At 55.9% G+C, this 40,568-nt stretch carries 35 protein-coding genes, 1 tRNA gene and 1 pseudogene; 19 read left to right on the top strand and 18 right to left on the bottom strand.

Annotated elements, in window-relative coordinates; all coding sequences use genetic code 11:
• From Q0O33_RS08455 to fdhD, 7 genes and pseudogenes are all read left to right on the top strand, one after another.
• A pseudogene (locus tag Q0O33_RS08455) lies at nt 1-180 on the top strand (S-(hydroxymethyl)glutathione dehydrogenase); the annotation flags it as partial.
• The gene (locus Q0O33_RS08450; protein ID WP_295498266.1) at nt 181-591 is read left to right on the top strand and encodes an NAD(P)H-dependent oxidoreductase subunit E; all 411 of its coding nucleotides are present in this window, start codon (nt 181-183) and stop codon (nt 589-591) included. It begins immediately after the preceding pseudogene.
• Complete coding sequence (locus Q0O33_RS08445) at nt 588-2,030, top strand: NADH-ubiquinone oxidoreductase-F iron-sulfur binding region domain-containing protein (RefSeq protein ID WP_295498263.1); 1,443 nt, start codon at nt 588-590, stop codon at nt 2,028-2,030. The genes Q0O33_RS08450 and Q0O33_RS08445 overlap by 4 nt, the downstream gene beginning before the upstream one ends.
• Nucleotides 2,027-2,572, top strand: a complete 546-nt coding sequence (locus Q0O33_RS08440) for a molybdenum cofactor guanylyltransferase (protein ID WP_295498260.1) — start codon at nt 2,027-2,029, stop codon at nt 2,570-2,572. The genes Q0O33_RS08445 and Q0O33_RS08440 overlap by 4 nt, the downstream gene beginning before the upstream one ends.
• A gap of 8 nt (nt 2,573-2,580) precedes the next feature.
• Complete coding sequence (gene fdhF / locus Q0O33_RS08435) at nt 2,581-5,439, top strand: formate dehydrogenase subunit alpha (RefSeq protein ID WP_295498257.1); 2,859 nt, start codon at nt 2,581-2,583, stop codon at nt 5,437-5,439.
• Nucleotides 5,436-5,648 carry a formate dehydrogenase subunit delta gene (locus Q0O33_RS08430; RefSeq protein ID WP_295498254.1) on the top strand — a complete coding sequence of 71 codons (213 nt, stop codon included), beginning with the start codon at nt 5,436-5,438 and terminating at the stop codon, nt 5,646-5,648. The genes fdhF and Q0O33_RS08430 overlap by 4 nt, the downstream gene beginning before the upstream one ends.
• Complete coding sequence (fdhD, locus tag Q0O33_RS08425; protein WP_295498251.1) at nt 5,638-6,438, top strand: formate dehydrogenase accessory sulfurtransferase FdhD; 801 nt, start codon at nt 5,638-5,640, stop codon at nt 6,436-6,438. Before Q0O33_RS08430 ends, fdhD begins: the two co-directional genes overlap by 11 nt.
• Here the strand turns inward: fdhD and Q0O33_RS08420 are convergent.
• Nucleotides 6,386-7,300 (bottom strand): LysR substrate-binding domain-containing protein, encoded by a 915-nt coding sequence (locus Q0O33_RS08420; protein WP_295498248.1) that lies wholly within the window; start codon nt 7,298-7,300, stop codon nt 6,386-6,388. The two genes, fdhD and Q0O33_RS08420, sit on opposite strands and share 53 nt — an antisense overlap.
• A gap of 176 nt (nt 7,301-7,476) precedes the next feature.
• Here Q0O33_RS08420 and Q0O33_RS08415 point away from each other — a divergent pair, with 176 nt between their 5' ends.
• Genes Q0O33_RS08415 through Q0O33_RS08380 form a run of 8 tightly spaced genes read left to right on the top strand, consistent with a single transcriptional unit; the run spans nt 7,477 to nt 17,256 of the window.
• Complete coding sequence (locus Q0O33_RS08415; RefSeq protein WP_295498245.1) at nt 7,477-8,685, top strand: aromatic ring-hydroxylating dioxygenase subunit alpha; 1,209 nt, start codon at nt 7,477-7,479, stop codon at nt 8,683-8,685.
• The gene (locus tag Q0O33_RS08410) at nt 8,675-9,934 is read left to right on the top strand and encodes an aminotransferase class I/II-fold pyridoxal phosphate-dependent enzyme (RefSeq protein WP_295498242.1); all 1,260 of its coding nucleotides are present in this window, start codon (nt 8,675-8,677) and stop codon (nt 9,932-9,934) included. The genes Q0O33_RS08415 and Q0O33_RS08410 overlap by 11 nt, the downstream gene beginning before the upstream one ends.
• A complete protein-coding gene (locus tag Q0O33_RS08405) occupies nt 9,934-11,397 on the top strand; it encodes an NAD(P)/FAD-dependent oxidoreductase (protein ID WP_295498240.1) in 1,464 nt (487 codons plus the stop codon). Before Q0O33_RS08410 ends, Q0O33_RS08405 begins: the two co-directional genes overlap by 1 nt.
• The gene (locus Q0O33_RS08400) at nt 11,394-12,530 is read left to right on the top strand and encodes an FAD-binding oxidoreductase (protein ID WP_295498237.1); all 1,137 of its coding nucleotides are present in this window, start codon (nt 11,394-11,396) and stop codon (nt 12,528-12,530) included. The genes Q0O33_RS08405 and Q0O33_RS08400 overlap by 4 nt, the downstream gene beginning before the upstream one ends.
• Nucleotides 12,527-13,783: a sarcosine oxidase subunit beta family protein gene (locus Q0O33_RS08395; RefSeq protein WP_295498235.1), complete on the top strand. Its 1,257-nt coding sequence runs from the start codon at nt 12,527-12,529 to the stop codon at nt 13,781-13,783. Before Q0O33_RS08400 ends, Q0O33_RS08395 begins: the two co-directional genes overlap by 4 nt.
• The gene (locus Q0O33_RS08390) at nt 13,783-14,046 is read left to right on the top strand and encodes a sarcosine oxidase subunit delta (protein WP_295498233.1); all 264 of its coding nucleotides are present in this window, start codon (nt 13,783-13,785) and stop codon (nt 14,044-14,046) included. The genes Q0O33_RS08395 and Q0O33_RS08390 overlap by 1 nt, the downstream gene beginning before the upstream one ends.
• A complete protein-coding gene (locus tag Q0O33_RS08385) occupies nt 14,043-16,778 on the top strand; it encodes a 2Fe-2S iron-sulfur cluster-binding protein (RefSeq protein WP_295498230.1) in 2,736 nt (911 codons plus the stop codon). Before Q0O33_RS08390 ends, Q0O33_RS08385 begins: the two co-directional genes overlap by 4 nt.
• Entirely contained in the window at nt 16,771-17,256 is a 486-nt protein-coding gene (locus Q0O33_RS08380) for a hypothetical protein (protein ID WP_295498227.1), read from the top strand. The genes Q0O33_RS08385 and Q0O33_RS08380 overlap by 8 nt, the downstream gene beginning before the upstream one ends.
• 5 nt (nt 17,257-17,261) lie before the next feature.
• On the opposite strand, the gene Q0O33_RS08375 is transcribed toward Q0O33_RS08380, so the two are convergent.
• The 9 genes from Q0O33_RS08375 to Q0O33_RS08335 form a co-directional block, all read right to left on the bottom strand.
• The gene (locus tag Q0O33_RS08375) at nt 17,262-18,578 is read right to left on the bottom strand and encodes a dienelactone hydrolase (RefSeq protein ID WP_295498224.1); all 1,317 of its coding nucleotides are present in this window, start codon (nt 18,576-18,578) and stop codon (nt 17,262-17,264) included.
• The gene (locus tag Q0O33_RS08370) at nt 18,575-19,567 is read right to left on the bottom strand and encodes a LysR family transcriptional regulator (protein ID WP_295498222.1); all 993 of its coding nucleotides are present in this window, start codon (nt 19,565-19,567) and stop codon (nt 18,575-18,577) included. Before Q0O33_RS08370 ends, Q0O33_RS08375 begins: the two co-directional genes overlap by 4 nt.
• Nucleotides 19,568-19,704: 137 nt before the next feature.
• Nucleotides 19,705-21,294 carry a BCCT family transporter gene (locus tag Q0O33_RS08365; RefSeq protein ID WP_295498219.1) on the bottom strand — a complete coding sequence of 530 codons (1,590 nt, stop codon included), beginning with the start codon at nt 21,292-21,294 and terminating at the stop codon, nt 19,705-19,707.
• A gap of 33 nt (nt 21,295-21,327) precedes the next feature.
• Nucleotides 21,328-21,834, bottom strand: coding sequence for a sarcosine oxidase subunit gamma family protein (locus Q0O33_RS08360; RefSeq protein ID WP_295498216.1), 507 nt, complete (start codon nt 21,832-21,834; stop codon nt 21,328-21,330).
• A complete protein-coding gene (locus tag Q0O33_RS08355) occupies nt 21,827-24,688 on the bottom strand; it encodes a 2Fe-2S iron-sulfur cluster-binding protein (protein WP_295498213.1) in 2,862 nt (953 codons plus the stop codon). Before Q0O33_RS08355 ends, Q0O33_RS08360 begins: the two co-directional genes overlap by 8 nt.
• Nucleotides 24,685-24,957, bottom strand: coding sequence for a sarcosine oxidase subunit delta (locus Q0O33_RS08350; protein ID WP_295498211.1), 273 nt, complete (start codon nt 24,955-24,957; stop codon nt 24,685-24,687). The genes Q0O33_RS08355 and Q0O33_RS08350 overlap by 4 nt, the downstream gene beginning before the upstream one ends.
• A gap of 1 nt (nt 24,958) precedes the next feature.
• Entirely contained in the window at nt 24,959-26,212 is a 1,254-nt protein-coding gene (locus tag Q0O33_RS08345; protein WP_295498208.1) for a sarcosine oxidase subunit beta family protein, read from the bottom strand.
• On the bottom strand, nt 26,209-27,423 hold the full coding sequence (locus Q0O33_RS08340; protein ID WP_295498205.1) for an aromatic ring-hydroxylating dioxygenase subunit alpha: 1,215 nt from the start codon (nt 27,421-27,423) through the stop codon (nt 26,209-26,211). Before Q0O33_RS08340 ends, Q0O33_RS08345 begins: the two co-directional genes overlap by 4 nt.
• A gap of 4 nt (nt 27,424-27,427) precedes the next feature.
• On the bottom strand, nt 27,428-29,935 hold the full coding sequence (locus tag Q0O33_RS08335) for an FAD-dependent oxidoreductase (RefSeq protein WP_295498202.1): 2,508 nt from the start codon (nt 29,933-29,935) through the stop codon (nt 27,428-27,430).
• Nucleotides 29,936-30,172: 237 nt separating this feature from the next.
• Between Q0O33_RS08335 and purS the strand changes: the two genes are divergently transcribed.
• Both purS and purQ read left to right on the top strand, forming a co-directional pair.
• The gene (purS, locus tag Q0O33_RS08330; RefSeq protein WP_295498199.1) at nt 30,173-30,403 is read left to right on the top strand and encodes a phosphoribosylformylglycinamidine synthase subunit PurS; all 231 of its coding nucleotides are present in this window, start codon (nt 30,173-30,175) and stop codon (nt 30,401-30,403) included.
• On the top strand, nt 30,403-31,068 hold the full coding sequence (gene purQ / locus Q0O33_RS08325; protein ID WP_295498196.1) for a phosphoribosylformylglycinamidine synthase subunit PurQ: 666 nt from the start codon (nt 30,403-30,405) through the stop codon (nt 31,066-31,068). Before purS ends, purQ begins: the two co-directional genes overlap by 1 nt.
• Here the strand turns inward: purQ and Q0O33_RS08320 are convergent.
• On the bottom strand, nt 31,021-31,425 hold the full coding sequence (locus tag Q0O33_RS08320) for a hypothetical protein (protein ID WP_295498193.1): 405 nt from the start codon (nt 31,423-31,425) through the stop codon (nt 31,021-31,023). The genes purQ and Q0O33_RS08320 overlap by 48 nt on opposite strands.
• A gap of 6 nt (nt 31,426-31,431) precedes the next feature.
• The gene (locus Q0O33_RS08315; RefSeq protein ID WP_295498190.1) at nt 31,432-32,163 is read right to left on the bottom strand and encodes a queuosine precursor transporter; all 732 of its coding nucleotides are present in this window, start codon (nt 32,161-32,163) and stop codon (nt 31,432-31,434) included.
• A gap of 58 nt (nt 32,164-32,221) precedes the next feature.
• Between Q0O33_RS08315 and Q0O33_RS08310 the strand changes: the two genes are divergently transcribed.
• A tRNA-Arg gene (locus tag Q0O33_RS08310) sits at nt 32,222-32,298 on the top strand.
• A gap of 45 nt (nt 32,299-32,343) precedes the next feature.
• Here the strand turns inward: Q0O33_RS08310 and Q0O33_RS08305 are convergent.
• Together Q0O33_RS08305 and Q0O33_RS08300 are read right to left on the bottom strand one after the other, a co-directional pair.
• On the bottom strand, nt 32,344-33,798 hold the full coding sequence (locus Q0O33_RS08305; protein WP_295498187.1) for a carotenoid oxygenase family protein: 1,455 nt from the start codon (nt 33,796-33,798) through the stop codon (nt 32,344-32,346).
• 19 nt (nt 33,799-33,817) lie between these two features.
• Nucleotides 33,818-35,311 carry an aldehyde dehydrogenase family protein gene (locus tag Q0O33_RS08300; RefSeq protein WP_295498184.1) on the bottom strand — a complete coding sequence of 498 codons (1,494 nt, stop codon included), beginning with the start codon at nt 35,309-35,311 and terminating at the stop codon, nt 33,818-33,820.
• Between the two features lie 144 nt (nt 35,312-35,455).
• Here Q0O33_RS08300 and Q0O33_RS08295 point away from each other — a divergent pair, with 144 nt between their 5' ends.
• Entirely contained in the window at nt 35,456-36,640 is a 1,185-nt protein-coding gene (locus tag Q0O33_RS08295) for an acyl-CoA dehydrogenase (RefSeq protein WP_295498182.1), read from the top strand.
• 23 nt (nt 36,641-36,663) lie between these two features.
• Here Q0O33_RS08295 and Q0O33_RS08290 read toward each other — a convergent pair whose 3' ends face one another.
• The 4 genes from Q0O33_RS08290 to Q0O33_RS08275 form a co-directional block, all read right to left on the bottom strand.
• Nucleotides 36,664-37,068, bottom strand: a complete 405-nt coding sequence (locus tag Q0O33_RS08290) for a hypothetical protein (RefSeq protein ID WP_295498179.1) — start codon at nt 37,066-37,068, stop codon at nt 36,664-36,666.
• Nucleotides 37,069-37,204: 136 nt separating this feature from the next.
• Nucleotides 37,205-38,125 carry an Hsp33 family molecular chaperone HslO gene (locus Q0O33_RS08285; RefSeq protein WP_295498175.1) on the bottom strand — a complete coding sequence of 307 codons (921 nt, stop codon included), beginning with the start codon at nt 38,123-38,125 and terminating at the stop codon, nt 37,205-37,207.
• Nucleotides 38,125-39,051, bottom strand: coding sequence for an ornithine carbamoyltransferase (gene argF / locus Q0O33_RS08280; protein ID WP_295498172.1), 927 nt, complete (start codon nt 39,049-39,051; stop codon nt 38,125-38,127). Before argF ends, Q0O33_RS08285 begins: the two co-directional genes overlap by 1 nt.
• Nucleotides 39,048-40,235 (bottom strand): aspartate aminotransferase family protein, encoded by a 1,188-nt coding sequence (locus tag Q0O33_RS08275; protein WP_295498169.1) that lies wholly within the window; start codon nt 40,233-40,235, stop codon nt 39,048-39,050. Before Q0O33_RS08275 ends, argF begins: the two co-directional genes overlap by 4 nt.
• Nucleotides 40,236-40,568: the final 333 nt, after the last annotated feature.

The raw sequence follows: 40,568 nt of genomic DNA, 5'->3' as shown, positions 1-40,568 counted from the left end.
GGTACCGCTTTTGGCGGCGCCAAGGGCCGGACCGATGTACCCAAGATTGTCGATATGTACATGACCGGCAAGATCGAGATTGACCCGATGATCACCCATGTCATGGGCCTCGAAGAAATCAACAAAGCGTTCGAATTAATGCATGCGGGCCAAAGCATCCGCAGCGTGGTGGTATTCTGAATGGCGTCCATCGCTGACATTTTGGCTGAGCATAAGGATAGAGAAGGTCCGCTCCTGCCCATCTTGCACGACGTGCAAAAGGCATTTGGCCATGTCAGCGAGGATGCCATGCGTGAGATTGCCAGCGCATTGAACCTGACCCGCGCGGAAGTTTATGGCGTTGTCAGTTTCTATCATGATTTCCGCAAAGAAGCGGAGGCCCGCCCCGTTTTAAAATTGTGCCGCGCCGAAGCCTGTAAAGCACGCGGTGTCGAAGCGTTAGTGCCCATCGCCGATAACCAAAGCCGCGTCAAAGTGGAGGCAATTTATTGCCTTGGATTATGCGCCGTTGGCCCATCGGCAATGGTAGGCGATAAGGTCTATGCACGTTTGGACGACGCTAAATTCAAAACCTTATTGGAGGCCATGTGACCGTCCGAATATCCGATGATGCGGTAGCTATCGCGTGCGGGGCCGACGAAGTTGCGGCCGCATTTATCGCAGCGGGCGAAGCGGTTGAGCGCGTTTCAAGCTGGGGCATGCAATGGCTTGAGCCGTTGGTGGATATTGACGGCGTCGGCTATGGTCCGGTATCGGCCGATCAGGTTGCGGACATATTGAAAGACACAGCGCCATCCTTAGGTCGTATCGCGGACCATCCCTTTATCGCCAATCAAACCCGCCTTACCTTTTCGCGCGCGGGCAAAACCCGTCCGCTTTCTCTCGACGATTATTACGCATCGGAAGGTTGGCTTGGCCTTGCCAAAGCCCGTGAAATGGGCGCTCAAGCAGCCATCGATACGGTAATGGCATCGGGACTTCGCGGACGTGGCGGCGCAGGTTTTCCAGCAGGCATAAAATGGCAAACGGTCGCGCGCGCCGACGGTGAGCAGAAATATATCGTCTGCAATGCCGACGAAGGCGATAGCGCCACCTTTGCCGACCGAATGGTTATGGAAGGCGACCCCTTTATGCTGATCGAAGGCATGGCGATTGCCGGCTTCGCGGTCGGGGCAAACAAGGGCTATGTATATATCCGTTCCGAATATCCGCACGCCATCGCCAAGATGGAAGCCGCGATTAAACTAGCCGCCCATTTGATTGCGCCATTTGTTGTCGAAGTCCGCGTCGGCGCAGGCGCTTATGTGTGCGGCGAGGAAACGTCGCTACTGAACAGCCTTGAGGGCAAAAGGGGCGAAGTGCGCGCCAAGCCGCCATTGCCTGCTTTAGAAGGCCTGTTTGGCAAACCTACCATCGTTAATAACGTGCTGACGCTCGCCGCTGTGCCATGGATATTGGCGCATGGCGGGGACGCTTATGCCGCATTTGGCGCAGGCCGGTCCAAGGGCACCATGCCCATCCAGATTGCCGGCAACGTAAAACATGGCGGCCTTTTTGAAGTGGCCTTTGGCATCACGCTTGGCGAATTAGTCAATGAAATAGGCGGTGGCACAGCGAGTGGCCGTCCGGTGCGCTGTGTGCAAGTTGGCGGACCTTTGGGCGCGTACATACCACCTGAGCAATTTCATCTCCCGCTCGATTATGAGGCTTTTGCGGCTGCGGACGCGCTGGTTGGCCATGCGGGTATCACTGTTTTCGACGATACCGTAGACATGGCGCAAATGGCGCGCTTTGCGATGGAATTTTGTGCTGTTGAAAGCTGCGGAAAATGTACGCCTTGCCGTTTGGGAAGCACACGCGGTGTCGAGACGCTAGACCAGATTATCGCAGGCAAAAATGTCGAGGCGAACCTCGCGCTCATTGCCGATCTTTCCGAAACTATGAAGTTCGGATCGCTCTGCGCTTTGGGTGGTTTCACCCCATATCCGGTCATGAGTGCGATCAAGCATTTTCCGGAAGATTTCCGGTGAGAAGGCTCGGCGCTATCATTGCCGGGGGCAAGGCAACGCGCTTTGGCAGCGACAAGGCCGCTGCATTGTTAAACGGTCGCCCGCTGATCGATCATGTTGCAGAGGGACTGCGCGAACAGGTTGACGCCTTGATTGTCTGCGGACGCAGATGGCCTGGAATGGAGTGGGTAGAAGACACCCCCTTTCCCGATATGGGGCCATTGGGTGGCCTGAATGCTGCGCTTTTATATGCGCAGCAAAACGGCTTTGACGAAGTATTGACCGCGGGTTGCGACGTCGTCCCCGTGCCGGAATTGCCGCGCAACCTGCCGGATGGACGTGCTGTCTATATTGACGGGCATTATTTGTTCGCCGCGTGGCCCGTTGCGCTTGCGCCTGTTCTTGACCAACATCTGCGCAATCAAGACGATCTTTCGATGCGACGCTGGATTACCGTCAGTGGCGCACGGGCAATCGCAACGTCAGATGTTTTTCACAATTTGAACACGCCGTTGGAACTTGCGCAATATGCTACGCAACAATCGCAAATGGGTATAAGGTAGGTAGAGACATGACATACCAGCCGCAAAAAAATTTCGGAACGCCGGAAAGTCGCTCGGACGAGGCGGTATCGCTGACCATTGACGGCCGGGAAGTCACTGTGCCTGCTGGCACCAGCGTTATGCGCGCGGCGGCCGAACAAGGCACCTCCATTCCCAAATTATGCGCGACGGACAGCGTTAAAAGCTATGGCTCATGCCGTCTGTGCCTCGTTGAAATCGATGGTCGCCGGGGTACGCCTGCAAGCTGCGCAACGCCCGTTGAACCGGGCATGGTTGTCCGCACGCAGACACCGCAGCTGGCGAAATTGCGCAAAGGCGTGATGGAGCTGTATATTTCCGACCATCCGCTCGATTGCCTGACGTGCGCCGCCAATGGGGATTGCGAATTGCAGGATCAGGCAGGCGCCGTAGGCTTGCGCGATGTGCGCTATGACGTGCAGGCGACGCATCTGGGGCAAGACAAAGATCATTCCAACCCTTATTTTGATTTCGATCCCAGCAAGTGCATTGCCTGCTCCCGCTGCATACGCGCTTGTGACGAGGTGCAAGGCACGCTTGCGCTGACGATGGAAGGCAGGGGTTGGGACTCCAAGATATCCGCAGGGTTCGCCAGCGACAATTTCATGGGTTCGGAATGCGTTTCATGCGGCGCCTGTGTGCAAGCCTGCCCCACAGCGACCTTGGTCGAGAAAAAAGTTGTTGAGGTCGGCACACCCGAACGCAGCGTTGTAACGACCTGCGCTTATTGCGGTGTCGGCTGCACCTTCCGCGCCGAAATGCGCGGCGAACAATTGGTACGGATGGTTCCTTGTAAAGACGGTAAGGCCAATCGCGGCCATAGCTGCGTCAAGGGCCGCTTTGCATGGGGCTATGCCCAGCATCAGGAACGCATATTAAAGCCCATGATCCGTAAATCGATCAGCGACCCATGGCGCGAAGTCGAGTGGGACGAGGCCTTTGCCTATACCGCGTCCGAGTTGAAACGGATTAGCGAAAAATATGGCCGCAATGCGCTTGGTGGCATTACCTCAAGCCGCTGCACCAATGAAGAAACCTTCCTTGTGCAAAAGCTTGTGCGTGCCGGCTTTGGCAATAATAACGTCGATACCTGCGCCCGCGTATGCCATTCGCCAACGGGATATGGCCTCAAAACCACCTTTGGCACCAGCGCCGGAACGCAGGATTTTGACAGCGTCGAAGACAGCGATGTCATCCTGATCATTGGTGCGAACCCTACCGATGGCCACCCCGTTTTCGCCAGCCGGATGAAACGCCGTTTGCGCGGACAAGATGGCCGCCCCGGCGCGAAGCTTATCGTTATCGATCCTCGCCGTACCGACATTGTGCGTTCGCCCCATATTGAGGCTCAGCATCATCTGCCCTTACGCCCCGGCACCAATGTTGCTGTGCTGACCGCGATGGCGCATGTCATCGTGACCGAAGGCCTAGCCAATGAAGCCTTCGTCCGCGAACGGTGCGATTGGGACGAATATAGCCATTGGGCCGAATTCGTCTCGCAAGCGCGCAACAGCCCCGAAAATCTGCAACCAGTCACTTTGATCGATGCCGAAGAACTGCGCGCAGCAGCGCGGCTTTATGCCACAGGCGGCAACGGCGCGATCTATTATGGCTTGGGCGTTACGGAACATTCGCAAGGCAGCTCAACCGTTATGGCCATCGCGAATTTGGCGATGGCAACGGGCAATATCGGGCGCAGGGGCGTTGGCGTAAACCCGCTTCGCGGTCAAAACAACGTCCAAGGCGCGTGTGACATGGGCAGCTTCCCGCACGAACTGGCCGGGTATCGCCACATCAGCGACAACAAGGCGCGGTCCTTGTTTGAAAATGATTGGGGCGTGACGCTGGATCCGGAACCCGGCCTGCGCATTCCCAATATGCTCGATGCTGCGGTCGATGGCGTGTTCAAGGCGCTCTATTGTCAGGGTGAGGATATTCTTCAGTCCGATCCAAACACCGCCCATGTGTCGGCAGGGCTAGCGGCGATGGAATGTGTGATCGTCCACGATCTTTTCCTCAATGAAACCGCAAATTACGCGCATATCTTCCTGCCCGGATCGACCTTTTTGGAAAAGAACGGCACCTTCACCAATGCTGAACGCCGTATTCAACCGGTGCGCAAGGTGATGACCCCCATGAACGGGTTGGAGGATTGGGAAGTCACGCAAAAGCTCGCGCAAGCGATGGGACTGAACTGGAATTATAGCCACCCATCCGAAATCATGGACGAAATCGCACGGCTGACGCCAACTTTTGCCGGCGTATCCTTTGTCCGGTTGGATGAAGCGGGCTCGCTGCAATGGCCTGTGACCGCCGATGCGCCTGACGGTTCGCCCATCATGCACATTGATGGCTTTGTCCGCGGCAAGGGTAAATTTGTTGTAACTGATTATGTCCCAACAGATGAGAAAACCGGTCCACGTTTCCCGTTATTGCTGACCACCGGACGGATATTGTCGCAATATAATGTTGGCGCACAAACACGACGTACCGAAAATGTCGCGTGGCATCCCGAAGATTTGCTCGAAATCCACCCAGTGGATGCCGAAGATCGCGGCGTCAAATCCGGCGATTGGGTAAAGCTGGCGAGCCGCGCGGGCGAAACCACATTGCGCGCCACGGTGACGGATCGTGTTGCCCCTGGCGTTGTCTATACAACATTCCACCATGCGGTGACGCAGGCCAATGTTGTCACCACTGATTTTAGCGACTGGGCAACCAATTGCCCCGAATATAAGGTCACGGCGGTTCAGATCAGCGCCTCCAACGGGCCGACCGAGTGGCAGGAAGAATATGAGGCCTTGTCGACCCGCTCGCGCCGGGTGGAAACCGGGATTGCCGCGGAATGACCAGTGAAGAGCGCCTTGTCCACATGGCGAACCAGATTGCGACCAATCTGGCAACCGACGCTGCGCCTGTTACTGCGGTTGCAGACCATATCCAGACATTCTGGGACCCGCGGATGAAACGTATGATTTTTGCCCATGGGAGTGATGGCCTGTCGCCGGTTGCGGCGGCCGCCATTCGCTTGCTGGCCGACGCGCAAAATGGCGGTTGAACAGGGCGCCAAACCTATCCGTTTTGCGGTACTTACCCCAAATGAGGGTTCGACCGAGATAATAGTCCGGCCCATCATAGCTGAAGCACCCATCGCTATTGAATTTAATGGCATTGGCTATGCCGTGATGATGGCGACGCCGATTGATCTTCAGGACTATGCCGTCGGTTTCAGCCTGTCCGAAGGGCTGATTACGCACCCTGACGACATTCTGGCCCTCGACACCCATATTTCAGAGTTGGGCTGGATACTGCGCATTCAGGTGCCGCAGGAAAACGCAGAGAAAGTGATTGCCCGAGCCCGTCAACGTGTCTCGGAAAGTAGCTGCGGCCTGTGTGGTATGGACAATCTCGAAGAAGTCATGCGCCCTTTGCCGCCTGTAACGGCGCAGATCGATGTCGCCGACGCGGCGATTTTTGCAGCGCTATCGGCATTGCGGTCACACCAGACATTGAATGCCAACACAGGTTCTGCACATGCGGCAGCTTTTTGTGCGCCCGACGGTGCTATCCTGATGACGCGCGAGGATGTTGGCCGCCATAATGCGCTCGACAAGTTGATTGGCGCACTCGCCAACGCAGACATAGATATTTCGGAAGGCTTTATCGTCCTGACCGCGCGGTGCAGCCTTGAGCTGGTGCAAAAAACGATCCTCGCAAACTGCCCAATGCTCTTAACGATTTCCGCTGCGACCGACTTGGCGATCAATATTGCGCAAAAATCAGGCTTGCGCTTAATCAGCCTGGCGCGCGCGGACTCGGCGCTTGCCGCAATGCCCCAAAACGACTGATGAGCCAGCTTCGGAGCATCGAAATAGCCGGGTCAGCCAGATCATCGGCGTGCAGTTTCAAATAATAGCCATAGCCGTCTTCAATAACTGCTTCATAAGGCATCACCAGCCGCCCATCGGCAATTTCCTGCGCGAACATATCAATGTCGCCCAAAAAGACACCATTGGCGGCCATGGCATATTGCGCAACGGCAATAGTCGTATCAAAGGCAAGACCGCCATGCGTTGCGACAGCCAACTGGCTCTGCCGGAGATAGGCCGTCCACAAAAGATCGCGCGACTCGCCATCTAGTTTGAGGTGCAAAAGCTCCTCACTTTTCAAAAAGTCTTCCAGTGACTTGCCCCGCCCGCGGGCCGCGGTTGCCGGCGAACATAATGGCGCGACCTGCACCATCCAGAGAAGATCCGTAATCCGATCATCGACATTAGGCCGGTCATACACAATCGCCATGTCGAAATCCGTTGATGGCAATCCTGTCACATGCGCGCTCGAAACATCAAGGCGCAAATCGGGATGCTCAACATGGAAATCACGTAGCATCGGCAGGAACAATTGTTGCAGCAGCGACGGCGGCACATGAAGGCGCAGTGAACGACCAGTCACTTCATCATCGCGAATGGCATTCATCGTTTGCTCAAGCCGGTCGAGGCATTTGCTCACCACCGGCAGCAATTCTTCGCCAGCCGCCGTCAACGAGAGTCGCGACGCATCGCGCACGAACAATTGCTTGCCAAGCAGTTCCTCAAGCCCGCCAACATGACGGCTCATCGCACTTTGCGACACCGAAAGCGCGGACGCACCGCCAGTGAAGCTTAGATTCTGCCCGACCGCTTCAAACGCGCGCAGGGCATTTAACGGCAACCAGCGACGATTAATTGTGCTACGATTGGATATGATATCGGCCTTTCGAATGCGGACATTTTTACGTCTGCTTTATTGCCCGACATTTTGACATAGGGCTATGCGAAAATGCGATTTTATTCGTTTCCCTATCTGGCCCATTCCCGCTTTAGAGAGATTTGCATAAAGGCCGAGACATGGATTTGCAGCGGATAAGCGCGCTTTTTGAACAACGCCGTGAAGGGCATACCTTGCCCCAAGCATTGTACACCGAAACAGATAGCTTCGATTTCGATATGGCGGCGATTTATGGCCAAAGCTGGCTGATGGCCGGTATGGAATGCGAATTGCCAAAAGCAGGCAGTTACATCTCCATGATGGTGGGCAAATGGCCTGTGGTGATCACGCGCGATAAAGAAGGCACGATCCGCGCTTTCCACAATAGCTGCCGCCACCGTGGTTCCATGGTTTGCCAACCGGGCCATGGCACCGCACCCAAGCTGGTCTGCCCTTATCATCGCTGGACTTATGATTTGGACGGATCGCTGTTTGCCGCAGGCCGCATGGAAGATGATTTCGACAAAAGCGCCCATGGGCTGAAACCCATTGCAATTGCATGTTTCGGTGGCGCGATCTTCATCTGCCTTGCGGACAATCCACCGCCGATCGATGATTTCCGGGAGAAGTTTTCGGCTTATGCGGCACCTGCCAATTTCGAAAATCTAAAGCTCGCGCATGTCGACAAGCTGGTCGAAGATGCGAACTGGAAGCTTGTCATGGAAAATGCGCGCGAATGCTACCATTGCGCGACCGGTCATCCGGAATTGGCAAAGACCTTTCCTGTGGGCATGTCGAAGCATTTCGATGCACATGAAGATGCACGGGCAGAAGCCTTTAGCGCCGCCATGGACGCCCATGGTTTTCCGCATGAACCAGTGGAAGGGCATTGGTGGCAGGTCGCGCGCTTCGCGCTCAATGAAGGCTGCACCTCCATATCACAGGATGGCAAGCCGCTGATCAAAAAGCCGCTGATCACGACCAATGGCGGCGATATTGGTTCGCTGCGCTGGGCGATTGATCCGCACCTCTTTGCACATGCAACGTCGGATTATGTGTTCATGTTCAGCTGCATGCCGGTCAGCGCGACGGAAACGCATGTGTTCAGCAAATGGTATGTCCATAAGGATGCAGTTGAAGGCGTCGATTATGATGTTGATGCCCTCATCTCATTATGGGCGGTGACCAATTCGCAGGACAAGGAACTGGCGGAAAACAACCATAAGGGCGTCAACAGCCCGGGATATACGCCCGGTCCATATTCGGCCGATGCAGAGATGCTAGCCCGCCGTTTTACGGACTGGTATTGTGACGTTTCGCGTGTCTATATTGATACCCATGGAAAATAAGAAGTCGGGGGACTTTCACCCAGAAACATTGGCGGTAGCCTTCGGATATGATCCGCAATTGGGGATGGGGGCAGCAAAGCCCCCAATCTTCATGACCTCCACCTTTGTCTATCCATCGGCGCAACATGCCAAAGACGTGCATGAGGCGTATTTCGACGGCACCGGACCATTGGTTGGAGAGACCAACCATATCTATTCCCGGCTTGGCCATCCCGGTCTGGATTTTCTAGAAGCCCGGCTTGCCGCCATTGACGGCGCAGAAGATGCCGTTGCCTATTGCAGCGGCATGGCCGCACATTCCAGCATTGCATTGGCGTATATTCGTACAGGCGATAGTGTGCTCCATGGTCGGCCCATTTATGGCGGGGTGGACTATCTCTACAATGTCATGATGCCGCAATTCGGATCGCATGTGACCAGCTATCTGGATGGCACCCATGCAGATCATGTTCGCGCGGCGGCAGAGGCCGCAATGGCAAAAGGCCCGTTAAAGCTGATCATCGCAGAAACGCCGGCCAACCCGACGGCTGCGATTGTCGATCTCGACCTCATGGTGCGTATCGCCGATGAGATTGGCGAAAAGCAGGGATATCGCCCGCTTGTTGTTGTCGACAATACGCTGCTTGGTCCCTTCGCCCAGCGTCCGATCGCGCAGGGTGTCGATCTGTGCATGACATCCCTCACCAAATATTGTGGTGGTCATAGCGACTTGCTGGCGGGCGGGATTTCAGGCCGTAAGGAACTGATCGACCAGTTGAAGATCCAGCGGACAACATGGGGCAATCATCTTGATCCCTTCACGGCGTGGCTTGTACTCCGGTCGTTGGAATCGGTTTCGGTGCGCACCGAGCGGGCCATGAGCAATGCGCGCATTGTCGCGGAATATTTGCGCGATCATCGCAAGGTCGCAGGCGTTACCTATTTGGGCTTTCTGCCCGAAGGATCGCGGCAACGCGCTGTCTATGATCGGCAGTGCAAAGCCGCCGGATCGACCTTTTCCTTCCACCTGCATGGCGGTGAAGCAGAAGCGTTCCGGATGTTGGATCAGCTCAAGCTGATGAAGGTTGCAGTCAGCCTTGGCGGGTCAGAAACATTGATCTGCCATTCGGCGAGCACAACGCATTATGCAGTCGCGCGGGAACAGCGATTGGAAGGCGGAATAACCGATGGCACGATGCGGCTATCGGTCGGGTTGGAACATGTCGACGATTTGATCGGCGATTTGAAACAGGCATTGGAAACAGTTTGATGGATCTGAATTTTACCGGAACCGATGTGTGCGCCATCAATGGCACACGAAGCGCCCCCGAAGCCAAATATGACCTTGTCGTCATTGGCGCGGGGCCAAGCGGCATTGCTGCTGCCATAGAAGGGGCAGCCAGCGGCGCGTCGGTGCTTTTGGTGGATGAAAATCCCGTGTCTGGCGCGCTGATGGGCAATGATACGCCGCTCTATTTCGGGGGCCGCATGACGGCCGCGACGCAAAATAGCGACCGGATGCTCGAAGCCATTTTCATGAGCATGCCAGATCTAGAAAAGGCGATGGAAGCGGGTGTCGAACTGCTGCTCGGCACCACCGCATGGGGCGTGTATCGCAACGGACCGGGCGTGCAGAGCTTACCAGAACAAGTCGTTGGCCTTGCCGATGCAGAACGGTCTTGGCTGGTCGGCTTTGACCGGATTGTACTCGCAACAGGCGCGCGCGATCTTGCCATTGCCTTTCCGGGCTGGAACCAGCCGGGTGTGATGGGGGCCGCCGCTTTGCAGATGCTGCTGTCCCGCTATGGCGCATTTTCTGGGCGGCGGATTGTCGTTTTGGGGTCGCATGACCTCGCGCTCGAAACCGCACTTCTGGCGAAGGAACATGGGCTGGATGTCGCCGCTTTGGTGGAAGTACGCGATGCCCCGCAAGGTGACGCCGCACTCCTCGAAAAAATCACGGCGGCGGGCATTGCCATACATTATGGGCAAAGCATCGCGGCAAGCAAAGGCGGGCTCGATGGGATTGAGTCCATCACCTTGAACGATGGAACCAATATTTCCTGCGACACGGTATGCGTCGCCATTGGCCTTATCCCCTCGATTGAGCTGGTCGATGCCATGCATGGTCCACGGGCACTGAACGCGACACGCGGCGGCTATATTCCTGCGGGTGAACCAAATGTTGCGGCTGTGGGCCTGTGCGCTGGCCTGCCCGACACAGGTTTTGACCATGTTGCCTATCGGATGGATTGGGTGCGTGCGGCGCTGCGCGTCAATGCGCCCGATACGATCATCTGCCAATGCGAAGAAGTAACATTGGCGGACCTAATCGGTATTCAGCCACCCAATTACTTGCCGCGTCCTGCGGCGATTCAGGCGCGCTCGCTTGGCACACTGCTCGACGATGGCCCCGCCAACCCGGATCAGATCAAGCGGCTCACCCGCTCTGGCATGGGTGTGTGTCAGGGTCGTCGCTGCCGCGATCAGGTGGCGATGATGCTGGCGATTGAATCGGACAAGCCCTTCGGCACGATCCCGCTTGCGTCGCACCGCGCGCCTGTGCGCCCCCTGCCGCTTAAGATTTTGGCGGAATGGGATGAACCCGCGGCGATGGATGCGGCATGGGATGTCTGGTTCGGCATTCCGACCCAATGGGTGCCGGTCGAAGATATCGGCACAGAATATCAGGATGCGCATCGCGAGATGCTCTACACGGGGATGTATACATGAGCGGCTCTGAAGTAGTCATCGTTGGCGGTGGCGTCACGGGTCTTAGCGCAGGCTGGTGGCTGGCGCGTTCGGGTGTGAAGGTCACTGTGCTCGACAAGTTCATTGTCGGTTGGGAAGCCTCCGGACGCAATGGCGGCGGCGCGTCGCATTATTCCAGCCCCTTGTTCGATGAAGAACAACGGCTTTGGCCGCAAATGGATGAACTGCTCGGCTATCCGACAGAACATCAAAAGGGCCGCATCCTCATTGCGATGACCGAACGTCAGTGGGACCAATATCGTTTCATTGCCGAACGCCATACCCGCCTTAACCACCCAGTCGAGGTGCTTGACGTCAAGCAAGTGCAAGAAGCCGTTCCGCTGGCGGGTGACAATTGCTTTGGCGGCGTGCATTATAAATTTGGCGGCCATGCCAACCCGCAACGCACGGTGCAGGCTTATGCTTGGGCGCTGCAAGATCTGGGCGGCAAAATCATTCAGCATAGCCCGGTCACAGGTTTTGAAACCGCTGGTGGCAAAGTGACCGGCGTGAAAACTGCCAATGCAACTTATGGCTGCGATGCAGTCGTGGTCGCGGCTGGACCGCAAATCCCGCAGTTGATGGCGCAATTGGGCGTTGACGTCCCTCTGGCCGCCGCGCGTGCGGAAATGATCATTACCGAACCTGCCCCCATGATGCCGCTGGGCGGCGTTGACGGGCATAAGATTTATGGACGCCAGACATTGCGCGGCAACCTCGCTTATGGCGGCGGGCCGCATGAATGGCTGGATGTGGATGCGACAGGCCCTGCCGCCCGTCCATCGACGCCGCTGGCGCGCAATCTGGCGAAGCGTTTGGCCGAATTGCTGCCCAAGGCCGCGCATTTGAACGTCATTCGCAGCTGGGCGGGCGTGATTGAAAACTCACCCGATGGCCGTCCAATCATCGACCGGCTGACCAGCCCCGACAATGTCGTTGTCGCCTCCATGTCCAGCGTCGGCTTTGGCCTGTCGCCGGCATCGGGCCACGCGATCCGTGATCTGGTGATTGATGGCACATGCTCTTTCACCAATATCGACCTTCTCAAACTGTCGCGCTTTGACGGGCTTGAAAAGGATTGGCGTGAAAAGCGTGGGTGGATGCCCATCGCATGAACCGATATTCAGCCTTCAGCCTGTTGCGCGGGGCCCTAACTGGACACCGCCACTGGCAGCCAGCATGGCGCGACCCAGAGCCCAAATCGCATTATGATATCATCATCATCGGCGGTGGCGGTCATGGTCTGGCGACGGCATATTATTTGGCCAAGGTGCATGGCCTGAAGAATATTGCCGTTCTGGAAAAAGGCTGGATTGGTGGCGGAAATACCGGCCGCAACACGACGATTGTGCGCTCCAATTATCGGCTAGAGCCTTTGCATAATCTCTTCGAATTTGGCCTGAAACTGTGGCACGGCCTCAGCAATGAGTTGAATTACAACGTCATGTTCAGCCCACGTGGCGCGATGTTCCTTGGCCATAGCGACGCCGACATGATCAAGCTGGCCGAACGCGGCGATGCCATGCGCTGCGACGGGATTGATGCCGATCTGTTGACCCGGGATCAGGTGGCAAAGCTTGAGCCGCTGCTCGATATGTCGCGCGATGCGCGCTTCCCCATTCAGGGTGGTCTGATCCAGCGCCGCGGCGGCACCGCGCGGCATGATGCCGTCGCTTGGGGCTATGCCCGCGGCGCGGACAGCCTGGGCGTCGATATCATTCAAAAATGCGAAGTCACCGGCTTTGTGCGCGATGGTGATGCCGTGGTCGGGGTGGAGACAACACGGGGACGCATTGGCGCAGGGCGCGTCGGCATTTGCGTGGCCGGCCATAGCGGTCATGTCGCGGGCTTGGCGGGCCTGAAACTGCCAGTTGAATCCCAAACCCTGCAAGCCATGGTGACAGAGGGCGTCAAGCCAATGATCAACAGCGTGATCATGTCGCAATCCTTGCATTGCTATATCAGCCAATCGGACAAGGGCGGCGTCGTCTTTGGCGGCGATCCAGATAATTGGCCAAGCTATGCCCAGCGTGGCCACCCGATGGTGATGGAAGGCGCTGTGGCACAAGGCCTCGCGCTCGTCCCTGCCTTGTCGCGCTTGCGCATGGTGCGGACATGGAGCGGTGTGACCGATATGAGCTTTGATGGCGCGCCCATCATTGGCGAAACGCCGGTCCGCAACCTCTTCCTCAACGGCGGATGGTGCTATGGCGGCTTTAAGGCGACACCCGCATCCGGCTATACCTATGCCCATACGCTGGCGACGGGAAAGCCGCATGACCTGAATGCGCCTTTCTCACTCGACCGCTTTGAACGCGGCGCAACCATTGATGAAACCGGGAGCGGCCCAATGCCGAATAGCCGCTAATGATGCGCATACCCTGCCCGCATTGCGGCCCACGGGCGCAGTCCGAATTCATTTATGAGCGCACGGTCGATTCCGTCGTGCCACTGGATGCACCATCACAAGAGGCGATGACCAAGCTCTTCACCCGCACTAATCCCCGCGGCGTTGATGATGAAATATGGCGGCACACTTATGGCTGCCGGGCATGGATGATCCTGACCCGCCATCGCGTCACCAATGAGATTTCGGGGTGCCGCGCTATCGGGCCGGAGGCGTTGCCATGATCAACTTTAGCTTTGATGGTAAAGCCTATACCGCGCAGACAGGTGACACGCTGGCGGCGGCCTTGTTGCGCAATGGCATTGGCCTTGTTGGCCGCAGTTTCAAATATCACCGCCCGCGCGGCATCATGACCGCAGGCGTTGAGGAGCCGAACGCGCTCGTCACCGTCGGCGAAGGCGGCAGGGCCGAGCCAAATACGCGCGCCACCGATGTGTTCGTTTATGAAGGTTTGGTCGCGCGCAGCCAAAACCGTTGGCCCAATCTGAATTTTGATCTGGGCGCGTTGTTCAGCCTCGCCTCCCCGATGCTGCCCGCGGGCTTTTACTACAAAACCTTTTTCGGCTCCGCTAAACGGTGGATGCTTTACGAATATTTCATCCGCAAAGCAGCCGGCCTTGGAAATGCACCGACACAGGCGGATCCCGATCGGTTCAGCCATCGCGCCGCCTTTTGTGACGTTCTGGTTGTCGGCGCAGGACCCGCAGGCTTGCAGGCGGCGCTCGACGCTGCCGAGGCAGGTAAACGCGTTATAATGGTCGAACAGGATAACATCCTTGGCGCCTCGCTCATCCGCGACCCGCAAGAACTGGACGCCGCATGGATTGAGACGACAGCCGCACGCATTCGCGCAGCAGGTGGGCGTATCCTGACGCGGACAACGGCATCAGGCTATTGGGAAAATGACCTCGTCACCCTGACCCAGCGCCTATCGGAGCCGGGACAAACCCCAACTCATGGGGTGGCGCAACGTCTCTGGCATGTCCGCGCCGGCCAAGTGATTTTAGCCAGCGGAAGTATTGAACGGCCCATGGCCTTTGCCCATAATGACCGGCCCGGTGTCATGCTGTCGCAAGCATTGCGCAGCTATGTCCGGCGTTTCGGCGTCATTCCCGGCAAGCGCCTCGTCATCGCCACCAATAATGACGACGCCTATAAAACCGCGCAGGCGCTCAAAGACGCAGGCGCGCAAATTGTTGCGATCCTCGACGCACGGCCAGCACCTGCGGGTGCCAATAGCGGGCATCGCGTCTATAATGATGCCGTTCCGCTTTCGACCAAGGGTGCGCGGCATTGCTTGAAAAGCCTCAGCGCGCTGGTCGATGGCAAGACTATGGAATGGGATGCTGATCTGCTGGCCGTATCCGGCGGGTTTACGCCCGTTGTGCACCTGCATATGCAAGCGGGCGGGACGCTTGACTGGAATGAAGATGCGCAAGCCTTCGTCCCCGCCAGTTCGCGTCAAAATGTGACGACCATCGGCGGGGCTGCGGAGCCACAACCGATATTCAAAATGGTGCCGGTTTCAAAACCGAAGAAAAGCTTCATCGATTTCCAAAATGATGTGACGCTGGCGGATGTCGATCTGGCTTGGGCCGAAGGCTATCGCTCGGTCGAGCATCTCAAACGCTACACCACTTTGGGTATGGCCACCGATCAGGGCAAGCTCAGCAATATGGCCGCTTTGGGACGCTTGGCCGAAAAGCAGGGCGTTGCCATTCCCGAAGCCGGTTTGACCACATTCCGTCCGCCCTATACGCCCGTCACGATGGGCTTGATCGCAGGTGCAGGCGCGAAAGATGCAGGCGCGCATGTCCGTCGCCTTGCATTATATGATCTGCACGCGGCGAAGAATCCAATCTGGCAGCCCTTGGGCTATTGGTTCCGCCCGCGCTCTTATCCCAATGGCGGCGAAACTTTGGCGCAAGCGGCGCTGCGAGAGGCCAAGGCCGTGCGGAACAATGTCGGGATGACCGACGTGTCAACCTTGGCCAAATTTGAAGTCAGCGGCCCCGATGCGGCGGCTTTCTTGGAAATCATTTGCGCCACCACGGTGAGCAAACTCGCCGTCGGGCGTGGCCGCTATACCTTCATGCTGCGCGAGGACGGGATTGTCTTTGATGACGGCACTGTGTGGCGCTTGGACGAGAATCGCTATCTCCTCACCAGCTCAACTGGCGGCGCAGACCGCATGGCGACGCATATCTCTTATGTCCGGCAATATCTGTGCCCGCATTTGCGCGTATCGGCGGTCAATGTGCAGGAGCATTATGCAGGGCTTGCCGTTGCCGGGCCACAGGCAAAAGCTGTGCTCGCCGCTTTAATCGGCGAAGATCCACCACGCCATATGTCAACCGTTCCAGCCGTCATATCCGGCGTTCCGGTCATCATCTTGGCCGCCAGCTATAGCGGCGAACGCGCGTTCGAAATCTATATCACCGCCAGCGACGCCGCCACGGTCTGGGCCGCGTGTGAGACGCAAGTGAACGCGTTAAACGGCGCGTTATACGGGCTGGAGGCGATGGAGTTTCTGCGCATTGAAAAGGGGCATTTGGTCGTTGGCGGTGAAGTCGACGGGCGCATGACGCCGCATGATCTGGCGCTCGACAAGATGCTCAACAAGGCGGGTGGATATATTGGCGCATCGGGCCTGTCCCGTCCTGCTTTGTCCGAACCCGGGCGGCGGCAATTGGTTGGGTTGGAGGCGATTGCGGGCGATATTCCAGAAGGGTCGATGCTCATCCCCAGCGAAGGAGCCTCGCCGCAGGGCCATGTCAGTGCGGCGGCTTTCCGCATCATCGAGGGCGGGTCGGTTGCGCTGGGCCAATTGGTCGATGGGTTTAGCCGTCATGGCGAAATCCTCATCGCCTCGTCCCCCACACGCGGCCAAAAAGCGCGTGTCCGCGTTGCCGCAGCCCATTTTTATGATTCAGCGGGAGAGCGTTACCGTGACTAAAGTGACGATCACGACCCTGCCCGCCGCCCCGCTGCATGTCTTTGAGATTTGGGGCAACGCAGCTTCTGTCGCGAAACGCTTTAAAGCAGCGATGGGCTTTGCACTGCCAGCGACCGGACGGTCGGGTGGCAGTGATGCCCTCCGCTTGATCCGCTTTGAACCCACCGTGTGGTTGGTAGAAGGCGATGCGTCGGCACTGTCCGCCATATTGGCCGATGATGGCGCGGTGACCGCCATCGGCGGCGGGATCGTCCGCATACGCCTTTCAGGCCCCGGTTGGTGGACCTTGCTGATGGAAGGCGGCGTCTTCGACGCAGAAGATCCCGCATTCAGCGTAGGATGCAGCGCAGCGACAATCATCGACCATGTTAATGTGCGTCTGCATGTCATCAGTGACGATGCGTGCGACGCCTATGTGCCCTTAAGCTTCAGTCAGGGCCTGCTGCACTTTTGGAAAGAGGCGGCGCTTAGCCTTTAGACGGTTTACTGCGCCTTTGGGGGTGCGGCTGCAGGAAGATGCTGCAAAGTCATGCCCCGTGCATGGCGGCGTTGGAAGCCCTTCCATAATGTCACGCCTTCGCCGCCGGGGCTATAGGCCCCCCATGCTGTTCCGGCGGGGGCATCCCATGTGCCATCATCCGAATCTTCAACCGCCATATGCAGATACGCCGACTTGTTGCTGTCTTTCCGAAGGTGGACAGCCAGAAAGGCGGTGATGAAATGCAGGTTAATGGCGTTAATCCTGTCCTGCCGCCAAATGGGGTCTTCAAACCAGTCAATGTCCCAAACCGTCCCGCGCATTTCCAGCGGTGCAGGGTTGAGCGCAATCGAATGGCCCGCCTGTTTGTAGGTGAGCAGATAGCGCTGACTGTTCACTGCGACGCGAAAGACCGCCAGCGCACCGCTTTGATAATCCACCACAGGGTCACTATCACCGTGGATTAACAGCAAAGGCGCGGTGAGTGCGGCAAGGCCATCTGCGCCCCAAGCGCTACGTGGCGCGCCGCCAGCGGGTGCCAATGCCACCAAGGCCTGTACGCCTTTTAAGGCCATGGCATCGGCCTGCGGCGTGCCGCGCGCGAATGCCTTGAGCGATCCGCCCGCGACCAATTCCATATTCGGCCCCGCCGGGTCTAGCGATGCCCCGCCGGCGGTCAGCACGCCATAGCCGCCTTGTGAATAGCCAATCAGTGCCACATTATTCGCGTCGATTAGGTCGCCCAATAGGGCGCGCAGTTCGCCGGCTGCAAAAACGATGTCACGCGGCCGGTTGAAATTCGGCGCAGCGCGGGTGCTGGACGACGTGACATAGGGATTTGGATCATTGTGATGAATGGCGGCAACGAGATATCCCTTGGACGCCAAATTTTCGGTCAGCCACGTCATCATGGCGGGGTTGTTGCTATAGCCATGGCTGATGATCACCAAAGGATGTTTGCTTCCCGCCGCCTTCGCGTCGTTCACCGCCATGCCCTTTTGTGAGAAGCTTACCGGTGGGAACGGTGGTTCGGCCCACAGGCTTGCGCGATAGAGGACGGGTTTAGCTCCTTTGGTCGGCAACGCAGGATACCAAATATCCACCCGCAAATTGCGATCAACAAGCGGAACTTCGGTGCCGCCGGAACCCCCATTTTCGACATCAGGCTGTTTTTGATGGGTCAACAGGACCGACCGGAAACCAACCTTATTTGGACCCAAGGCCGCAAGTTCTGGCGCGTCAACGCTGGGGATGCTCGGGACGCCTGCCTGAACCGGCACCGCAAGTAGGGCAAGGCCCGCAAGCCAAATGTTGCGAATCACGCGATCATCTCCGCGCCGTCGAGCGCTGGAGCGGTCCAAGACAATTGCTGCGCCATCCAAGGATATTCCGCAATCAACGGCGGGAAGGTTTTTTCACGCAAGACCTGCTGGCATAAAGTGGCCGTGCGCTGCGGAATATCGCCCAGTTCATCCATCCGCGCCACAACCTGAACCGCGCGCGAGAAGCGCCCCCGCGTCATCGGTTCGGCGCGTAGTTCGGGTAGCAGCTCCGGCACCGCTGCCAAGCACACCGGCGTGGTGATGGTCCACCCAATGCCTGCGGCCACCAGTGCCAATTGCTGATGCGAGGATTCCACTTCGACCATCTGCGGCAGTTTCAATTTCATCCGGACAATCTGACGTTCGATTTGCTGGCCAGTGCCCGTCAGGCGGGAAAAACGTATGAACGGCAAGGATGACGCTGGCACCCCGCTAAAGTCCAATGGCTCGCGAAAGTCTTTCGGGAAAACCATGATGAAGCTCTCCTCGAACACAGGGTGCAACTCCACCGTGTCGCGATGTTCAAGGCTGAAACTGCCGGTGACCATCATGTCAATGTCTCGCGCCAGAAATTCACCTTGATGCTCCAGCGATATACCCGAGCGGATATTCCACCGGTCTGCCCGCGGCCCAAGATGCTGAAGAAGAGGCGCTGTAAGTTCGTTGGCTAGGCTGAAGGACATCGCGACCGTGACACTCGAAATAGGCAAATTCGCACCTTCGCGGACCTCATCATAGGCAAGGCGTGCATGGGCGATCAACTTGTGGCCACGCGCAAATAAGGATTTTCCGCTTGCTGTTAAACCCAATGGACGCATCGTGCGATCAAATAAAGATGCACCAATGCCAGTTTCCAGCCGGGCAATAGTTTGCGAAACCGCTGATTGCGTGACCTGCAAATGCGCGGCGCATTGCGACATGCCGCCAAGTTCAACGGTCATGATGAACACTTCCAATGCGTGCAGATCGAATTCCTGTGGCAATTTCATACAACAGCCCCTCCAAGTGCTCAGGTATAGCCAATGGCTAATATTACCTGCGCTAATGGCTATTCGAGACTTTACGTAATAATGCCATGCATTTTCGACATAGACGGATTATGCTTTAGCGGCGTTGCACGCTTGCATCACTTTGCGGGATCACTGGCGCTGTCAGTATGCCGATGCAAGGCCAGCAAGCCCTTTAACGTGCCGACGCACATGCCGAGCAAGATGAAGGCCAGGGGCAGTCCCGTGGCGATAGCACCAGCCTGCAGCGAGGTAAGGCCTCCATTGAGGAGGAGAAGGACACCGATGCCTCCAACTGCGACCAACCAGATCGTCTTTTGTCTCAGCAACGTATCCGTACGCCCACCCGCCGTCATTGTGTCGATTACCAATGTTCCAGAATCCCAACCCGTTACGAAAAAGATAAGGATGAGGCCAATCGCCACAAAGGAGGTGAATTGCGCCCAAGGCAAAGCCCCCAGTAGCACAAATAACTGCGTGTCGAGCGATGCTTTGGCCAAGTCCGCACCATTGCCGGCAACAATCTGCGCAATGCTGGCATCGCCAAAAATGGTCAGCCACAATATGCCGAGCAAGCTTGGCGAAATCATAGCCCCGGCAATAAATTCACGCACCGTTCGGCCCAATGAAATACGTGCCATGAACATGCCGACAAAGGGGGCCCAGCTCATCCACCACGCCCAATAATATACCGACCAATCATTGTAAAAACCAGTGTCCGTGCGGCCCAATGGGTTGGATAATGCCGGGAGTAGTGTGAGATAGTTGTAAATGTTGCTGGCAAGGTCGCCAAGCAGTTGAAGCGTCGAGCCCGTGGTCAACACAAAGATCAGTAATGCAAAGGCGACCCACATGTTGACTTCGCTCAAAATCCGGATGCCACGATCAATGCCGCCCCGGACCGACATAAAGGTGGTGCCAGCCATAATGAAAATAAGCGCGAGGATCGTCAGCGACGAACTCGTCACATAATATAGATAGGCAATCCCGGCCATCGCCTGCTGCGCGCCGAGGCCTAGCGATGTCGCAAGCCCGAAGATTGTCGCCAGGACCGCCAAAATCTCCAAAATATCCCCAGTACGGCCCCAAACCGCCTTTCCGATCAAGGGGTAGAATGCCGAACGCATGGACAGCGGCATGTTGAAGTTAAAGGTGAACACCGCAAGCGCAAGACCGGTCACGGTGAAGATTGCCCAAGGGTGCAGCGCCCAGTCGAATATTGTCGCCGCCATCGCGATGCTGCGTGCGGCGTCGGCGTCGCCAACGGCACCCCCCAATGGCGCGGCAGGACCGCCAGCCATAGCCGAGGTGAAGTGGGTGACCGGTTCACCCACGCCATAAAAAACCAGGCCTATGCCCATGCCAGCGCCGAACAACATCGCAAACCACGACAGACGCGAATAATCCGGCTTCGCACCTTTGCCCCCCAAGCGGATTTTGCCCAGCGGCGACAGTGCGACAACAACACAAAACAGCAAAAGCAGGTTTCCCGACGTCATGAAAAACCAGTCGAAATGGGAAACCGCACCACTACGCAACGCCGCGAATAAATCAGTCGACGCTTTCGGCGCAATGAGGCTGAATAAAATGACGGCGAAGGAAATAAATGCGGTTGGCAAGAACACAGCGGGGTTGACGTGCATCCCGCCCCAATTACGATTGGACTGGCCGTAATTTCCCAGATCTATTGCTTTATCCCAATCTGCCATTGAACCCTCCCCCAAAGGTGCGATGCCGCTCGATCAATGGCGCGCCGCCGTGGTCATCGCGGTCCAAAGCCATGCAGAAAAACTACGCCAGACTTCGACATGGAAGCGATCTTCTGCCTCACGCAGGATGATGATTTCGACCGTTTCGTAAATAGTGCGCGTTGCCCGACCTACGGCAAATTGGTCGAGATCCAATGGGCATCCCGCCATTAAAATCTCTGATGCGCGCGGCCCCTCAATGACAAGGCATATGGATCGTTCACTCACATTAGTAACAGCCAGATGCAGCCCTTCCCCTTTCGGGATCGCCGCGCCAGCTTCGCTGCGTAGATACCATTCGTCTGGACCAAGGCACATAATGCCACCTTCGGATGCGCCTATGTTCCTTGGTAACTTAACCTTTAACAAGCGCTCCAAATCCTCTGCATTGCGCGCTCGCAGCGCATGCCGCTGCATCGGCGGTGCAAGACTGATACGCACACCATCTGCTACAAAGGGCACATCGGAAACTGGCTCATGCCGAATAAGGGTATCAGACATGCAGCCGTGCTCCTTCCAGGTCGTAGAAAACGGTGCCGCTGACTTTGGCAGTATGCGTCTTGCCTGGCATTGGAATATATAACGTATCGCCCATCATATCATGTCCACCAGCGACCAGCGCCATCGCAATAGAACGACCAAGTGTTTCGCTCCAATAAGAAGATGTCACATGGCCAATCATGGTCATAGGGATAGGTTGATTGGGGTAAGCAACAATCTGTGCGCCTTCCTCCAAAACGACATTGGGGTCATCGGTCAGTAGCCCAACCAATTGTTTGCGCCCCGGTGCAACGATATCAGGGCGCGCCATGGACCTTTTGCCAACAAAGTCAGGCTTTTTCTTACCCACGGCCCAATCGAGGCCAGCGTCAAAGGGCGTCACCGTGCCATCAGTGTCTTGTCCCACAATGATGAAGCCTTTTTCGGCGCGCAAAACGTGCATCGCCTCAGTGCCGTAAGCGGTGATGTCATATTGGGCGCCTTGCGCCATCAACCGCTCCCAAATAAAGCGGCCATAAGCCGTTGGCACGTTTATCTCAAAGCCCAGTTCGCCCGTGAAGCTTACGCGGAATAGACGCGTTTCTATCCCGCAGATCGTGCCCTCACGGATCGCCATATGCGGAAAGGCTTCGGCGGACAGGTCAATGCCCTCCACAAGCGGTTCAAGCACCTTGCGCGCATTCGGGCCCTGCAGTGCGATAACCGCATATTGCTCGGTCGTGCTGGTCAACCAAACGTCAAGGTCGGGCCATTCGGTCTGGAGATAATCCTCCATCATATTCAACACGCGTGCCGCGCCGCCGGTTGTCGTGGTCAGGTGGAACCGATCTGGTGCCAACCTTGCCGACACACCATCATCGGTGATGAAGCCGTCTTCCTTTAGCAGCAAACCATAACGGCACCGCCCCGGCTCCAGTGCCTTCCACGGGTTGGTATACATGCGGTTCAGAAATTCAGCGGCATCGGGGCCAACGACTTCGATCTTACCCAGTGTCGATGCATCAAAAATACCAACCGAAGACCGCACAGCAACGCATTCGCGGTTAACCGCCGCATGCATATCCTCACCCGCCTTGGGAAAGTAACGTGCACGTCGCCATTGCGCGACCAGCTCAAATACGGCGCCATGTGCCTGCGCCCAGCTATCGATGTTGGTCGTCCGTGTGGGTTGGAACAACGCCCCTTTGGCATGTCCGGCCAAGGCCCCAAATGTCTGGGGCGTGTAAGGCGGACGAAAGCTGGTGAGGCCGATATCAGGAACGGGTTTATTCAGGGCAGACGAAGCGATTTGCAGACCGTTAAGGTTTGATGTCTTGCCTTGGTCAGTCGCCATACCGTTCGTGGTGTAACGCTTGATATGTTCGATGGAACGAAAGCCCTCACGCACCGCAAGCTTGATGTCCTTTGCCGTCACATCATTCTGGTAATCAACAAATGCCTTTATGCGGCTTTGGTCCTTAGGCGTGGGCAACACATCGATAACCGCGCCCGTACCAAAATCCCAGTCGCCAAAGCATCCGCCAATACAACGGACATTTTCATTTGGGACATCTGGGACATAGGCGCCAAGGTCATCGCGCCATTTTAGGCTGCCCTTGCTGTGCGACCATAAATGCACGCTTGGCGTCCAACCACCCGCCATTAACAGCGCATCGCAGTTGATACGGTGTACGCGTTGGTCACTATAATCGCAAATCTCGACAGAGCTGACATTATGCCTGCCGTTCACGCCAACCACGCCGTGGTTCAAGTAAACTTTGATACCCAAACGTTCCGCCGCATGCAGGAGAGCGCTATCAACGCTTTTACGAACATCGATGATCGCCGATATACCAACACCAGCTTTGGCCAGAGCAAACACATCATGCCAACCGCTATCATGTGACGCCATTAACGTTAGCGCTTTGCCCACGGCCACGCCGTACCGATTGGCAAAGACCCTTGCTGCCGACGAGAGCATCACGCCAGGTGTGTCGTTACCATCGAAAACAAGTGGTCGCTCGATGGCGCCTTGCGCAAGCACCACTTCACCAGCCCTAATGCGCCACAATTTCTCACGCGGGGTATCTGTTACATTAGGCAGATGGTCAGTCAGCCGTTGCACCGCGCCAATGAAATTGTCGTGATAAAAACCGAACGCCGTCGTGCGTGTCAGGATCGTAACATTGGTGGCTTCGGTTAACGCTTTAACGCTGCGTTCCAGCCATGGCCATAATGCAGGATCGGCCAATGCGCCGCCGCCCAATTCGTCCTGCTCATCAATCAAAACGATCCGCTTGTTCGAATCCATCGCGCCAAGCGCGGCGTCGATACCAGCAGGGCCCGCGCCAATAATCAACAGATCACAATGGGCGTAGGTTGATGCATAGACATCGGGATCTTCGGCCGTTGGCGCATCCCCAAGTCCCGCCATTTTGCGAATGGCTGGTTCATACACTCTGTCCCAAAAGGAACGGGGCCACATGAAAGTCTTGTTGTAAAAACCCGCCGGAAAAAACATGCCCAACCGGTCATTGATAGCCCCAAAATCCATAGCCAATGATGGCCAGCGATTTTGACTGAACGCCTTTAGCCCATTATGGATTTCAACACCCGTTGCCCGCAAATTGGGAGTAAAACGGCCTGGTCCGCGATGAACCGATATAAGGGCATTTGGCTCCTCACTGCCGGCGGCAACTAGCCCGCGCGGGCGGTGATATTTGAAGGATCTGCCGAACAGCATGACACCATTAGCGAGCAAAGCCGATGCCAAAGTGTCACCTGCAAAACCCTGATAGGCCTTACCATCAAAGCTGAATGTAACAGGCTGGCTACGGTCAATGCGTCCACCGGTTTCAAGGCGAAAGCCACTCATCGGCGCGGCTCCCCAGCTTTATATGTTGTTTCAAACTTATCGGTCACGGTATCACGCACCGCGTTAAAGAAACGCCCGCAACCATGGACATGCCGCCAGCGTTCATGGTGTCGTCCACGCGGGTTGGCGCGGATAAACAGATATGCCTCCCAATCCGCATCGCTTTGACCGGCTGGGTCGAGCGGGCGCGCGATATGCGCCTGTCCTGCATTGGCAAATTCAATCTCGGGACGCTTCTCGTCACAATATGGGCAATGGATCAGGATCATATCAATGCGCCACCGCTGCTGCTGCTGCTTCGTCAATAAACCGGCCATTGCGGAACCGGTCGAGATTGAACGGCGCGTTGATACTGTGCGGCTCATCTTTTGCCATTGTGTAGGCCAGCAAGTCCCCTGCACCCGGCGTGGCCTTAAACCCGCCTGTGCCCCATCCGCAATTGACGTAAAGGCCTTTGACCGGTGTCTTGCCCAATATGGGGGAACGATCCGGCGTCACGTCGACAATGCCACCCCAAGTTCGCAACATCCGCATCCGCCGGTAAATCGGGAAAATTTCGCAAATTGCAGCCAGCGTATGTTCCACAATATGCAGCGCACCGCGTTGTGAATAGCTGACATACTGGTCCGTTCCCGCGCCGATCACCAACTCGCCCTTGTCCGACTGGCTCATATACGCATGGACAGTGTTCGACATCACCACGCACGGAAAAGTGGGCTTAATGGGTTCCGACACCAGCGCCTGCAGTGGGTAGCTTTCGAGAGGAAAGTCTAGCCCCGCCATTTGCATGACAACCGACGTGTTACCCGCCGCCGATACGCCAACGCGCTTTGAGGCGATATAGCCCCGAGTTGTCTCCACACCCTCGACCGCGCCATTTGCGCCTCGACGGATACCCGTGACGGCACAGTTCTGAATGATATCCACACCCATAGCAGCCGCTGCACGTGCATAGCCCCAGGCGACCGAGTCATGCCGCGCAGTGCCACCGCGCCGTTGCAGTGCGGCCCCCAAAACTGGATGACGCGCATCTGGCGATATGTTCAATGGCGGACAATAGGCTTTCGCCTGTTCGGGCGTAAGCCATTCATTATCAACACCGTTTAGGCGATTGGCATTAATATGCCGTTGCAAGCTTTGTACGTCATGCACATTGTGCGCGAGCATCATGACGCCGCGCTTGGAATACATGATGTTGTAATTGAGTTCCTGACTAAGGCCATCCCACAATTTCACAGCATGATCGTAAAGATGCGCGCTTTCGTCATACAGATAGTTGGAACGGATGATCGTCGTATTGCGTCCGGTGTTACCGCCACCGATCCAGCCCTTTTCGAGCACGGCGACATTATTAATGCCGTATTTTTTGGCGAGATAATAAGCTGCGCCGAGACCATGGCCGCCACCGCCGACGATAATCGCGTCATAAGCTGGCTTTGGCGCAGCATCGGGCCATTGTTCAGGCCAATTTTGATGCCCACCAAACGCTTTGGTAAACAGGCTTAACGCACTAAATCGTGTCATGATTGCACCTGCGCAAGCGCAGCTTTCGCACGGCTCACGTAGAAAGCCTTAAAGTCATCAACCAGCTTTTCCTCCAGTGCATAAGGTCCTTGGACATAGCCGTCATTGGCAATCCCGCGATGGTTAATAGCAGAAAAGTGACCGTCTTGTTCATTGGTTTTACGCCATAAAGCCGCCAGATGATCGGGATCATAATCGACACCCTCAACCGCGTCTTCATGCACGAGCCAGCTAGTCCGCAGCATTGTCTTGTCGGGCCCAATGGGCGTCAGCGAAAATGTCACAACATGGTCACAGCAGAAATGATGCCAGCTATTGGGCTGCGTCCAAACCGATAGGCTGGAAGTTTCAGGCGTTGTAAATGGGCCAATGAGTTTCTGACACGCAAGCTTGCCATCAATCGATTGCGTCACAGCACCGTTTGCCAATGCCAAACGCGCAACGCGATGCCACCAGCCATCGGGAAACTCGATTAAATCATGGTCAAGGCCCAATGCCTGCCATTCTGCACGCTTTTCTTCCAGATAATCATCGGCCGGCGCATCCTTGCCAAAGCCAGTGGTGCCGAGCACGCTTATCAGTTCGGGATGACCGACATCGCAATGATAGCATTCGCGATTATTCTCCATCACCAACTTCCAATTGGCGTCTTCGATATAGTCATCTTGCACCGCGACCTTTAGCTTTTCGAGGTCATACACTCCGATCTGTTCTGCAATGTCAGCTTTCACACGATCAATCGGCGGCGGATTTTCGTCCAAGCAGATGAAAATCAGCCCGCCGACATTTTCCAGCGCCACCGGCGACAGGCCATGGTCCGACTTGTCAAAATTCTCCGCCATGCTGCGTGCGGCCAACAATTGCCCATCAAGACCGTACGTCCATTGATGATAGGGACACATCAAACGTGGCGCACGCCCCCTTTGCTCAAGGCAGATTTTTGCACCGCGGTGCCGACAACTGTTCCAAAACGCCCGCACCTCATTTTCGCGCCCTCGCACGATGATGATGGAGTTACCCGCCAATTCGAAAACGAAAAAATCGCCCGGATTCTTTATATGGGCGACGGTGCAGGCATATAACCAAACCGATTTCAGCATGACCTGCGTATCGAATGCGAACGCTTCATCGCTAACATATAGGCTACGCGGAAGCGTGTAACCTTGACGGTCATTAGCAAGCCAGTTGGCGACGGGAGCAAAATGCGACATGGGTTTAGCTTCTCAACGCTGCATTATCGGGGTCGAAGGGCGAGTCCGTTATGATCGTCGCTTTATGCCGAACCCCTAGAATGACAATGTCCAATTCCGCGCCCGGGACAGCCAAATCCGGACGGATCATCGCAAGGGCAAGCGACTTTCCAACGCGCCAACCATAGCCACCGGACGTCACGCGGCCAACCACGTCTTCCCCATGATAAATTGGTTCCGACCCGCGCGCGTCTGCATCGGTGACACCATGCACTTCCATCGTGACCAACTGGTTCGCACTGCCGCCTTCTTTCCAAGCCAACAGCGCCTCGCGTCCGAAAAATGAGGGTTTCTTGAGGCTGATGAAACGGTCCAAGCCGCTTTCATAAGCGGAATATTCAACCGACAATTCGCGCGGGATAAGCTTGTAGCTTTTTTCTAGCGCCATCGACGTCATCGCGCGGATGCCAAATGGCTTGATCTCGAATTCGGCACCAGCCTCCATCAATTTGTCGAAAATATAATTCTGCATTTCAATCGGGTGGTGGATTTCCCAACCTAGTTCGCCAATGAAGTTAACCCGCAACGCGTCGACTTGCGCGAGGCCAATGCTCATTTTCTTACCCGTCAGCCATGGGAAGGCTTCGTTTGACAAATCCGTATCGCTCAGCTTTGCTAGCACGTCACGTGACCTTGGGCCAGCAAGTACTAGGACACCCATAGATGTAGTCAGCCGTTCGAAATTGACTGAGCCATCTTTTGGCATAGCCTTTTTCAGATAGTCATGGTCGTGCCGCTCATATGCGCCAGCCGACACCAGATAATAACGCTGCGGTGCAGCTTTATAAACCGTGAACTCACTGCGGACGCCACCTTTGTGTGTGAGCAGATAGGACAAGTTTACCCGTCCGACCTTTTTCGGAACCGCATTTGTCAGCAATTGGTCCAGCCAGCTTTCCGCACCCGGACCTGAGATCTCACATTTGGCAAAAGCGCTCATATCCTGAATGCCAACATGCTTCGTCACGTGCAGGCATTCATTGCCCACATGCTCGAAATAATTAGAACGGCGGAACGACCATTTTTCACGGACGGGTTCACCGGGCACAACGGGATGATTGTCGTTCAACAAGACATCAGGCTTTTCGAGATCGGCTTCGCTTAAGCTATATCCAGCGGGTGCAAACCAGTTGGGGCGTTCCCAACCAAACACGCTACCAAACACCGCACCAAGTGCCTTCATCCGATCGTAGCATGGCGTGCGCCGCAATGCCCGCCCTGCCTCGCGCTCCTCATCAGGATAATGGACCGTGAAGACCTTCGCATAGGCCTCTTCATTCTTTTGAACGAGAAAGCCCCTGCCTGCATAATCGCCAAAGCGACGCGGATCGACACCCATCATGTCGATGGTGGGCTCCCCGTCCACAATCCAATGCGCCAACTGCCAACCAGCGCCGCCTGCGGCCGTAATCCCAAAACTGTGGCCTTCGTTCAGCCAAAAGTTTTTGAGGCCCCATGCAGGGCCAATGATCGGCGATCCGTCGGGCGTATAGGCAATCGCGCCATTATAAACTTTCTTGATACCGACCTCGCCAAAGGCCGGCACGCGATTCATTGCCGCGACGATATAAGGCTCAAGCCGTTCTAGCGCGTCGGGGAACAGTTCATATTCGCTGTTCGCCGCAGGGCCATCGACATAGCAAGCAGGCGCGCCAATCTCATACGGCCCAAGCAAAAGGCCGCCAGCTTCCTCACGCATATAATAGCTCGCGTCAGATTCGCGCAGCACGCCCATTTCCGGCAGGCCCGCCTTTTTGCGTTCCATGATTGCGGGATGCTGGTCGGTCACCAGATATTGGTGCTCGACCGGAATGACAGGGATATCCAACCCAACCATCGCCCCTGTTTGCCGCGCAAAGTTACCCGAGCAGGATATGACATGCTCGCAAGTGATGTCGCCCTGATCCGTCGAGACCAACCACTCGCCATTGGGTTGCTGCGTAATGCCAGTAACCGTTGTGTTGCGATAAATCGTCGCCCCACGCTGCCGCGCACCTTTTGCCAGCGCCTGCGTAAGGTCAGCAGGCTGAATATAGCCATCATCGGGATGCTGGATCGCGCCAATGACACCGTCCATATTGGCAAGCGGCCAAATTTCTTTAACCTGTTCCGGCGTTAGGAAGTTGACATCAACACCAATGGTGCGGGCAACGCCGGCATAATAATGATATTCATCCATCCTGTCCTTGGTCGTCGCCAGTCGGATATTGGTGACCTGCGATAATCCCGCATGCAGACCTGTTTCGGCCTCCAAAGTTGGATACAAAGCCACCGAATATTGATGCAACTTGCCGACGGAATAGCTGAGATTGAATAGCGGCAGAAGCCCGGCGGCATGCCATGTTGACCCCGAAGTCAGTTCCTTGCGTTCCAGCAAGACAACATCGCTCCACCCCATTTTGGCGAGATGATACAAAGTGCTCACGCCTACAACGCCGCCACCAATCACTACCGCCCGTGCCGTTTTTTTCATTTTATCCACTCAACTTTATTGGGAATTGGCTATGTCAGATGACATGGCGGTGCCGCAATTGGATTGCGCCGCAATCAGGTATGTATAGTTTTTTCTAATGTTAAATATTAGCTTTTAACATGATTTCCAAACGCCAAGCTTTCTAAGCCACGTTAAAATGCGAACGAGGTCAGCTTAAGCTTGAATCGCACGGGACGGCTTCTATAGAAACGGAAACTGACAAGTGGACGGGTACCGATGAAAACGCGTATTTTTGTAACATTAAAAAACGGTGTGCTCGACCCGCAAGGAAAAGCCATCCATCACGCAATTGAGGGCTTAGGTTTTTCGGGCGTTCATGACGTGAGGGCAGGACGCCTCATCGAAATCGAGCATGAACCAGGCGTGTCAAAGGCTGATCTGGAAACAATGTGCACAAAGTTACTGGCCAATATGGTCATTGAGAATTTCGAGATCGAGCAAGCCTGATGCGCGCAGCGGTTATCCAGTTTCCGGGCTCCAATTGCGACCGTGACATGGCCGTGGCCATTCGCGATATTACAGGCGCTGAAACAACTTTGGTCTGGCACCGCGCTAGCGAATTGCCTGATGGACTTGATCTGATCGCTATTCCCGGCGGCTTTTCTTATGGCGACTATCTGCGCTCTGGTGCCATGGCTGCGCGCTCTCCGGTCATGCAGGCGGTCATTAAGGCTGCAGAACGCGGAATCCCCGTTCTGGGTGTGTGCAATGGCTTTCAAATTTTAACAGAGGCCGGTCTTTTGCCCGGCGCGCTTATGCGCAATGCGGGGATTCGCTTCGTGTGCCGCACGGTTGGCTTGACAGTTGAAAACAATCGATCCGTTTTTACCAGCGGCTATTCAACCGATGAACTTGTCCAAATTCCCGTTGCGCATCACGACGGCAATTATTTCGCTGACAGCGATACGCTTGATAGACTTGAGGTCGAAGGCCGAGTTGCCTTCCGTTACGCCGAAAACGTCAATGGTTCGGCCCGCAACATTGCGGGTGTGCTAAACGCAGGCGGCAATGTGCTGGGCATGATGCCACACCCCGAACGGATGACCGAAGCCGTGCATGGCGGGTCAGACGGACGTCGCTTGTTCGAGGGGTTGGTGCGTCAAATCGCGTGACGTCGCGGCAGGACTTGCCGGTTCCGTTTTCTTTCGCGGGAATAAGAAGCGTCCCAATATCAAGATCAGCGTTGGCCAGAACATCGTGTTGTAAATATCATGCAGCGCTGCATCCATTGTAGCCTCACCGGGTGCAGCGCCGCGCAAATCGGCATATTCATTGAACAACTCAGCGATAAAGACGACTAGCCAACACCACAGGCTGACCGGCCGTCGCCGCAACACCAATGCCGACACGCATAAAATCAAAAGCGACCCATGAACATGCATCGCATCATTGGTGAGGCCAACCGTTTCGATCAGCCAAAATTTATAGCTGACCCAATGCTCGGCCAAAAGCTGTAAACGATCCTGCATGGCATCCTAAATTTTTGTTTTGAAGGGTGAAAAATTCATGCCCTTGTCGAATATTTCTACGCCTTCTTTGCGCTTCAACCAGCCTACAACACCATAAGTTACCGGCGTCAACACAACTTCCCAGCCCACTTTCAGCAGCCAGTTGGTGATCATAACGCTTATCACCTGCTCATTGCTCCATACACCCCAAAAGGCGAGCGGATAGAAAATGAGGCTATCGATGCCTTGCCCCACAATCGTTGAACCAATGGTGCGCGACCACAAATGCTTTCCAGCAGTCCAAATTTTCATGCGTGCCATGACATAGCTGTTTACAAACTCGCCCGCCCAAAACGCGGTGATGGAGGCAATAACGATCCGCCAGACTTGGCCAAACACGCTTTCATACGCCGCTTGCCCGTCCCAACCGGGCGCAGGCGGCAGGGCCACAACGACCCAGCTCATAAACGCCATGAACAACAGCGCCACAAAGCCAACCCAGATGACACGACGCGCGCGCGCGTAGCCATAGACTTCTGTCAGGACGTCACCAATGACGTAGCCTAACGGGAAGAACAATATCCCAGCGCCAAAAATCCATTGCTCGCCTGATATTGTCAGCGCCGCAGGCTTGGCTGCACCGATGATGTTGGATAGCAACAAAATGGCGACAAAGGCCGCCATAACAAAATCATAATAGCGAAACTGGCGACCTGTGAGATCGCTTGCGCTGTGAGAGATAATTGGAGTGTCATGCATAATTTGACATAAGCAGCTTTGCGTTCGCGCGCAAAGCCGTTATTGCGCCAAGCAGCGCGCGCCCTTAGCTCAGCTGGATAGAGCGCGAGACTTCTAATCTTGAGGCCACAGGTTCGACTCCTGTAGGGCGCGCCAATTGCAAACCAAAATGTCGGCCCTAAGGATAGCAATAACTTTGCATTAAAGCGCCGCACGATCCATCCAATGCGCATGGGTCCCGCTGCTGATCTTGTGCGGAAGGGCAATCCGGCACACCGGCCCCTCCGCAAAGCGTTTGCAGTCAATTAAAATGCATTCAGATGTCCCGCAATTTTCGTCAGTGACAAAACTGACGAGATAGCCATCATCTTCGTCCACCGCACCGATGCGGGGAGCGAAGGGTGCTTCACTGCCGTAGCGCCCTTCCGCAAGCTCTATGGTCCAGGACTCGCCCGTGACCATGTCGTGCTTCACAAAACCGTTAAACAGGAACCAGCCGGGCTTAGACGTAGTGCTATAGGCATAACGATAGGGTTGTCCAAGATAACGCTGGTTCATCATCCCGAATTCGAGGATGCGGTCATCGAGCCGCTCTTCGCGCGTTGTGCCATCGGCCAAGTTAAACCGCCACCGGTGCAGTTTTGGTTTAAAGCTATGTTCGTCGACATAAGCCATCATATGACCATAGCCGTCCGCATTTTCGAGTGGCGGCGGATAAGGGTCTTCTTCGAAATAGCCGTCGAGTATGACTTCATCGCCATCTTCATAGGCATTGATGAAGTGCAGGACGAAAGTAGGATCCGCCTCAAACCAGCGAATTTCCTCTGGCTGTCCATAACGCGGAATGAGCGCAAAGCGCGACGGCAGCCCTTCGTGCAACCGGGTCACATGGACATTACGCTTCAGCAATTCTTCATCCCAGAACAAGGGGAAGTCGCACAATATTGACCAGTTTTGCGTGAACATCATGTCATGCGGCAGGCGCGGTCCGGGCAGCGGGATGGGCACATAATGCGCCAGCTTGCCAGTGCGATCAACCACGCCATAATGCATATAGGGCGCATGTTTCGAATAGTTGAAGAACAACAATTCGCCAGTGCGCTCATCGACCTTGGGGTGCGCGGAAATACCATCAAGCGGCACCCAAGACGCCACGCCCTCTTGCTCCAGCGTTTCGGGATTCAGGACATAGCCCTCCCCGCATTGGTAGAAAGTAGAAACAGCCTTGCCCGCGTGCACAATGATGTCCGTGCTGGAGGAATCCTTGAGGCTGCCATGCGCGCCAAAGCCTGGGCGTTTGGATACCCCCGTTTTATCCATCAACCCGCCCCATAAAGACCCGCCAACATCCTGCTCCGCTTGAAAGCATCGCGTGCGGACGAAGCGATTGCGATAGCTTGCCTTGCCACTTGAAAAATCGATCTGGTGGATCATGCCATCGCCGTCAAACGGGTGATAGCGGCCAAGGGGTTGATGCAACTGATTTTCGGTGTTGCGCAGATAGATGCCATCGATGTCGTCGGGAATGCGGCCCTCAATCACATCAAGATCGGTCGCGGTGACTTCTTCATGCTGCGGCGTCCACGCCCCGTTGAGATAAGGATGGTTGCTGGGTTGCAGCGTTGATTTCACCGGCGGCAGTTTTTCAACGCGCATCTCACTCTCCTCTGGGCGCTCAGCCTATGTCGAATGTGACCCCTTGCGCAAGGGGCAGATTGTCGGAGTAATTTATCGTGTTCGTCGCCCGTCGCATATAGGCCTTCCATGCGTCCGAACCGGACACCCGGCCGCCGCCGGTTTCCTTCTCTCCGCCAAAGGCACCGCCAATTTCTGCACCTGACGTTCCAATGTTCACATTGGCAATGCCGCAATCGCTTCCTTCGGCTGACAGAAATTGTTCGCATTCCCGCATGTCGGTTGAAAATAGGGAGGATGACAATCCTGCGCCCACGCTGTTTTGCAGGGCAATGGCGTGCGCCAAATCATGATACCGGAAGATGTAGAGAATAGGCGCAAACGTCTCCCGCAATGCTGGGCCATCCTGCGCGGCCATCTCGACGAGCGCGGGGCGGACATAGACGCCCTGCATCTCGATGCGTTCGCCGCCGCTAATGTGCCCGCCAAGTGCGCGGGACTCATCCAGCGCGGCTTGCATCCTAGCAAGGGCAGGCTCGTCAATCAGCGGACCTGCAAGATTGTAGCCGTCTAGCGGGTCACCCACCGCCATCGAACCGCTCGCCGACTTCAGCGCGCTGACAAAACTGTCATAGATCGCGTCATGCACAAAAAGGCGGCGTAAGCTGGTGCATCTTTGGCCCGTTGTGCCAAATGCCGAAAACAGCACGCCGCGAAGCGCCAGCCCAAGGTCAGCCTTGTCACTAATAATTGCCGCGTTATTCCCGCCAAGTTCAAGGATGGTTTTGGCAAAGCGGGCTGCGGCCACTTGCCCTACCTTTCGGCCCATTTCCGTGCTACCTGTGGCGGAGATCAAAGCGATGCGCGGGTTAGCAACCAACGCTGCCCCTATATCGCGCCCGCCCTGAACGACTTGCGTCAAATGGGCCGGCGCGTCGCCAAAAGCGGCAGCCGCCTTTTCAAAAATGGCTTGGACCCCAGCCGCCGTCAGCGGCGTTTTTTCCGATGGCTTCCAAATGACGCTATTGCCACACACCAATGCCAAAGCGGCATTCCATGCCCATACCGCGACCGGAAAGTTAAATGCGGAAATAACAAGAACCGGACCCAATGGATGCCATTGCTCCATCATCCGGTGGCCGGGCCGTTCGCTGGCGATGGTCAGACCATGCAATTGCCGCGAAAGACCCACGGCAAAATCGCAAATGTCTATCATCTCCTGCACTTCGCCAAGCCCTTCCGACAGCGGCTTTCCGCAGTCTATGGTGACAAGGCGGGCAAGTTCGGCCTTATGTTCACGCAAAGCATTGCCAAATAGCCGGACAAGCTCCCCACGGCGCGGCGCAGGAACGCGGCGCCACTTCAGAAAGGCAGCGTTTGATTTTACAACAGCATCGTCAGTCTCGCCCGCCGTTGCGGTCGCCACCGCTCCGATGCGACTGCCATCAATTGGGCTGTGCACAGCAAGATCACCATCATCAACAGCGCAGCCCAGCGTTTCGAGAAGCGTTTTCGTTTCGGCTGCTAATGCCATTGATATCCCCAGTCATTGTTTGCATTTCCATAAAGCATGGCAAGGCGCAGAGTTGATGGCAAGGGTTGCCGCCTTGCTCGCACGCTTATAAAGGCAAACAGGAAGCAGGTCGCTATTCAGCAGGCCTCCCCAATGGAGATAATAATGGCCGAGTTGGCAGCATTCGATTGGTCTGACCCTTTTCGTCTGGAGGAACAACTGACCGCAGACGAACGTATGATCCGCGACAGCGCGCATGCCTTTGCGCAAAGCGAATTACAGCCGCGCGTCATCGACGCCTATCGGACCGAATGCGATGCACCTGAATTGTTCCCGTTGATGGGGCAGACAGGCTTGCTTGGCGCGACCATACCGGAAGAATATGGCGGCGCTGGTGCGTCTTATGTCGCCTACGGATTGATCGCCCGTGAGATTGAGCGCGTCGATTCCGGCTATCGTTCGATGGCGTCAGTACAGTCGTCGCTCGTGATGCATCCCATTTATGCTTATGGGTCGGAAGAACAAAGGCGCAAATATCTGCCGGGCTTGGCGGCAGGCACGCTGATCGGCTGCTTTGGCCTGACGGAGCCTGATGCCGGCTCGGACCCTGCGGGCATGCGCACCTTCGCTAAAAAGGTTGATGGCGGCTATGTCATCAATGGATCGAAAACGTGGATTTCCAATGCACCTTTTGCCGATGTCTTTGTCATCTGGGCAAAATCCGAAGCGCATGGCGGCGGCATTCGCGGCTTTGTGCTGGAAAAGGGCATGAAGGGCCTTACGGCGCCGAAAATTCAGGGGAAGTTGTCGTTACGCGCATCGACCACGGGCATGATCATGATGGACAATGTCGAAATTGGCGAAGACGCGTTGCTGCCCGATGTGCAAGGATTAAAGGGCCCGTTCGGCTGCCTCAACCGCGCCCGGTACGGCATCAGTTGGGGCGCATTAGGTGCAGCCGAATTCTGCATGCACGCCGCGCGGCAATATGGTCTGGATCGCCACCAATTTGGTAAGCCACTCGCCGCCACCCAGTTGTATCAAAAGAGACTCGCAGACATGATGACCGATATTGCCATGGGGCTTCAGGCATCTTTACGCGTTGGCCGTTTGATGGACGATGGCCAGCTTGCGCCAGACATGATTTCCATCGTTAAGCGCAACAATGTCGGCAAAGCGCTCGATATCGCGCGCGCGGCCCGCGACATGCATGGCGGCAATGGCATTAGCGAAGAATATCAGGTCATGCGCCACATGGCGAACCTGGAAACGGTCAACACCTATGAAGGCGCGCACGATGTCCACGCGCTGATATTGGGCCGCGCCATTACCGGTATTGCCGCTTTCTGAATTTAAGCCGTTAGGGGCAGAACCTAGCACGGGCCGATTTTTCGACCTTCCGCTGAAAACGAAAATGGCGCGTTGTTACGGATGCCTTGCGATTGGATATGGATGATCCGACTCGATTCCTTGCGGATAGTCGTCAACCCCTGACCATGCCCTTCGCAGCTGTAACTGACCGTCAGGGAATTTGGGCTTGAACGCACGACATATTGTTCGCACGCTAAGCCGCTATGTTGGATTTGGGTAAGGCTTTCCGATTTGCCAAGGCAGATTTTGGAAGTCGGCAAGCTCCCGCCCGTTGGTCGTAATTGCCACATTCCCCGATCAAGTGTGTCAAGCAAAGCCATATCACCATCTGGTTTTGCGGCACCTGCCGCTGCCAGAGAAAGCAAAAACACACATGGCAAAGCATAAAGACGAAAAATTTTGTTCATAAGCTTCTATCCGCAAACTAGCCTTATACAGCGAAGCGCCCTGTTTTTCGTGTTCTGCATAACATCATTTGCGAGTTTTTGCACGTTAGTATCTGGTTCATGAACGATCAATGAAGCGCTGCCGTTATTGTGCAGTTCAGTTGTTAAAACTGGCAAGGCTTATCGGGAAACGGCGCGAACAAAATTCGCAGTCGACGACGATGTCTCCGGCATCATCCGCCATTTCGGCGCGGTCAACTGCAGGAAATTTGGCAATGACATCGCGGATGTGCACGGGGTCACAGCGGCAGCCCTTTGACAGAAGATCGCCTTGCTCAATGCGCACTTCCTTTTCTTCATGAAACAATCGCCAGACGATTTCCTCAAGCGGAAGCGCCGGGTCGACAAGCTCGGCGGCGGCGATGGTCGAAGACATGATTTCGATATGCGCCCACTCGGGATGGTCGAGCCGCACATGTAACCGCTCGCGACCTTCTTCCCCCTCTGGCAAATGCTGCACCAGCAGGCCACCCGCCACGCAGCGGCCATCGACATGATCCACAGCAACACGAATGAAGGTCGGGATTTGTTCGGATTGCACAAAGTAATTTTGCGCCGCATCCGCAAGCGTTTCGCCTTCAAGCGGGACAATTCCCTGGTAGCGCCCCCCGCCTTCGCTCGGCGGCTTCATCCGGTCGAATGTGATTGCGAGATAGCCTTGTCCGAAGATACCAAATAACGTCGAATCCTTCGGCAGGGCAGCGGCAGTCGCGACATCAAACTGCGCATAACCGCGCAATGCGCCATCCTTATAGTCGCAGGCCAAGAGCCGAATTGCGCCCTTTTCCGTCTGCGTTTGCAGTGTGAGCTGGCTCCCCGGCTCCTTCAACGATGCGCCTAACAAAGCGGTCAACACCAATGCTTCGGCCAATGTCCGCTCAATCACAGGTGGATAAGCGTGCGCAGCCAGAATTTCGCTCAGCACGTCATCCAGACGCACCAAACGTCCGCGCGCATCCCGCGTCGGTATCGAAAAGCGTAATGGCTGGTTGGACAATGTTTCCGATTGCTCGGTCATTATAATTTTCCAAGGCACCACAATAAAACGGACTTTTGCGCATGAAGCCTATTTTCCGCTTCATCCCAGATAACAGATTGCGGCCCGTCAATTACGGCATCGGTTACTTCCTCGCCGCGGTGGGCCGGTAGGCAATGTAAGAATTTGGCATCTGCCTTCGCCAAGGCCATCAGACGTTCGTTCACCTGATAGGGCATCATCGCCGCTATCTTGTTATGCGCATGCTCCTGCCCCATCGACACCCATGTGTCAGTCACAATCACATCGGCGTCCGCCACCGCTTCGCTTGCGTCGCGGGTAAGCGTGATATTTGCGCCAGCGGTCTTGGCGGCTTCTATGAAATTGCTGTCGCTTTCATACCCTTCGGGAACCGCAATACGCACGTTAAACTTGAACAACCCAGCGGCTTCCACCACCGAATTCAGCACATTATTGCCATCGCCAAGCCATGCAATTTCAAGCCCCGGCAACGTCTTTCGATGCTCGATAACCGTCAACAGATCAGCAACAATCTGGCACGGGTGGGACAGATCGGTAAGGCCGTTGATGACGGGCACACTGGCGTAATGTGCCAGTTCTTCGACCTTTTCATGATCATCCGTGCGGATCATGATGGCGTCGACATAGCGAGACAATACGCGCGCCGTGTCGGCAATGGTTTCACCGCGGCCAAGCTGCATCTGCCCCGATGCCATGAAGATACTGTCACCGCCCAATTGCTTCATCGCCATTTCAAACGAGGTGCGCGTGCGGGTTGAATTTTTCTCGAACACCATCGCGAGCGTATGACCGGCTAACGGGGCATCGGCATCCGATTTGCCTTTCGGCCAGCTGGCCCGCGCGCTCTTCCTGAGCATCGCGTCTTGCAACATCGCCGCGATTGTGTCGCCACCAGCGTCGCTCAAATTCAGAAAATGCCGCGTCATGCTGCTTCTGGTATCTGGTAGCTGGCAGCGCCCGCCGACAGCTTTTCCATGAATGTCTGAATTTCGTCATCACCGATGTTCAGCGGTGGTAAGACGCGGAAGGTATTGTCACCCGCCGCCACCAACAACAACCCATGATTGTCGCGCAAATGCGCCACAAAAGGACGGGTTTCATGTGTCATCATCACGCCGAGCATCAGGCCCTTACCGCGAACCCCATTAAACAAATTCGGATAATTGCCGATAAACTGTTCCAGTGTTGAACGCAGCTTTTCGCCTGTCGAACGCACCTGCGCCAGAAATTCCTCGTTCGCGACGACATCCCAAACCGCCTGACACGCCGCCATTGCAAATGGGTTGCCGCCATAGGTCGATCCGTGCGTGCCCACAACCATACCGCGCGCGGCCGCTTCGGTGGCAAGGCATGCGCCGACCGGAAAGCCGCCGCCAAGGCCCTTTGCCGTCGCCATGATATCCGGAATGATGCCATATTGTTCATACGCATACAGCGTACCTGAGCGCGCCACGCCGCATTGCACTTCATCCAAGATCAGCATGATACCATGCTCATCCGCCAGCGCCCGCAGGCCTTGAATGAAAGCATCTGAAGCAGGCCGAACGCCGCCCTCGCCTTGAATGGGCTCAACCAGAAACGCCGCGGTCTTTGGTCCGATGGCGGCTTTTGCGCCTTCCAAATCGTCGAAATCGACATATTTGAAGCCTTCAAGCAACGGCATGAAGCCTTTGTGCATCTTCTCTTGATTGCTTGCCGAAATCGTCGCCATCGTCCGACCATGAAAGGCGTTCTTGAACGTGATTATCTCGAAACGGTCGCTGCCTTGGCTTTGATGATACGCGCGTGCGGTTTTAATCGCGCACTCGACAGCTTCGGCACCCGAATTTGTGAAGAAGACCGTGTCGGCAAAGGTCGTATCGACCAGCCGCTGCGCGAAGGCTTCGCCTTGCGGGCTACCATAGAGGTTAGACACGTGGATCAGCGTTGCAGCCTGATCCTGAATGGCCTTGGTCAGATGCGGATGGCCATGACCCAGCAAGTTCACCGCGATACCAGCGGCAAAATCCAGCGCGCGACTGCCGTCTTCAGAAATCAACCAAGCGCCTTCACCGCGCACCGGCCGAAAACCGCAACGCGGATAGACTGGCATCAAGGGCGTAATCGTCATGGTTTTCTTCCTTCCGACCAAATGTTTGGCATATTCCAAAAGCCAAAAAGCGGCCCGTTGGGACCGCTTGTTTCTGTCTTCCTGCTATAGGCATGCGGAAATGGCAAATCAAGCTATGCCTCTGCGTCCCTGTCGCGCTTAGCAGCCGCTATCCGGCGCTTCAAATAGCCATAGAGCAACAAATGTACGCCCACCCAAAGCAGGATGCATATGATGATTATTTTGGCGAGCGTACTCATATGCCATCCATAAGGCTGCTTGGAGCCTGAGCAACGCTGATACCAAGCGAAAGTCTGCAGGGCGCGCGATCTTTGCGCACACTCACTCCACTGT

This window comes from Sphingorhabdus sp. EL138 (assembly GCF_945862485.1).
GTDB lineage: Bacteria > Pseudomonadota > Alphaproteobacteria > Sphingomonadales > Sphingomonadaceae > Sphingorhabdus_B.
The sequence above is the reverse complement of the archived record's forward strand: the minus strand, read 5'-3'. Positions and strand labels throughout refer to the sequence as shown.

Coding starts and splice junctions, on each gene's coding strand:
- Q0O33_RS08360 (WP_295498216.1), bottom strand. CDS start 21,834: ATGTCTGATACCCTTATTCGGCATGAGCCAGTTTCCGATGTGCCCTTT.
- Q0O33_RS08350 (WP_295498211.1), bottom strand. CDS start 24,957: ATGATCCTGATCCATTGCCCATATTGTGACGAGAAGCGTCCCGAGATT.
- Q0O33_RS08300 (WP_295498184.1), bottom strand. CDS start 35,311: ATGGCATTAGCAGCCGAAACGAAAACGCTTCTCGAAACGCTGGGCTGC.
- Q0O33_RS08355 (WP_295498213.1), bottom strand. CDS start 24,688: ATGAGTGGCTTTCGCCTTGAAACCGGTGGACGCATTGACCGTAGCCAG.
- Q0O33_RS08385 (WP_295498230.1), top strand. CDS start 14,043: ATGATCAACTTTAGCTTTGATGGTAAAGCCTATACCGCGCAGACAGGT.
- Q0O33_RS08395 (WP_295498235.1), top strand. CDS start 12,527: ATGAACCGATATTCAGCCTTCAGCCTGTTGCGCGGGGCCCTAACTGGA.
- Q0O33_RS08450 (WP_295498266.1), top strand. CDS start 181: ATGGCGTCCATCGCTGACATTTTGGCTGAGCATAAGGATAGAGAAGGT.
- Q0O33_RS08415 (WP_295498245.1), top strand. CDS start 7,477: ATGGATTTGCAGCGGATAAGCGCGCTTTTTGAACAACGCCGTGAAGGG.
- fdhF (WP_295498257.1), top strand. CDS start 2,581: ATGACATACCAGCCGCAAAAAAATTTCGGAACGCCGGAAAGTCGCTCG.
- purQ (WP_295498196.1), top strand. CDS start 30,403: ATGCGCGCAGCGGTTATCCAGTTTCCGGGCTCCAATTGCGACCGTGAC.
- Q0O33_RS08410 (WP_295498242.1), top strand. CDS start 8,675: ATGGAAAATAAGAAGTCGGGGGACTTTCACCCAGAAACATTGGCGGTA.
- Q0O33_RS08430 (WP_295498254.1), top strand. CDS start 5,436: ATGACCAGTGAAGAGCGCCTTGTCCACATGGCGAACCAGATTGCGACC.
- Q0O33_RS08400 (WP_295498237.1), top strand. CDS start 11,394: ATGAGCGGCTCTGAAGTAGTCATCGTTGGCGGTGGCGTCACGGGTCTT.
- purS (WP_295498199.1), top strand. CDS start 30,173: ATGAAAACGCGTATTTTTGTAACATTAAAAAACGGTGTGCTCGACCCG.
- Q0O33_RS08365 (WP_295498219.1), bottom strand. CDS start 21,294: ATGGCAGATTGGGATAAAGCAATAGATCTGGGAAATTACGGCCAGTCC.
- Q0O33_RS08345 (WP_295498208.1), bottom strand. CDS start 26,212: ATGACACGATTTAGTGCGTTAAGCCTGTTTACCAAAGCGTTTGGTGGG.
- Q0O33_RS08315 (WP_295498190.1), bottom strand. CDS start 32,163: ATGCATGACACTCCAATTATCTCTCACAGCGCAAGCGATCTCACAGGT.
- Q0O33_RS08370 (WP_295498222.1), bottom strand. CDS start 19,567: ATGAAATTGCCACAGGAATTCGATCTGCACGCATTGGAAGTGTTCATC.
- Q0O33_RS08290 (WP_295498179.1), bottom strand. CDS start 37,068: ATGAACAAAATTTTTCGTCTTTATGCTTTGCCATGTGTGTTTTTGCTT.
- argF (WP_295498172.1), bottom strand. CDS start 39,051: ATGACGCGGCATTTTCTGAATTTGAGCGACGCTGGTGGCGACACAATC.
- Q0O33_RS08340 (WP_295498205.1), bottom strand. CDS start 27,423: ATGTCGCATTTTGCTCCCGTCGCCAACTGGCTTGCTAATGACCGTCAA.
- Q0O33_RS08285 (WP_295498175.1), bottom strand. CDS start 38,125: ATGACCGAGCAATCGGAAACATTGTCCAACCAGCCATTACGCTTTTCG.
- Q0O33_RS08335 (WP_295498202.1), bottom strand. CDS start 29,935: ATGAAAAAAACGGCACGGGCGGTAGTGATTGGTGGCGGCGTTGTAGGC.
- Q0O33_RS08275 (WP_295498169.1), bottom strand. CDS start 40,235: ATGACGATTACGCCCTTGATGCCAGTCTATCCGCGTTGCGGTTTTCGG.
- Q0O33_RS08405 (WP_295498240.1), top strand. CDS start 9,934: ATGGATCTGAATTTTACCGGAACCGATGTGTGCGCCATCAATGGCACA.
- Q0O33_RS08295 (WP_295498182.1), top strand. CDS start 35,456: ATGGCCGAGTTGGCAGCATTCGATTGGTCTGACCCTTTTCGTCTGGAG.
- fdhD (WP_295498251.1), top strand. CDS start 5,638: ATGGCGGTTGAACAGGGCGCCAAACCTATCCGTTTTGCGGTACTTACC.
- Q0O33_RS08320 (WP_295498193.1), bottom strand. CDS start 31,425: ATGCAGGATCGTTTACAGCTTTTGGCCGAGCATTGGGTCAGCTATAAA.
- Q0O33_RS08390 (WP_295498233.1), top strand. CDS start 13,783: ATGATGCGCATACCCTGCCCGCATTGCGGCCCACGGGCGCAGTCCGAA.
- Q0O33_RS08305 (WP_295498187.1), bottom strand. CDS start 33,798: ATGCGCGTTGAAAAACTGCCGCCGGTGAAATCAACGCTGCAACCCAGC.